The organism is Chitinispirillales bacterium ANBcel5 (assembly GCA_029688955.1).
Lineage (GTDB): Bacteria > Fibrobacterota > Chitinivibrionia > Chitinivibrionales > Chitinispirillaceae > Cellulosispirillum > Cellulosispirillum alkaliphilum.
Genome location: JARUKZ010000032.1, coordinates 1 through 50,070, shown reverse-complemented (window position 1 = coordinate 50,070; position 50,070 = coordinate 1). Strand labels below are relative to the sequence as shown.

The following is a 50,070-nucleotide window of genomic DNA, read 5'->3' as shown; positions in this document are numbered from 1 at the left end:
CACTTCTAGTACTCAAAATCGCACTTCTAGTACTCAAAATCGCACTTCTAGTACTCAAAATCACACTTCTAGTACTCAAAATCACACTTCTAGTACTCAAAATCACACTTCTAGTACTCAAAATCGCACTTCCAGTACCCAAAATCGCACTTCCAGTACCCAAAATCGCATTCAATTGCTCTGTTAACGGGGGAAAACGTCTTTTTACGTGCTTCCTATCATTCAAGAGGCAAGAGGTCGTGCCCTAAAGGGGCTTCTATGCAGTAGGTGTAACAGGTTTATGAAAAAAAAGTGGCCAACGACAATTATAACTTCCCATCGACTACAATTAAAATTACCCATAATTGTTGGTGTAGTAAGGGGGCCAACACTACACCCTTTTTTCCGGGGCAAGGAAACCGGTGTGGTGGACAAAGATGGCCTCAGCATCGCAGTAAGGGACGACAAAACAAGAATTGTGAAGGATAAAAAAAGGGAGCTTCTTAAAAGCTCCCTTAAAAAAAGATCAAAAAGAATGGTGCGACCTTTATTCAATCACTTCCTGTACACTGATATTGCTCAGATATACATCGACGTCGGAAGTACCGCAGTTGATCTCAATTCTTCCATTCAAATCATCTTTTGCTTCCATTGTAAAGGTGAAGCTGTAAGTGTCTTTTTCGGGGCCCACTTCAAACTCCCGCTGACCACCCGCAATGTATGAATCCCATGGATCCTGGCTCATTCCAATGTTGGGGAAAACTTTTCTGGCTTCCGGCGCATGTGCATCGAAACTTACCCGGTAAGTCCTGCCCTGTCTAAGCTCCAGCCCGCTTTGGGTGATTTGTATATTCCACACATCATCACCAGCTTCTTTGGGGCTGATTTTAAACTCCCCTCCTACTACGTTACCCGTAGCAGATGCTGTTCTGTGTACACCGAAATCCCATGGAGGTATACCGCCCGAGAAATCACCATTCACCACCATTTCAGCGGGGTTAATGAACACAGCTACCACTCTTGAGTCTGAGATAAGGTTGATCTCAACAGGGTTTTGATTTGAAGCCGCTACTCCGGTCCAGTGGCTGAATACTGCGCCATCAGAGGGTTTTGCCTTCAGGGTTATTGTCTGAGATGCTTCAAAAGAGTCTTCCTGAGGCGAGACAGAAACCGATCCATCCCCTTCTACCTCAACCGAAAGCCCGAATGGACCATCACTTTTAAAATCATCACTGTTCATAATTGCATCAATAGCTCCAAAAAGGAAAGTTGAAGGAGCATTCCAGTTTATGGCCACTTCATTGGATGCGTAGCTTTTATAGGCATCTTCATAGCTTTTTGCAGGGACTCTATAAGTGTAGGGAGAATATGAGCTGTCCTGTCTGCCGGCATTAGGACCACCAGCCAGAAATCCGGGTACAGAACCAACCTCTGCAGCAACAGAGTGTCTGTGGTGGGGGTTAGCAGTCGCTTTCGATCCAAAGCCAGTCATAAAAGAGAAGGTGGTAGCGTTTTTCCCAAGCAGATAGTCGGCTACTTCTGAAGCCGAGAGGATATAGTGGCTCTCACCGGTAATTTTATAAGCATAGATCATTGCAATACCCATATTTGCGAATATAGAATTTGAGCCCCAGATGAAGTTAGCATTGGGGATGCGGTACAATGACCTGCTAATATCACCAATCCAGTTATCCGCAGCACTAACCACTGATGCTTTAATCCTTTCCTGCAGCTCCTCTGGCAGATCATTTTCTATCGTGGACAGAGAAAGGGCTGCAAGAGAGTGTACATTTTGCCATGATGGTGCAGAAGAGTAGGATAGATCCTGAGTTAGAAGGAATTCCTTAAATTCATCTTCTCCTGTGGTGATAAAGAGTTCTGATGCAGCCCAGATAAATTCATCTGAAAAATTTTGGTCTCTGTATTCACCTGTACGCACATCGGGAGGGTTGTTAAATGGTATGGAAGGGTTTTCCTGTGCCCATGCCCATGCCCTTTTGGCCCGCTCGATACAGTCTTTGGCATACTCTTCATCAAACGGTTCATAAACTCTGCCTGCCATGGCCATAACGGCTGCAAAATTAAGGGCAGAAGTGGTACTTTTTCCAATGGCGAATCGTTCATTATTGTCCTCGTGAGGCATTATATAGCCGGGAAAATTGAGGGTGGTTAATTTGAAAAATACACCACCGTCCTCATCCTGCATGGTTTTCATCCAGTCTACATTAAACTGAATTTCATCGAGGATATCAGGGCGTCCGTTGCCTGATTCAGGAATGTTGAGGCTTCCGTCGGGAAAGTAGTCAGGAAAGTTCTCGTAAAACGCCAGAAGAGTACCGGTCGAGATGCCCGAGTTTACTATGTATTTGCCGAAATCACCGGCATCATACCAGCCTCCCGGAGAGTACAACGTCCCCTCTTCTCTGCCACTGGATGGGTGAAAAGAAACTGCTGTATCGGGGTGGCCGGCAGGTCTGGCCCACTTTCCTGCGAATTCTTCGGTTAGCTCATAGGAACAGCGCTGAAAGTAGTAGGATCTCATTGATGCATTGGCCACCTCTTCAAGAACGTTGTCGGTAATTGAAAAGGGATGTGAGAGACCTCTGTTTTCTACTTTAACCTGGAATACTCCTTCTTCTCTCAATTCAGAGAAATCAGCCTGACGGCCGCTTTCACCAGACTGTGCCCAGTCTCTGGTTTCAGAAAGCTTTCCTTCAAACACTACTTCTTCATCGGCTTTTCTGATTATTTCAAAATTTGAAGCTTCTGTATCGATCACAATGGCGACCTTGCGATCAAGAGAGTGATACCCCAATTGGTTAAGTCTGAAATTATCTGCTGAAGATAGCGCAATAGCAGGCATGGTCATCGAAATAAGAAAGAGTTTTAGGGGAGTTTTCCATATTCTCACAAATACCTCCGTAGGAATTGCTAAAAAAAATATTAGGTATACTTATTCTCAAGTATATAAACCTGAAATAATAAATAAAACTAAAAAATACACACTGTTAAACAGGAACAGAAAAAAGGACCCAACGATTTAACTCTTATAATTGTTTTAAAATTCAAAAGAGGCTGCGGTGAAGGCAGTGGTATAAATAAAAACCAGGCCCGGAAAAAATTCCGGACCCGGAAGGAAGGAGACTTTAAGAGAAATGTTTTTGCAAAAGTTCAAGATCAAGTTCAGGATATACAGGAAAACGTGAAAGCAGGCTGTTGACTCTGTCTTTAGCTTCACCTGCAGCCCCGGGCTCAATGGAATATTTAGCTTTGCTCGGTTTCCCTGCATTGGGACCGGAGGCAATTGTGTTAGGTGTGCAGTTTGAAAGTACGAGTTTTACAATACCCGCAATCTCTTTCATCTCTTCTTCACCCATACCAAGAGTTGTCACGGCCGGTGTTCCGATTCTTAGTCCACTTGTGTACCAGGGGCCGTTAGGGTCATAAGGTAAGGAGTTACGATTAAGAGTAATCCCGCACTCTCTCAGAGCGCTTTCTGCCTGTCGTCCGGTGATACCAAATGGAGTTACATCGATGAGCATCAGATGGTTATCAGTTCCTCCGGTTGCTACACTCAATCCTTCATCGATAAGGAATTTGGAGAGTGAAGCAGAATTTTTAACTATAGATTGTGCATAGGTCTGGAATTCAGTGTCGTTGGCTTCAGTGAAAGCCACGGCTTTGGCGGCCATAACGTGGGCAAGTGGTCCACCGATAACAAGCGGACATCCTTTATCGACACTTTCGGCAAACTCTTTTGTACAAAGCACCATCCCACCCCTGGGGCCTCTAAGTGTTTTGTGGGTAGTAGTTGTTACTACATGGGCATGTTTAACAGGGTCAAATTCATCTTTGAAAACCTTACCGGCAACCAAACCACTGAAATGAGCCATATCAACCATGAAAACGGCATTAACCTTATCAGCGATCGCTCTCATTCGGGCGAAATCGATTTTGCGGGGATAAGCGCTGTATCCGGCCAGCAAGATTAAAGGTTTAATTTCCAAAGCCAATTGTTCTATTTGATCGTAATCAAGAAGGCCGGTTGCTTTATCGACACCATAGGTGTAGGCATCAAACATCTGTGCCGAGACATTGTGGCGATACCCGTGGGTCAGATGTCCCCCTGAGTAGTAGTCCATTCCAAGCAAACGTTGGTTTCCAAGTTTGTCCCTTAGTTGGTTCCAGTCGTTTTGGGAGAGTTTCGATGGATTGGTTTGGCCCAACTGTTCAAGTGCGGGGATTTCAACTCTTTGATTGAGTATGGCCCAGTAGGCTATGAGGTTTGCGTCTGCACCACTATGAGGCTGCACGTATGCATGCTCGCATCCAAACAGTTTACAGGCCAATTCTGCAGCATTGGATTCGATGGTATCTACATTGTCACAGCCGGCATAAAACCGGTGAAAAGGGTACCCTTCGGCGTACTTATCGGTCAAAAGGTTGCCCATGGCCAGCTGGGTAGCTGTTGAGCAGTAGTTTTCACTTGCTATAAGTTTTAGATTTGAGCGCTGATCGGCCAGCTCCTGAACTATAGATTTGGCGATCTGTGGAGCAATTTTCCCGACCTCAGAGAGGTTTGCCAGGTAGGCAACCATACTTGTGTTAATTTTTTCGGGACTGGTGTTTGAAATGTAGGAACTAAGTGCTGATCCGGACATGGACAGTCTCCTTTGAAGCTAAAGAAACCTGATCTGCCCAGGCGCGCGACAGATTCAGCCGGAAACTCCCCGATGGTTACCCCATCTTCTGCGCCAGTCGTATAACAGTGATTAAAATAATTATTGTACAAGCATCAGGTGAGATTTTCAGACAAGCTGTGATTGCAATACTTAAGCATGCAGTTTGAGGGGATAACGTTAGGTTTTTAGCGGCAAAGATTTGAAAAATACTGCTGCAAAGCAGACCATGAATTTAGATCTTCACCCTTATCACAGATTTTTTGAAACTGCATTCCGGCAGCTTTGGCAGCTGCGCCATCGGTGTCATCTCTGTCCCCCACGATGAGGACATTTTCGGGCTTTAGATTCCATAGCTCAGCAACAGCAAGCAGAGGGCGGGGCGATGGTTTGAGAGCACCATAAAACTCAGAAGATGTTAACGTTTCAAACAATGAAGTATCAATACCGAGTTTTTGTAATCTCTCCGCCACCAGGTCGTAATCTGAGAGAACTCCCAGTTTGATTCCCGAGTCTTTAAGCTTTTCGAGAGTAGCGTTAACACCGGGGCGACTGTTTTTAAAAAAGATCATCGAACTCACAAAGGATGGATAGAAAACAGTATCGATCCATTTTTGAATCTCTTCGGGTTGGCATTTTTCGATAACAGATAAAGAGGAGCACAGCTTGTTCATCAGGTCATTTTTGCAATTTAAATCGAGGCCGGCATAGCGGCTTCGCTCTTTTAAAAACCGCGGCAACCTGAATATGTTGGGGAACGCTTTTATGGTCATCCAGGGGCGGATGATCCAGTGCATTTTGTAGAGTGTACCATCAAGGTCAAAAATAATTCCCTTAATTGGAGGACTGTTTTCTTTTGCTGCTTTTACTTTTTCAAACTGTTTCACGTGCTGCTCTGTAGATATTTTCAAAAAGTTGATCCAAACTATCGTAAGGAATTGAAGAAAAGGCGACTCTGAGAAGACCTTTTTGGGAAATTACACCTGTTCCGTATTTTTCCATCAAAGTACGTCTGGTGGCCTCTGCTTTTTCGTTTTTCATTTTCAGGCACATAAAGTAGCCGGAATTATTGGGGAGTGGTTCAATGTATTCGCTGTACTCGGGGTGATTGTGGAATATGCTGCGGATTTTTTGATACCGTCTCTTTAGAATATTGAATTTTTCCCTTTTCTGTTCACTATAATCGGGGGTTCTGTAGGCATTATAGAGCAGATACTGGGAAAGATTAGATGCGCTGCTTATCGTCGCGCGGATAGCACCGGCCATTTTTGATTCCAAAGCCCTGTACAGTTGTTCTGAGTTTTTCGCGACTCCAAAGGTAACAAAACCCACTCTAAAACCCCAGACGTAATCTTCTTTGGTTGGTCCGTCAAATTTCACCGCAAGAATTCTTTCATGAGCATCCGCTAAAACAGAGAACATCGACTCTGGGATAATCCCATCCTCATACACCAGGCCAAAGTAAGCATCATCTATCAGTACTGTTATGGTGTTACCTTTTTGGGCAGATCTAATGAGTACATCTTTTATCTCTTGTGCTTCGGTTTCTGTTACGGTGTATCCGGTTGGGTTATTGGGGAAATTGAGGACTACAATTTTTTTGCCTGCAGGTCCTGCATTTAGCTGCTCTTCCATCCCCTTAATGTTAAAAGATTTGTTGTCAATGAAGGTAGGGAAGGTTGAAAACTGTGCGCCGTAGGTGTGTTTGAAAATCAGATCGTAATTTTCCCAGTAAAGGTCAGGAGTAATTATCGTATCACCTGGGTTGATTAGTATATAACCAGCCATGGAAAGGCCATGGGTCAGAGCGCTTGTTACCACCGGCAGGCTAATGGCGCGGTTAGAAAGAGAGGGGTTTTTCTTAAACAGCATCTCTTTCCATAAAGCACGAATATCGGGGTTTCCATAGCTTGGAGCATAAGAAAAACTTCCCTTTTCTACACTAAGCATAGTGTTTAGGGAATCAAGGACCATCGGCTCACCATCATCCTCAAGCGATATCCCGATAGTGGCATTTATCTTTAAATTTTTTGATTCTGCAGTTTGAGCAAGTATACCCTTTTTGGGGAAAAAAATGTTTAGACCTTTTTCTGAAAGCATATCAAGTACATAGGGATTTGTTGAGCGAATTGCGTCATTAAGCTCAACCGCTTGGGTATTACATGCCATGAGTATAACTCCAGTAGGGATTATCACAAAAGAGGCCAAAAAACTTAAATGGTAGTTTTCCGGCCATAAGCAGAAAAGTTTATATCAAACCAATTCAATCGAAAAATAAAGTGTGCGCTATTTAGAGTCAAATAGGAATTTTCTGATCAAAACAGTTCAGAGCTGGTAATTAGTATCGGTTGGCAGCTTTATTTAAAATAACTGTTACACTCGATAATCCAAAGCCGGTGCACTCTGAAAGCATTAAACCAGACTTATTTAAAATTCAGGTTCTGCATCCCCGATCGACAGGTGATCTTTTAGCTCAGGCCGCAGTTCGATAAGCTTATCGTAAGCATCTTTAAGATGCTGTGCGTAGCGATAGTGAGCACCCAACCCGGTACGTAGCTCGATTTCGTAAATGAATTTATCCAGGTGGGTTGAATGTTCAAAAGGTGTTTGGGCTCCAAGCAGCAGGCCATAACAATACCTGAAATCTTTTGTGCTTAAGGCCAATTTTTCGGTAAACTGTTTTTGTTTGTCTAAGAGGCCATCAACACCCGGGTGATACACTTCCTGCGGAAGATAAAACCCCTTTGGAATGAGCGGGGAGAATCGGTAACCACTACGGTGACGGTTTAAATCCCTCAGTTCAGCAATTGCGATGTTGTTCCAGGCAGCTCGCACCATACACCGATTTACAGTAGTACCGGTAGTGCTGTAGCGATTGGTTTTGCCCCTAAAGGCTTCATCTAAAGATTGCATTGGGGGAAGGAAATCGGGGGTATCATCAAGAATAGACAGATGAACTTTGTTGTCGATGTTTTTTATACCTACCCCATGATTAGAGATTTCATTGATTGAATAAGCTGAAAGGAGTTTTGACTGGGCGTTACTTGCCTCCGTAGGGTAGCTGTGTCTGACCATTCGGGGGACAAATTTCTCGAGTTCTTTACGAATCAGTGTAGCACAATTTTGAGCTTCAGGAATACTCAGAGAATCGAGCTGTCGAACCGTTTCTGCCCAAACCCGTGCAGTCATGACATAAGCAGCATTGGTTTTAGTAGCAAAAGGGATAAAGTACCTGGCCCTGTCAAGAGCATAGTTTTTTCTGATACGGTTTGCAATTTTTTCGTCTATACCATCCGGCAGGCGAATCACTGAGGGGTTTTCGGTTGCTTTTCTGTCGAGGGCATCATAGGTGAGGTGGTAAGTTTCAAAGGATTCAACCATTAGATCAAGCCATTCACTTCTTAGATCCTTAGGTATACCGATCTGCTCCGGGTCTGGCAGGCTTGATTTATCCATTTGAATATATCTGGTACTGGATTCCTGGCCATCACACAGCTGAGCAATCTCAAAAATCTTAAATGCAAGAAACATTGAGATGTCATCAACCGCTATGGCAATGCCACCAGTCATACCGGTGATACTTGCGTGTCCGTAATCCACAAAGCGAAAAATAGAGTCTACCGATTTATCCGGATCGTTCCAGTCTATTGACTGGAGAATTGTATCAATTCCTTTGTTTGATCTGGAATATCGGGCCAGACTGCTCGCAAGAAGTTCTGGTGTCACCTGTGGATTGTCTTTTGCTCCTGGTGGAGTACACAGGCCAATACCGGTTACCTTCATCCCTTTACCTCATTTATTCTAGAATATTCTGTTCTAAGTAGAAATGGCGGTGTGATCATACACATCCGCCATCATCTGTATAAAAAACTAGTATCTGTAGTGTTCTGGTTTAAACGGACCTTCAACCGGAACGCCGATATAATCAGCCTGTTTTTTGTTCAACTTGGTTAATTTAACCCCAATTTTCTCCAGGTGAAGGCGTGCAACTTCTTCATCAAGGAGTTTTGAAAGAATGTAAACGTTAGGTTTATATTCATCTCTGTTTTCCCATAGATCAATTTGGGCCAGAGTCTGGTTAGTGAATGAGTTAGACATAACAAATGATGGGTGTCCGGTAGCACAGCCAAGGTTAACCAGCCTTCCCTCGGCAAGTAAAAAGATTTCGTGGCCATCAGGATAGATATATTTATCTACCTGAGGTTTGATTGTGACCTTTTTAATGTCAGGCCAGTTTTCGAGTTGGCTAACCTGTATTTCATTGTCAAAATGACCGATATTGCAGACTATTGCCTGATCCTTCATTTTAGACATATGCTTGGCTGTAATTATGTCTACGTTACCGGTAGTTGTAACATAAACATCGGCTATTCCAAGCGTGTCTTCCACTGTAGTAACCTGATAACCTGCCATTGCAGCCTGAAGGGCACATATCGGGTCTACTTCAGTAACGATTACCCGTGCGCCAAACCCGCTCATGGACTGAGCGCATCCTTTCCCTACATCTCCAAAACCACACACCACCACAACTTTTCCCGCAATCATCACATCGGTTGCTCTTTTGATTCCGTCCGCAAGGCTTTCCCGGCAACCGTAAAGGTTATCAAACTTTGATTTTGTAACAGAATCATTTACGTTTATTGCAGGAACAAGTAGTTTGTCATTTTTTAGCATCTGGTAGAGGCGGTGTACACCGGTAGTCGTTTCTTCCGAAACGCCTTTCCACTCTTTTGCCACACTATGCCAGTGTTGTGGATTTTTTTCATGAACTTTTTGAAGCAGGCTTTTTAAAACAGCTTCTTCCTCGCTTTCTGCTGGCTCATAAGCCCACTTATCACCATCCTCAAGCTGGTAGCCTTTATGGATGAGGAGGGTGGCATCTCCACCGTCGTCTACAATAAGATTTGGTCCCTTATTACCCGGAAAAGTAAGCGCCTGATAGGTACAGGCCCAGTAGTCTTCAAGGCTCTCGCCCTTCCAGGCAAACACTGGTACACCGGTGCGGGCAATTGCTGCTGCTGCATGATCCTGGGTTGAGAAGATATTACAGGATGCCCACCGAACATCTGCTCCAAGCTCCGTAAGTGTTTCGATAAGAACTGCAGTTTGTATGGTCATATGAAGAGAGCCAGAAACCCTGACCCCTTTCAGAGGTTTCTCAGCGGCATATTTCTCTCTAACAGCCATAAGACCAGGCATCTCTTTTTGAGCAACATCAATCTCTTTTCTGCCCCAGTCGGCAAGTTCAATATCTCTGATGGCATGTGGCAGGTTAGCCCAGATATCAACGTGTGGTGACATGCAATAACCCCTTCGAATTAAATATTTATCTACTTTTATCTATCCAAAATAATTAACCAAAATAAATGAAAGCCGGCCTGCAGTCCAAGAGCTTACCTTATTTGGGTTGTTTCATCCAGTAATCAAAAAGATCATCGAGTGTCTTCTCAATGGCGATTTGTGCTCGCCAGCCGGTATGGGAGCAAAGTTTTGAGTTGTTCCCGACGATGCTGAGACTGTGGCCTTTAGGTCGTCTTTTCTCATTAGGGTGGAGTATTTCAATCTGCTGAGAGGATTTATTTATCAAATATTTAAGGATATATTGAAGAGAAATTCCCTTTCCGGAGCAAACATTATAGATATCACCCCACCGGCCCTTTTTCAGTATTAGATAGTAGGCTTTAACTATATCCCTTACATCACAGAAATCCAACATCGCAGAAATGTCGCCTACTTTTATGGTAGCAGGAGCCTTGTTTTTCTCGATCTGTGCTACCTGATACGCCCAATCAGAGCATACGAATTTGGGACTCTGTCCTGGCCCGGAATGGTTAAAAGATCGTGTGCAACGGCAGTCCAGGTTAAATTGCCTGGAGTATTGAGCTGCGATAAGTTCGCCGGAGTATTTGGAAATAGCATAGAAATCGTGAGGAACAGGGGTAAGTTCTTCCCTGATTGGTTCGGTTGCTGATACTGCGCCATACTCTTTGGATGATCCGGTGATTAGAATGCTACAGTTGGGCGCGTAGCGTTTTGCTGCATCCAGAACCGAAATTGTTCCTAAAAGGTTGATTCTGAATGCATCCTGAGGTGAGTTGTCTGCTTCTGGAAGGTAGCTGATAGCTGCAAGGTGATAAATCTGAGCAGGTTTAACAGCCTTAATCATGGCTTCCATTGCAGGTGTGTCCGGAAGCAGTGCTTGTGTATAGGTCACAAACTCCATTGCCGGAGAGGGGTGAGCGTCAGTACCATACACCATCATACCGATATTTCTAAGATATATAGCAAGGTGTTGCCCGACAAAGCCATTTACGCCCGTTATGAAAACATTACTTTCTATCAATGCTAAGAGCCTTTTGTTTCAGGTAGTTGCAGCTTACCCGGGGTCGTCTAATCTGATTTTTAAAACCGTAGACACAACTGTCTACACTTTTTTTCAGGTAAAGCTATAAAATAGATTAAAGTATCACTATGTGCAGAATTAAGTTTTATATTAATTAGGGATAGTTTTGAAACAGTAATAAAGTGAATAGCGTGTTGTACTTACATAATCCTACTAAGGTGGAGCCGGATTTATGATATGCATAGTAAAAATTTTTCTGGTAGTGATCATCACTGTTTTAAGCGCTTCAAGTGCTCAGCATCAGGACCCCCGTTCCTATGAGCAGATTTCACTGCCACTCCCCGATACACTCGATCAGCTCTATCGTGATTCTGCCACTATTCAGATTGGGCGGGTGAGAGTTAATCAGGCCGGGTACAGGCCACAGGATAATAAATACTTTTATTATGTAGCTTCGCAGGGCTCGTCACCATCTCAGTTTTCTGTTATCGAATATAACTCCGGGGACATGGTCGCTACCGGGCAGCTCATACCAAGAAACACAGAAGTTGCGGGGCAAATGAGGATCCGTGCATCAAACAACGCTCAGATAACTACCGGCGGTGACACGCGTTATGAGATGGAGAGTGAACTTGTGGAGGGGGCGCTCTATGAAGGTATGATTCCGGAATCGGTAGGGCCGGGAAGATACATTATCAGAGTGGGTACAGATGAATCGGTGCCGTTTAGGATTGATGAGAGGATCTACAGTTGGGTTCGTGACGCAGCCATAAAGTTTCCGGGTGTTAACCGATGTGGCGATTCAGATTCCTGGTTCCATCCGGCTTGTCACCTCCAGGATCCTACACCCGGAGGGTGGCACGATTGCGGGGATCATCTTAAAGAGGGGATAACTCAGAGTTTTTTACATGCAATGCTTGGACTTGCAGCAGCAGTTTTCAGGGATCGTGATGTTGATAACTACGGCAGAAATCATAACCACACGATAAACACTGATGGTATTCCCGATGTGCTGTATGAGGCAAAGCATGGTGCTGATTATATTCTTACCGCTTATGATAATGCGGGCGGAGAGATCACTTCAATGGTGACATCGGTTGCTGATTATGGTCAGGACCATCAGTGGTGGGGAAGGCCAGAGTTTCAGGACATGATGCCTCAGGATCGGGGAGGGCCACCAAGAGCTGCACGTATTGAACTGGGGGCAAATATACTCGGCAACTTTGCTTCAGGACTTGCATTTACAGGAAAGCTGTACGAGCCTTTTGATAGTGAGTATGCAGAGAAATGTATCCGTGTTGCCGAAGAGTTATATGCTTATGCTAAAGAAAATCAGGAGGCGACTGAAACACCAGCTTACAATGGTAATGGCACAGTTAATGATGAACTGGCCCTGGCAGCAGTCGCGCTTATGTGGGCAACAGGCAACAGAGTTTACCTGGAAGAATTATGTTACGACCAAACCATCGGTACTCATGGAAATGCTGTCTTTGACAATTTCTCTTTTGAGGGGGGCTGGTTTGCGAATAACAATGTACAATTTAGCAAGGATATGGCCAATACCGATTGGGCATCTGTTCATGTACCTGCGAAGTGGGGCTTTTTCAGACTCATATTGTTAGATGAAGAGCTCTGTGAGCAATTAGGTATAACTTCGGAAGAGAGACTAAGGTTGATCGAGAGAACGATGAACCAAATGATCTATTCTATAAGTCAAATTTCCCATACCGGAGATGCGAGCATCGAACTTCCCAATCACGGACTTCCCTGGGGTGGGCACATTCTCAGATATAATAGCGTATGGAAATATATGCATATTCAGCAAGACTGGATGTGGAATCGCTACCAGTTTGGAAATATTTTTGACCTTTACTGTTATTCGGACATGGCAAAGTGGGTTCAGGGATTAGAGTTGCCAAACACACCCGCATCAACCGATTGGAAAGGCCCGGAAGTAAGAGAAGTAATGGTTCGCCAGATGGATTATATGCTGGGGGTCAATCCCTGGGATGTTTCGATGATTCTTGGGGTGGGGAATAAAAACTTCAATCATATTCATCACAGGGCTGCTAATCCTGAGGGGAAAAACGTTCCGGGTGCATTTTATCCCTACAGGCCACCGGTAGGCGCTCTATGGCCTGGAGTAAACCCTACAGAAATTCTTCACGATGAGCATTATGACAATTACTATGTGACAGAGTCTGGTATTGATGCTTCAGCAGTGATGATGGTTCCAATTATGGGACTTGCCAAAGATGAACCGATTAATGAACCTCCTGACGCAACCGTGCGTATTGTTCATGTGGGCTATGATCAGGCAATCATAGAAATACGTCAGAGTCGCTTTGGGAACAGTACTGTGCGATATGGAGAAATAACCGCTTCACCTTCTCAGCTAAAAGAGTGTGATTCAGCAGGGGTATTTCACAGAATTGTACTTGATGGACTTAGAAATGGCACCACGTATCATTTCGATGTGTTAGTGTCGGATCTTTTCGGTAATAGTGATGCGATTGATAACAGAGGTGAATATTTTGAGTTCACAACACTTCAAAACCGACCGGGAGATGCAGAAATTATAAATGTAAAAGTATGTAAGGTGACAAGTGATTCTGCAGAGATCTTTTGGTATACACCCAATGGTGAGTATAACAGCAGAATTGTTTTTGGAAAAGATATGCCGCCTGATATCGTACAGGATGGAAACATTTATGATCGGCCAACCAGCTTTCATTATGTGAAAATCGGGGGGTTGGAAGAGAGAACCACCTATTATTTCTATGTGGAATCAGATGGTGTAAGAGATGATAATGACGGTCAGTTTTATTCTTTTACAACACCGGTGGAGCATGTGGAATTTGATGTTCGTGCGATCCGGTATGATGAACATTTCATCGGTTTGAATGTCGTTAATCAGGATGTAAAAGCGTACGACTCCCTGGAGCTGAGAATGTATGTGCGTTCGCCAGAGATTATAAATGTAGATGGTCAGGAGGTCAACTTTGATGACCATTTTGCATTCAGGGTTGATATTGGAATTCAATATAATAGTGCAGGGTATCAGGATGAGCATTTTAAAGAGTATCTTGACCCGCTTGTTCAGGCTGCAAGACCGGTGAAAATGGATGACACCTACGATCCCGAAACTGATACCTGGGCCTGGTATATTCCTGTTCCACTTGGCAGTGCTCAAATGGAATCGGGGGCCAGGTTTCGCATCGATCTCCTGATGGACAGCCGCAGCCCCTGGCCTCCCTATGAAGATCTAATGAATGTGCCTCCCCAAAAAGAGATAACAGATTTGGATTGGAGCTTTAAACCCCACAGTAGAGCGGATGGTGCGCCGTTTGACTATCCCGGGCTTCCGGAGGGAGAAAAGGATGAAGACCTTGATCAAAATTACTGGAACATTCCGGTTAACCCCTACATAACCGTCTATCGTAAAAATGAGTTTGTATGGGGTTACTCACCTTCTCGATCAGAGCAACAGACAAGACAAAACCACTACGAGTTAACTTCTCAAATTGTCGATCCGCTCCTAAACCCATCAGATGAGTATGTGTTTATTGAACAGGTTAACCCTGTTGTTACAGCTCGTGGTTGGGCACGGGTTAATGAAGATGGTGTAATAAACGATATCTGGGTTAATGGAGAGCGAATTGTTGATGTCAGTTCGGTGGCCAGGTATGACTTTCAACAGGATATGTATGAACTTGCCATTCCCGTTCCTGTTCAGAATGGCCCTAATAATGTAGATGTCACAATCTTTGCCGGTCCTCCGGAAGACTGCATCGATTGTATGGGATGTGCTTTTCAGAATCATAGTTTTTATGTTGATTTCAGAGGCGCAGAAGCCTATCCATCATCAATGTCTTTAAGAGATCTGCAGGATAACCCCCTGGGCGATACAGCACGTATTGATACCACAGTTTTTAACGTGCTGGTGAGAGATCTTAATGCAAATTTAGATCCATCTAAACCCGATACCGTATGGGTCTCGGTGGTAAATCCGGTAAACGGAGATAGTATCTATATACCTTTGCTGGAAACCGGAGACTCTACTGGTAATTTTAGAAGTATTGATCCTGTTGAAGTTGTCAGCCTTCCACCATCACAAAGGGGGAAAAACCAGATTTCTATGAGAGGAGGCGATGTAATATGGGTTACCTATATCGATCCAACAGACCCCACCGATATCTCTCAGGCTTATCTTGTAAGCCGGGCCGATTTTCCGGTTCCGGTTGACGCATGGTTTACTGATACGGGTGGGGAAGGCACAATAGATCGCATTGTAATCAGGTTTAATCAGGTTATCGATGATCCGTTGGATTCAATCAGGCTCACCATTCCTGATATGGAGGGAAGGCGCCTGTTAACACCCTCACAAGATAATTTCACTATTGAAGAGGATGTCGTTTACATCGATCTTAATCCTGAGCTTGATAGAATTACCGGTTTTGAGCCAGGCGCACAAATGACAGCAAGAACTTATTTAACCTATAATGAAATAGTGCGGGAATCGGTTGTTCCTGTTGCTGACAGAGCAGGGCCTATTTTACTGGACAGGGCACTTTTATTTGAAAGGGTAACCGGAGTCTATGATACGCTTCAACTACTCTTTTCTGAACCGATCAACCCGCAGAAAACTGTGCACCAATCTCTTTACCTTAAACAAGGAAATGAGATTATCCCGTTAACTGTACTTACAATACTAAACTCAGGGACTCTGAATAACTCTGTTACCCTGCTTGTGTACGCCGATGGTGGTGCTGTAAAAGAGGAAGATTATGTTTTTATAAATCCTGAAGGTCCCATTAGGGATTATGCGGGCAATCACGCTCATCCAGAAAACACGCCGGTACCGGTGATTTTAAGATCTGCACTTCCCAGAATAACCAGCGCACACTACTTCGACAGTAGTGCTGATGGGGTAATTGATAATGTTAAATTCTCACTGTCATCAAAAGTCGATGTTACAGACCTCTCCATTGAGATCTTGTGGGAAATGGAGGATACGGTAAAAATACCAGCCGAACGTATTAGTTTATTTGGTGATAGCGGACAGGATTTTTTCATAAATATTGAAGGTCTGGTTACTGGCGATTCGATAATTACAGGTGGTCAGATGTATATGTATGCTGCGTTTAGAAATTTTTCTAATGATAGATTAGAACGGGCTGTTAATGATAGTGCCGCACCGGTGATCAAAAATGCCACTTTTGCACCCGGAGCAGTTTTAGAGGTGGGCGAATCATACCCTGATACACTGTATGTTACATTTTCTGAATCTGTTGCTGCAATCAGGGAACCGCAACCCTTTACTGCTGTGTACGGAGAAACCGGACAGCAATATACGTTTAACCTGCATAGTATTACCAACCAAACATCTGAGCAACACGTCTTCATTGTTAATTCAATAGATGGAGTCGAATACCCGGGCACCTTGGATTCTATATGGATAGATACTGCTACTCAGGTGTACGATAGTTATCTCAACGTACAAACCAATGAAAATAACAGGCGCAGTCCACTTACTGTAAAACCACCACCTTTTACCATGAAGTTTAGCGCAGGACCCAACCCTTTTGTGTTTGGGGAAACCGAGTCAATCAGGTTGGAAGCAGAACCAATTTCGCTAATTCCTATTGAAATTAACTTGTCAGGGGAAGTTTATATATATGATAATGTCGGAAATTTGGTTATTAATGAACCGTTGCAAAAAGAAGATGGATCAAGCAAACTCTATTTTGATTGGAACGGTTATACCAGCAGAGGAAGAAAAGCAGGTACAGGTTCATATTTGGCGATTATTCGTGTAGAAGGTGATACAAAGAGCCCTGAGCCTGATAGGGGAAGAATAACCATAGGTATATCGGATTAAAATTACAATCAACCGCCCTTCATAGTTAATTTGGTTGTAATAGAAAAAGCCTGTACTTTGGTACAGGCTTTGTTCTTAAGCGAACTTAAGGTTATATCAGTTCGCGATGAAAAATTATAAAGTGTATCCGGAAGGTACATGCATCCCCTTAGGGACTGCGATAATTCCATCCCTAATAATTATTCCATCGCGTTCGCCATTTTGAATATTTTCTACATTCGTGAGATTTACATCGTCTCCAATGTGAACGTCTTTGTCGAGAATAGCATTTTCGATTCTGCAGTTCTTACCTATTCCCATAGTTCCGTGCTCATCATAGTAATCGGCACCCATAAAAATAACCCGGGATAGATTACACCCTTTTCGGATTACAGATCTAACACCTATCACACTGTCAGCTATGGTCGCGTTTTCAATCATAGACCCTTCGCATACAATAGATGAATCAATGGATGAGCCGCTGATTTTTGCAGCTGGAAGAAAACGTGCGTGAGTAAAAATGGGCTTTTCCTGATCATAAAAATTAAAAGGTGAATTGGGAGTGGTCAAAGAAATATGTGAATCAAAAAAGGCTTTAATTGTCCCAATGTCCTCCCAATATCCTGAAAAAGGGTATGCAGCCACATTATAATTGGAGATAGCTGCGGGGATAATTTGTTTGCCAAAGTCATCAAAGTCATACTTGTCAAGAAGATCGATAAGGACCTGTTTTTTAAAGAGGTAAATACCCATAGATCCCACATGAGAGCGTTCTTCATCACTGCCATTATCTTTGGGAGGACGAAGCTGTAATGGAAGCTCAAAGTTATCGATAACAGAATCATCCTTGGGTTTTTCAACAAAATCAAGGACCTTGTAATTGGCATCCATTTTCATTATCCCAAGCTCACTGACCTTTGATCTTTCCACCGGAACAACGCTCAAGGAAATATCAGCCTCATGTTCCTGGTGAAATTTAAGAAAATTGTGGAAATCCATCCTGTAAAGATGGTCCCCTGAAAGTAAAAGGATGTTTTCTCCGGATTGCCTGAAATTGGTAAGGTTTTTTCGTACCGCATCAGCAGTACCCTGATACCACCCCTTGCTGTCCAGAGTTTGGGATGCAGCAAGCACAGAAACAAATCCTTTGGAAAAGTTGTCCATTCTGTAGGTTTGGAAAATATGTCTGTGAAGCGATTCGGAAGCAAACTGAGTCAAAACCCAAATTTGTCTGATTCCATGGTGCAGGCAGTTACTAATTGGGATGTCGATTAATCTGAATTTACCGCCTATAGGAACCGCTGGTTTTGAACGTGCTTTGGTCAGTGGATGAAGACGGCGTCCCTGACCTCCGGCGAGAATAATTGAGGTAATCTGAGGGGTCATCATTAAGTCCTTTTTTTAAGGTTCAAAATTTTCTCTACCAGTGTTGTGTTTAGATATTTCACAGCTTTTCAATAAGGATTAAATGAGACATATGTCTCTAAACCTCGCCTCTAAACGTATATCTTTTTAAAGCTACGCAAAATTCAATTGCCAAAGGAAAACTTTATTGTGCTGGATAAGATTACTTATCCAGCACATTATAACATCATCCCATTATAACTTCAACTGTATGTACAGCATTATCATTATAAACCGGTATAATATTTCCCTCTATTTCCTTTCCATTGACCGTTATTGTTTTTACACCTTTAGAAACATGGTCTGGATTTTTTACGTTAATATTGTAAGTAGAGCCTCTAAAAACTCTTTTTACGGAAAAATCGTTCCATTCCTGTGGTATACAAGGGTCGACAATCAGACCTTCATAATCAGGACGTACCCCAAGAATCCAATGCGATACTGCAATAAAGTTCCATGCAGCAGTACCGGTAAGCCAGGAGTTTTTAGCCTCTCCATGGCGCCCTGCATCTTTACCGGCAATCATCTGTGAATAAACGTATGGTTCCATCCTGTGTTTGTCGCTGATATCTTCCCGGTACGCAGGAGCAATTTTCTTATAATGTTCAAAAGCAAAGTTTCCCTGACCTAAAACAGTTTCTGCTATTATTACCCAGGGATTATTGTGGCAAAAGATTCCTGCATTCTCTTTGTATCCAGGAGGATAGGATGAGATTTCACCTAAATTAATATGGTATTTGGAATAAGGAGGGTTTACCAGCACCATTCCGTGGTCACTATCCAGGTAGTTACGGGTAGATTCCAGGGCCTTTGCTGCCATACCATCTTCCACTCCTATACCAGCCATAACGCAGTACCCTTGTGGCTCAATGAAGATCTTGCCTTCCTCATTTTCACTGCTTCCTACCTTATCACCGTTATCATCGTAAGCCCTTAAAAACCACTCTCCATCCCAGCCATGCTTAATTATTGCGTCTTTCATGGTTTCGATATGTTCATTAGCAGCTTTGGCTTCATCGTTTTTGCCCAGATGCTCAAGGATCCTTACATACTCTTTTCCAATGCTAACAAACATTCCACCGATAAAAATCGATTCTGCAGTTTTTCCATCCTTACTTGTGCATGTCTGAAACGATTCATCCGGTGTGGAAGAAAAGCAATTGAGGTTAAGGCAGTCATTCCAGTCTGCTCTGCCTATAAGCGGCAGACCGTGAGGTCCACGGTTTTCAACCACATGATGAAATGATCTTTTAAGGTGGTCAAGAAATGGCTTTGCTTTATCTGGGTTGTTGTCGTAAGGTACCGATTCTTCAAGTATACTCCAGTCACCACTTTCCTTTATATAGGCACTGGTGGAATAGATAAGCCACAGAGGATCATCGTTGAAATCTCCACCAATTTCGTCATTACCTTTTTTTGTGAGCGGCTGATACTGATGATAAGCACCACCATCTTCCAGCTGTGTAGCAGCTAAATCGAGTATTCGCTCTCTTGCTCTGTCAGGGAGCTGATGGACAAAGCCCGCAATATCCTGGTTAGAATCGCGAAAGCCCATCCCACGTCCGATTCCAGATTCAAAATATGAAGCACTGCGGGACATGTTAAAAGTAATGATACACTGGTATTGATTCCAAATGTTTACCATACGATTTAGCTTCTCATCACTGCTGTCCAGAACATAACGGGAAAGAAGGTCGTCCCAGCTTTTCTTTAGTTCTGATAGTGCTTTGTCTGCCCCACTGCTGGTTGAGAAAAGCGAAATCATCTCTTTTGCTTTCTCTTTATTAATAACTCCGGGAGACTCCCATTTCTTCTCTTCATCATTCTCTACATACCCCAGTACAAAAACAAGCTCGGTGCTTTCTTTGGGCTCAAGGGTTATAGTAATACTGTGTGAAGCTATAGGCGACCATCCATCAGCAACCGAGTTTCTTGACTTTCCATCAAGTACCGCTTCCGGATTTTCCGGTCCATTATAACGGCCCATAAAACTTTCTCTATCTGTGTCAAAGCCGGAGACTGGTCTGTTTACTGTATAGAAGGCGTAATGGTTTCTGCGTTCGCGGTATTCGGTTTTATGGTAAATCGTAGATCCATCAACCTCAACCTCTCCGGTGTTAAAGTTTCTCTGGAAGTTGGTCATATCGTCCTGAGCATTCCACAGGCACCATTCTACATAGGAAAAGAGAGTAAAATTCTTCGCTTTATCGGTATTATTGGTAAGAGTTACTTTCTGTACCTCACCATTAAAATCTGATGGAACAAAATAGAGCACTTCAGCAGCGAGTCCGTTGCGTGTGCCTTTTATAATTGTATAGCCCATACCATGTCTGCACTGGTACTCGTTTAAACCACGCTTTACCGGTTTCCACCCTGGTGACCAAAAATCATCACCTTCACGGATATAAAAATAACGCCCATTGTTATCTACCGGAATATTGTTGTAGCGATAACGGGTAATTCTACGAAGTCTGGCATCCTTATAAAAGCTATATCCACCCGAGGTGTTGGAAATCAGTGAAAAATAATCCTGGCTTCCAAGATAGTTTATCCAGGGATAGGGGGTCTGAGGGGTGGTTATAACATACTCACGCTGTGAATCATCAAAATAACCGTATTTCATAAAGGTCTCCTGAAATTTATGTATGGAATTTATTTGTTTTGCTGCACAGAAAACGTAAGTTCTCAACTACCCCTCCCACCGTTCACCCTTCGATATTTAGCTCTATGCTGTTGGATAAGACCGAAGAGGAGGGAAAGGTATTTCAGAGAATAGAATGATCCTATAATATATGTTACAGAACAGATACTTAAAAGCTTAAAATTAAATGAAGTAGGAGTGAGTTAGAAGAGATCGGGGCTACTATTACTGTTGTGCTAAAACGTACTTTTGGTACCCCTTAGAGTGTTGGGTGAGACTCCGGATACAAATGTGTTTACTGTTATAGCGGTAAAAAAAAGCATCTGCGGTCAGAAAAATGTATGACCGCAGATGCTTGCAATGTTATTTATTTATACCAAAAATCGAGTACTCAATACCATGAAAATGAATGGCATCCACAAAAAGCTCAAGCTCTTCATTGGCTATTTTGTCGTATGACTGATGGCTTACAAATTCAAAAAATGTGACCTTGTCTTTACCATCTTCCCATACAAGGCCATCATTTCTGGCACTTGAATAGGGCCTTGCAACAAAATCTTCAACCGGTATTTCATAGTAGGTCCACTCATCGCTTAGGGTTATGGTTGCAGCAAAATTTCCCCAGTTATCCCCCGGTGGGTAGCCGTTGTGGATAGTATCTGTAGTCATACTTACATAGAAGGAGCCAGAACCTTTGGCCCAGAAGGTGACTTTTTCCAGTGAAGAAAAATCATACCAACTTCTACCGTAAATGCCCAAAAACGCTGTTCCAACGCCAATGTGGGGGTAATTATCACCTTTAAGGTGCATACTAAGATGGAGCCCGTTTCCCTCTTTGCCCCACGGTCCTACTGCCCGGTAAAAATTATTTTCCGCGCCAAAAGATACTTGTGTACCTGTGTTCATCTGCTCACCGTTAGGGGCAAACATACTACTCTCGTCATTATGATATATTACCCAAATCCCATGATCTTTAGTAGGAAGAGTATCACCGAGGTGATAAGACAGTCCTGAGAGGTAATTTTGTTCAGGGCGTTTATCGTAACTGTTCTCAAAATTATCGATAATGACGACCGACTCCAGATGGCTGATATCTTCAGTAGTACTTAAGGGATTAGTACTGGAGCAGAATATTAATAAAGATACTACTGACACTAGGTACAAGGATTTCATATTTATCTCCTTTAAAATAGAGTAGAAAAGGTTAAGTCGATCAAACTATTTGAAGAGTTTCCCGGGATAAACTCTTAATAAAAATTTACACCATTTGATTTTGGAAAAAATCTAGTTAGAGTAAACAAAACTCTGCCACTTAAATGTAAATGCATGTAAGTATTTGAAAAACAGAAGTATAGGGCTTAGTTGGCTGGGCGTTCCTGTTCTTCACATTTTTATCTTAAAAAATTGATCATATCATGTAAGCTTTTGATTTTGATAATGATGAGTAGAAGGTAATAGTAGAAGAAAAAAGAGAGGGGAATCGTAAAAGGTGAATGATAGTGAAGGAAATTATGAATTCAGGTATGTGATTTTTTTCGATACTGATTAGGAGTAACCCCTTCAGTTATTTTGAACATTCTGTTAAAGTGAGCTACATTGTTGTAACCAACTTTACGTGATATTTCTGCAATTTGGCGATCGGTGGAACGCAGCAATCGCTTTGCCTCTGTAATTCTTATACTATTTAAATACTGCTTTAAACTGCATGACATACTCTTTCTAAGTACACTTGAAATCTTATTGGGAGATATACCAACTTCTCTTGCAATATTTACAGCATCGAGATTTGGGTTATTGAAGGAACGGGCGATAAATGAAACTATTCTCTTGGTCTCTTCGTCGGTATAGCTCTGGACCTTGAGCGGCTCGTAAGTAACGATCAATTTTTGCGGGGTTTTTTTCTTTTTTCTCACAAAGACAGAGTAAATAACAAAACCGCCCACACCATAGATAATCAAAAATAAAAGAAAGGAGATTGCTCTTGATGCTAAATTCTTTTCAAACCTGATTGATTCTATATTCATGCTGAGGTTTTTATCTACCGGGGTACTAGTACCGCTTTGAATCACCAAAGATGCTATGCAGGAAAATTTTTCTTTGGGAAATTCGTTAGGTTCACGCCTATACAAGCTATACCACCATTGAGGGGTCGAGAATGAACTTAGGGGTAATCTAAAAGTATGCTGGCTATTGGAACTCATGACTTCTCTTACAAGAAATCTGTAACTCATATGATCATCGGGGTTAGTAAAACCTTCTACAAAGCTTCTGAGGTGAAAAGCAAGATCAGGTGGTTCATCTGCACGTATTTTAACGCTTAAAAAATCATACATGGAGATGTCCGTGTAGTCTGAATCTTCATTGAGATGAAAGATAACTCCCACATAGGGATGGTTAAACCCCTGTTGTAGTCTGAACTCTAAGTTCATACCGCTGCTGTCAGAGATGCCATAAATGATAGAATTCCCCTGGTCTGCTCTGTCGTCGTATACAAAGCCCTGATACTGCTCGTTTGGTAAAATAGTGTAAGTTTTGTTTCTAAGGGAGTTAAGAAATATTAGACCAGCTATAAGTATAGGAGATAAAAAGAGTAGCTTTTTAGGAGTTAGGTGTTTTGTGGGGAGAATTTTAAGGTTCATAATTTGATGACTTAACTCCGGTAAAAGGCCATGTTGTAAAATGATGTAAAGGTAAGTACGCTATTAATATAGGAGATTATACCTTAAATAGTCAATAACCATTATTTAGGAATGGGTAAAGAGGGGGAAATCTGAGTAGATCTCATTGGAATTCACAGGTGTGTTAAAGAGTATAGTTGCTTAAATCCAGCCCAGAAGCTTATAGCCAATCCATCCGTAATACTCATGCATCATTTTTGTAGATATATCCAGGGCTGAAGCTTTGGGGAAAAAATCCAGCACAGATTGAAACGTATCTGTTCTACCATAATAGTCAATTGGGGCAGGAAAAACCGTAAAACCTCTTTTTTTAAACACTGCAACAGATCGGGGCATATGTGCTGCACTGGTTACTAAAATTATTTCACGAGGGAGTTCAAGGGAGTCCAGTATACCCTCAACATACGGTCCATGCTCATAGGTGTTACGGGCTTTGGGCTCCAGTAGTATATTGCTGGAATCGATATCAAAGAGTCCGGTGAGAAGCATTGAGTGGTGGTATGCTTCACTGGTTCTTATGTTATCGGACCAGAGGTGGCCACCAGTTACAATTATCCTTGGAGATAAACTGTCTTTGAACAGTCTTGCGCCATGAAGAATTCTATCACCAGCACTATTTATTTCGGGATACTCACTAAAACAATAAATTGGCCGACCACCGCCACCGAGTATCACAATTGCAGAGGCGTCCTGTGCTTCAGAAGGGAGCCGGTAGTCATATCGCATCTCCAGCCCTCGTGCCAGAAATCGGGAGACCGGTTCGATGGAAAAAAGATAAAGAAAGAGAAGTGAGGCTACGAATAGTGCCTTTTTAAGCTTTCTTGCTTTGTTTGGAATAACTGTAGAGGCAATAAGTAGAGTAATTACCAATCCAAGAGGATACAGAGGTATCGAAAGAAATTTGATGAGAATCGCCATGACTTAGTAAGCGCCTTGTTTGTTACGAATAGATACTATACAACACTTTTCATAGTTACTTCGTTTTAGGAAAAGCTCTTTGTTTCCTGAATATACTTTTTTTCCATATTATTTTTATTGATCAGGCAAGTAGTTTATTTATTAAAAATGTGAAGAATGCTATGAAAAAGGCTCTTATTTTAACTAAAAGGGAGATTGTTGTACCAACAGCTTTTGGCTGGGTGCTGATTTTTACCCTACTGGCTCTTTTTTTTACACTTTTAATCTTCAATATCCAGTCCTATCTTTCTCCCACTGCTCCTGTTAGGGGGAATGCTTTAATCGTTGAAGGCTGGATGCGGGATGATGCCATGGAGATGGTGGTTGATATTTTCAATGAAAGGGATTACGAGTATGTTTTTGTTACAGGTGGAGTACTGGAAGAGGGGTCTTTTTTGAGCGATTACGGTACTTATGCACACCTTGGCGCTGCTACCTTGAATGCTCTTGGAATTGCGGATACGTTTTTACATTCAGTACCAGCACCTCAGGTTCGAAAAGATCGTACCCTTACCTCAGCTTTGGCACTGAAAGAGATGTTGGAGCAAATGGATCACAACTTCATATCATTTGATTTATGTAGCTTTGATGTACATTCACGGCGCAGTGGGCACCTTTTTCGAACAGTGCTGGGCAAGGAGTACACCATTGGAATAATTGCAATTCCGGATAGCTCATATGATCCTGCAAAATGGTGGAATTCAAGTGCAGGGTTCAGGAATGTAGTCAGTGAGGGAATTGCCTATATGTATGCCAGGTTATTTTTTTAACTATGTTGCTGTGCTATATAATGCTGTTGAAAAAAAATTAATTCCTTAGTGCTGTCTTTTTCTATATTTCATAGATCGTTTGAGACTTTTCAGAAAGGGTGTTTTTTTCAGATGATTTGGGATAAAAAGAGCGAAACCATGCCCCTTGAAGATCTTAAAAAACTTCAGGGGAAAAGACTTCAAAAAACAGTAGAACGAATCTATACTAATGTTCCCTTTTACAAATCAAAACTCGATGAGTGTGGGATTAAGCCTTCTGATATAAAGGAGATTTCCGATATCAAAAATCTCCCCTTTACCACAAAGGATGAGATGCGGGAGGTTTACCCTTATGGACTTTTAGCTTCAAAGCAGGAGGATATTGTTGAGATACACACCTCTTCTGGTACAACCGGTAAACCTGTCGTTGGTGCTTATACTCAAAATGATATTGACCTGTGGTCTGAGGTTATGGCAAGAACTCTTTCTATGGGTGACGTAACATCAAAAGATGTGATCCAAAATGGCTATGGATACGGACTCTTTACCGGGGGGCTTGGTGCTCATTACGGGGCAAGACGTATCGGTGCCATGGTCATACCAATTTCTGTAGGCAATACTAAGCGGCAACTATCAGTTATGCGTGATTTTGGAGCTACTGCTCTTACCTGCACTCCTTCCTACAGTTTGTATTTAGCTGAAGCAGGAAAAGATGAGGGTGTAGATTTTTCAAAGTTACCCCTCAGGGTTGGCTTCTTTGGAGCCGAGCCCTGGAGTGAAAATATGCGTGCTGAAATTCAGGAAAAGCTCAATGTGAAAGCTATAGATATCTTTGGGCTAACTGAGATCATTGGTCCGGGAGTAGCTTCAGAATGTGAATGTCAGGATTTGCTCCATGTGTTTGAAGACCACTTCTACCCTGAAATAATCGATCCATCAACAGGCGAAATACTACCGGAGGGGCAGAAGGGGGAACTTGTTTTTACAACCATATCAAGAGAGGGCTCACCGGTTCTTCGTTACAGAACCCGTGACATTACCTATCTGACTAGAGAACCATGTGCATGTGGACGTACTTCTGTAAGGATGCATCGTATCCTTGGCAGGACCGATGACATGCTTATCATTCGGGGAGTAAACATATTTCCTTCTCAGGTTGAGCATGTACTGCTTCAGGTTGACGGAGTAGAGCCTCACTACCAGCTTATCGTGGAGAGAAGAGGAAGTATGGATCTGCTTGAAGTACAGGTTGAGATGACCGAGACAATTTTCTCAGATGAATTGAAAGTGATAGAGCTAAAAGAGAAAGAAATAGAGCACCAATTGCGGGATTCTCTTCTGATAAGCAGTAAAGTCAAGCTGGTAGAGCCACGAAGCATTGAGCGCAGTGAAGGAAAAGCAAAACGCATTATCGACAAGAGAAACATTTGAGGCAGAGGGGTAAAAAATGGTAGTTCAGCAGATTTCCGTATTTTTGGAAAATAAGGCCGGGCGCCTTGCAAGTGTAGCACAAGCACTAAAAGATAGTTCTATTAACATCAGGGCCCTTACAGTTGCAGATTCTTCTGACTTTGGTATTTTACGCATGATCGTCAATAAACCCGATGATGCGCTGAAAATATTAAAAGAAGCCGGCTTTATGGTAAAACTTAACCCGGTTTTAGCCGTTGAAATTGAAGATCGCGAAGGGTTGTTTTTTGAGATTATGAAACTTTGTGACCAGGAACACATAAATGTTGAATACACCTACTCCTTTGTAGAGCAGTACTCTAATAAAGCTATCCTTTTCCTTCGTTTTGATGATACAGAGAGGGCAGTTGATCTGTTTATTAAAAATAAGTATAAGCTATTAGGTCCAAAAGAGGTGAGTAAATTATAGAATTGATGGCTGTAGGCGAAGCGACTAAAGAAAAGCTTTGCGTACAGCTGTCAGGTTCTTGCGAAGCAGTGAGGGATTTTGGAATACGCGACTTGTGCAGCGTTGGGCTCCGAACTGTTCCTTAAATGATTGTACACCGGAGTAGCCACCACTTGGATTAAAATCAAACCACTTGTATCCCCGCTCAGCAGCATCACATATCACCCTCCAGTATAAAAGATTATTCGGACGAAGAGAAAAGTAGCTGGAATCAGATGCACCATGCCAGTAAACAGCATGACTGTTCCAGTAAAAACAAAGCATACCCGAAATCGCTTTTTCTTCAAACATTGCAAGCCAAAGAGTTGCAGTACTACTTTCTAAATCGATGATTTTTTCAAACAAAGACCAGGGGTAAATTGTCCGGGTTTTCTTCTCCTTACCACCTTCTTTCCACCTATTTAGAGATAGCTCATAGAGATGGTAATACATTTTCCAGTGCTCAACAGACTGAGCCTGTATAATTTGAATGTTCTGCCGTAATGCTTTTTTAAGTGATCGTTTGTGAGACTGGCTCATAGCAGAATGGATCTCTTCTATACTTTTGTTTTTTAAGCATATCATATGCGTGTAATCTGTTTTTACACTATACTTTTTGGGGGGGGCACTACAAATAGTATTTGATAGAGGATTTTCACGCCAGATGAGATTCTTTTTTTGCAACATAAATTTGAATAAGGCTTTTTTATGTTCGTTACTGAGATCGTCTTCAGATATCCAGCCACCATAAGTGGCACAAGGTGAGCAAAAGTAGTCTTTTATAAATCCACAAAGTTTTGAGCATTCGAGCAGGGGTATAACCGCAATTTTCTTATCAGAAAATTTGATAGTGCGAGCACAAATCTCTTTTTCTGATCCAAAGAGACGAAACCAATAAGGAGTATGAAAGAAAGTCGCATATTCGCACTTCTTTGTAACCCGAAGCCATTGGGAAAAATTGGTAAGTTCGATAGATTCTATCTGTACCATGAGCGGATACTTGTTTTATTCCTAAATGATGAATTTATGTTTTCTGAAAAAAGTTGAGTAGTTAATTTTTTGTGAACTCCGACACTAGCTATTTAATTCAGAATTACAATGTTAAAAAAAAGCTATCTTCAATGCTACGATTCGCTTGAAAAATATGCAAATGTTTCGACTACATGCTTACTTCCAGTAGTGAACAGTAGCAATTCTCAATAGAACTGATATATTTTTGATGGGAAAAACGGCTTTTAAGTTCATCGTAGGCATGATTCCCCATCTTTTCTCTCATCTTTTTATTGGCTATAAGATAAGCAACTTTTTGGGCCGCAGTAGTGTTAGCATGTTTAGGGACCAAAAAACCCGAAACAGAATCGGTGAAACACTCGGCTAATCCACCACTATCATAACAGACCACAGGGGTTTTCAAAGCCATTGCTTCAAGGTGTGCCCCTCCTAATCCCTCTTGCCAATCCGGAACCATAAGAAAAACCCCGGCAAGCTTTAATATTTTTGCTATTTGCAGATGGCTTAGGTTTCCTGTAATCAGAAAACTGTTTTGAAGCCCCTTGTTAACAATGCTAGTCATCACGTCATTGTAATAGTTCTCGTGCCCTTCAACTTTTCCTCCAATAATTATGAAAAAGGCTTTGCCCGGAACTGTTTGTTGCACTTTATGAGCTATATCGATGAAATTATAGTGACCTTTTTCAATGCGAAAAGAGGCAGTCATCACAACAGGCACTCTTTCTTCTTTCAAAAGAAAACTATACTCATTGCTTTTCACTGAAGGATTGAATATAGATAAGTCGGGACCAGGGTTGTAAATTACCTCTGAGAACTTCCCATTGATAGCGTAGAAGTTTTTTAGAAAATGTGAAATGAAGATGACTTTTGAACAGAATGTACGGGTCCAAAATCTGAAGAGAAGTTTTGGTAATCCTTTTCCGGCGGCTACTCTGACATGGCTCATACAACGGGCTCCGGAAAGGTATGCGCAAGGATAAAACGGGGCATCAATAAGATCTGAAAAGTGTACCAGTTTTATATCTTTTGATTTTAAAAACAAAAAGAATTTAATAAACGCTGGCATATAGCCCACAAAAAATTTGATAATTCCAAAGCTTTTCAATCTCAAACGATTGAATGGAATTATATGAATATGTGTTTCTGTTTCCGCGAGTCGCTCAGTCATCTCCCCCTGCTCTGGAAAAATAGCATGAACACGGTAGTTTTTATCGCCCGAAAAGTGTTTAATTATCTTATAAGTGCTTATGGGCATACCGGTGTTTAATGATGCAAGGGAGCAAAAAAAGCAGATATTTATTTTTTCTTTCATCATTATCTATGGTATTAATAAAATTCTGTGCCTTTTATCAGTGGGGGAAATAATAGCGAAATAAACTCCCGGAGAGAGGTTTGATGCCGGACGCCACTGCGCTCTCCATTCAAATCGTGAAACCGGCTCTGAAGCAATTTGTTTGGCCAAAGTTCCATCCATGGCGTAAATCGCGACATTGGAGTTGGGGTCAAGTTTTGAAAAGGTAATTCTTGAGGCGCCCTGGTTTCTGTTACTAATTGAAAATGGATTGGGATAAGCTACAATTTTTTCTTCAGAGGAGATCGGCTCTGTGCTTCCAAGGTCAAGAACGGATAATCCTTGATTGGTGGCAATCCAAAGAAAACCGTTATCTTTATCATAATTTATGTCCACTACATTGTTTGAGATGAGACCTTGCTCAACAGTAAAACGGGTCTCCTCTTCAGTGAATAAGTCATACCGTATGATTCCATTTTCGTTGGTTCCAAGCCATAGTGTTTCTTCATTTTGAACCGCAAGAGAGGTGGCAGAGATGTTAGAGTTTAACGCCTCAGGAGTTGTAGAATTGGGGTGTACAGCAAAAAGTCCCCTGGAACTAATAATTAGCGTCGTTCCATCAGGAGCCGCTTCTATTCTTGAGATAGTGCCTAAACTGGAAGATGAATTTAAAACCCTTAACTCCGCACTGAGAGGGTTGTTCCCCTGGTAGCTGTGAATCATTAGTCTGCCCGATAAATCGGCTGTGAAAATTCTGTTGTTTTTGTCTATGCTAATATGTCTGATACGCTCAGACCAGTGGGGAGATGTTTCAGGAAAAAATCTTCTGAAACCTGCTCTTACAGGATCACTTTGGTTGTCATCAGGAATAGTATTAGGGTTAAAGCAGATCAGGCCACCCAGATGATGCCTGTAAACACTAAACCAGATGTATCCATTAGAATCCAGGGCTAATGCAGGCGTTTTACCCCAGGGAAGCTCACCACCATCTGATATATATTCAAATCGTGTGTCATCGTTTCTTCCGATATAGAGCTGTGAAACGCTGTTTTGAGCAGGAGAAATATGTTTGATGTGGCCACCGTAGGTGCCAACCCACATATCGCCATTTCTATCTTCTGTGATGCCGTTCATTGGATGGCCTTCACCGATATAACCAAAATCGCCGCCATGCGTGAAGTTGTTATAGATTTGCCAGTTTGTTCCATCAAAACGGGTGATCCCGGTATTTCGTCTTGGCTGGTTTTCCGGAACAGGCAGCAACCATACATCACCACTTTTTGCTGTATAGACTCTGGAGATATCTTTGAGGGGCATTCCCGGGATGGTTATCTGTTTTGCCTGTGAAACTCCATCCCATAGATAGAAATAGGAACCACCGGTACCAATCCATAACCAGTTATCATTATCGTTGTAAAAGGATACAATATTGGAATGTGGAGTGATTCCAATTACCTCTGAGTCTATGACCAGGTTTCCTCGCTGAGCAGAGTAAGGTTTACCTTTGAATGTAACCTGTGGGCTGGAATAGCCGATGACCCCCGTATCAGTGATTGTAAAATCCATAACTCTGTGAGATGAATCGGTTTCCCATATCGTTCGGTCATAAAAGTTTGCTCTGCTCAAATCGGTGCTTAAAGTAGCAATACCTTCCTCGCAGCCCAGATAGATGGTGTCGTTATAGCTTCTAATGGTATTTACTCTGGAGCTGAAGAAGTCTCCTATTCTGGAAGCATTTTTTATTGCAGCTTCTCGTTTGGGATCAAAGACACTGCACCCCCTGTCAGAAGCAATTAACAGATAGTCTCTGTAAGGATAAATATCATTGATTCCCCACTCTGCTAAATGGTAGTTGGAAAAAACAGTATGGGTTCCATTTCTGCTTCTGCGGTAGAGATAGCCGTTTCGTGAGCCGATCCAGATGGTGCCGTCTTCATCCTGGGTTATAGCAGTGAGATCGGGGTCAGGAAATCTGTGGGAGTCATCGATCAGCTCTCCATCTCCTGTTGCAGTGTTATATATAAATAATCCACCACTTGAGGCTACCAGGAGTGAATCATTGTTTTTTAAGAAACCGTTTGCAGCAGTGGTTGCGCCGTAATTGGTGAAACGTTCAAGTGAGTGGGCTATTGTTACTGCAGCGAGTATAAAAACTATGATTATTTTGATCACGAGACGATTTTTCCAAGTTTAGTTTTCATTTTTATTACATAAAATACATCAAAACACCAAAATAGAAAATTACACCTATTCATAGTGTTTAAACAAGAATTAGGGGCTTTTATCGGTATTATTTTTCAGAGAGATGGTGATTATCAAAAAAAAGTGTTGGTGTGTGATCTTTTTGAGGCCCACAGTCCTGTTATAACTCTTGACTGCAGCTTATAAAAAAGATAGAATGTAGGGGAGAAACGAGGGGAGTTAAAAGTTATATGAAGAGTAATCATGGAGAGCTTTCAGATGAAATGTACAGACGAGTGTACAGGTTGGTTAAGCGAGAAGTTGAACCAAGGATTATTGCTGCTACATTGAAACTTCCCTACAAAACCGTTCAAAATGTTACCTACAGGCTAAAACAACACAAGACCGAGATTGCTTCTACTGAATCCAGTGCCCCTGAGCAGTATTTGGACCTCTATTTTTTCCCAAAAACCAGATATGCCCAACTCCAGATGGTTGGCATGGTAGTTGATTCTAAGATTGAGGGATTAAAAAAGGAATTTGAAAAGATTCTGTCATCGAAATGGAAAGTCGTTGTATTAGAGATGTCAGATGTATTGAATATTGATGAGGTTGGGGCAAAACAGATTCTTCATTTTCATCAAAACATTAAAGAGCTGGGGCGATATGCTGCTATCTTAGATCCATCACCCGAAATTGAAAATCAATTAAACAGGTTTGGGCTTGAGGAGCAAATTCCTGTTTTTGGCACTTTGTCTGCTCTTGAGAATAGTGCATTTTCAAAAAACAGCTCCTGGAGCGTTGGTTTGTAAGGTCAGGTTTTTGCTCTACTACTACAATATTATTTATATTTTCTCGATCATCTCATAAACAGTTACTATAGGTAGGAGTAGTGATGGCTTATTTAGGAATTGGCTATTCCGGAAGCGACACACAATTCCTGCGTCTGCAGGTAAATAAACATATTGAGTGGTTAAAAGGTGATCGCTTGCCCAGGTTTTTTGGTGATTCATTTCTGGTTCTTTATGATTCAAATACTGCCAGGGAATTTGCCAGAAAATGCACAGAAAGTGCTCCTGAGGATACAATCTTTATCTATCCCATGGAGCGACCGCTTAAACACTAAACAAAACGGGCAAAATAATGCTTCATTTTACTGAGAAACTGGAATCGGATAAAATTTTAAAGCTTCTCTCAAAAGCGCTACCGTATTATTTGGAATCCTGGCAGGACTTCGGTGATGCCACCGGGCTTTTTGGATCTACCGACCCTCAAAGTTTCAATATGCGCACTGTAGGATCATCTTCACCGGTAATAGAATACGTCATAAGGCCGCATCTCAACATCCTTTGTATACTCTCTGCCTTTCACTACCTCAAAAAATCGGAAATCATTGAAGAAACCATAAATCAAAAAGAGCTGAGTGAAAGAATCAAAAAAGGGGTTCGGTGGGCTTGTGATACACACATAACAGGCAGAAAAGATGTACCAACATTTCTTGAACGTAAACGGTGGGGAGAAAATTGGAGGAGCAGTTTGTGGGCTACCGTGCTGGCTATCACCTCAGTATTTGCCGGCGATATTCTTGATAAGGGTTTAAAAAGAAGAACGAGAGAAATTGTTGCCCATGAAGCCAATCGTTTCATCGGGGTATCTCCGCCCAGTGGAAGCCAGGTAGATACCAAAGTAGAGGAAAATGCTCAGGATGCCATGGTTATTGCCTGGGCAATTAACCTCTGTGAGGACCATAAAAATGTACCATTATGGGAGAAAACACTTAAGATATGGTCGGTAAATATTGCCTCAAGTGTGTTTGATTCCTCTGATCACTCTCAATACTTTGATCACTCTGTAGCAAAAGCGGTCACCACCTGTAACTTGTTTCCCGATTTTACAGCCGAAAATCATGGGTTTTTTAATCCCGAGATACTTTCCTATGGTTTATGGCTTGTACTGGGATTTGCTGCATATTCTTTGCATGGCCGGGAACGTCCTTCCTTTTTAGTGCGTAAAAATCACCAGAGAACTTTTGACATTTTGCTTCATTTCTGCCTACCCACAGGATTGATCTTTGCCCCCGGAGGGCACGATATGCCCATGTTCATACCACGCCCTCTTGCCCTTGCATGGGGCTTGTGGCATAAAGATCCGCGAGCATTACACTTAACTTCAAAGCTTCTGGCGTGGATGAACCAAAACCTTATGCTTAATAAGCAAAGGACTGGACCCTGGGTTTTTGGCTTTGAGCAAAAGCATGAAGGATGGGAGCTGTTATTTCAGAGTCAAAGTGGTCTTGAACTGGCACTGTTGGCTGCTTTGCCTTTCACCGAAGAGCTTAGAGGGCTTTCTGCGGGACAGGTTGAAAACTCCATAAACACAAGTCATATCTATCCATTTATAGAAGTCTGTTACAGAAGAAATGTGCGTACCACCAGAAGTGTAGCCTGGAAAGCTCTGGGAGATCATCCCCAGATAGGACTCAGCGTACATTCTCAACCGGAACTGGTGGCTCCCTTTAAAGCCGCTTTGCTTGGAATCCCTTCTTTAGTGCAGGCTGTGAAGTCATGGGAAGTTATGTTTCATTATGATCGTTTTCAGAGGGATGGATTCGATACCAGCGGAAGAATAGAATACTACGGGGTGGCAGGTAATCTGCTTCTCAATAGAGATGTAAGGGTTCTTACGTGGGGAGATGATGGATTGCTTGTACTGGATCAAATCGTTGCCCAGCAGGATGTAGATGTAAAAGAGCAGTTTCTTTCTCCAATTTATCTGGTAAATGATCATTGGACCGGAAATAATCTCGACTTTTCAAGCGGCTCTCTTAAAGAGTCTTTTAGCTCTTTTCAAAAAAATTTCAGAGAAGTATCCTGCCCTTCTTTTTGGGCCAGTATCAATAGCAACCTTCTGTTTCAGTTTGTGTGGGGAAGGACCAAAGGCCTTTTTTATCTTCCTGGTGGAATGCGCAACGCGCCACCTTATTGGAAAAATTGCAGGGTGGATATGCTTGGGATACATATAGAGCCGGCTTCAGTGAAAAGCGGAGATACTGTATACAAAATAGGCTACTATATTGGTGCAGGAAAAGGACCAAGGTCATTTAAATCCTCCGGCACTGCACAAGAGGCATTTAAAGGGCTTGTAATAATGGATGGGAAAATTACCGTTGGACTCGATTAATCAGGTAAAAAAGATGTTTACCGAATCCAACAAACATTGAGCTGAAAAAAATCCCCTGAACCAATTTAGAACGAGGCAAAAACCAGGCTTTCGCCGAGAAGAAAATCTTCTGAAAATACACGATCATTAATCTTCAGCATCCCTGTTACTGCGGGTATTTTTTATGGTTAAAGATGAATCGCTATGAAAGAATTATTGTTTAGAACCACAGTGCCTGCTAAAAGGTGCAAAACACCAATTTCTCATAATAAGTGTATTATGGTTCTTGGCTCCTGTTTTGCCGAAAATATCACCGATAAGCTTAATAACTATCTGTTCTCTGTAAATAGTAATCCCACCGGAATACTGTTTAATCCTCTCTCTTTGGCTGCTGCTGTCAAAAGAGTTGTTTCTGGTGAAGGATATACAGAAAAAGATCTTTTCAAATATAACGATTTATATCATTGTTTTGATCACCATTCTTCTTTTTCAGGGAAAAAAAACCGGGTAGTAGTAAAAAAGATAAATGAAAGTATAAGTAGAGCTCACGATTCACTTAAAGATTGCACCCATCTGATTCTTACTTTTGGAACCGCGTTCACATACCGGTTAAAAGAGAATGGACGTTTGGTTTCAAACTGTCATAAACTACCCAATAGTGAATTTTGCCGCAAATTAGAAACCGTTTCACAGATCGTGCAAACCTGTAAAGATTCACTAGATTTAGTGTATGCAATTAATCCTGGTATAAAAATTATTTTCACAATTAGTCCGGTACGTCATTTGCGTAATGATCCCCATGAAAACAGCGTTAGTAAAGCACATCTTATGTGTTCTGTTAGTCAACTTCAGGAATTGTACCCAGATTCTTATTACTTCCCTTCATATGAGATTTTGCTTGACGAACTTCGTGATTATCGTTTTTTTGCCTCTGATATGGCTCATCCCAGTGAACTAGCTATCTCCTTTATTTGGCAACGTTTTGCACAGTGTTGTATTGATGAGCGCTCGTTGCAATTTATCAGTGCCTATGAAAATGTTTTACTCGCTCTTAAGCATGAAATCAAATCCCCTGATACTTCAGAAGCACAAGTTTTTCTAAAAAGTATTCAAAATAAAATTACTGCCCTTTCCCAAACTTTTCCGGAGATAAACATGAAAAAAGCCTGTGATCTGCTGGAGAAAAAAACAAATGGATATCTTTGGGGTAAAGAATCATAGCCATCTTTGGGTCATTAAACCTTGAATGTCTTACAGAAATTGATGACAGATTTGCTTATCAAGAGGTAAAAAGAGTGCTGAAAGAGGAGGCTAAGACAGATAAGTGAAACGAAAAAGCCCCCAAAGTACTTCGGAGGCTTGAGTAATCATTATTGTTTTTGATCTCTAAGATCTTTGCAAATGTTTTCCGCTGCGATTTTTCCCGCACCCATTGCTAAAATAACTGTGGCTGCACCTGTTACGATGTCACCACCCGCATAAACATATTTTTTTGATGTTTGACCAGTGGTTTCATCCGCTACGATTGTCCCCCACTTGGAAATCTCAAGTTCAGGAGTACTTTCGGGTATAAGGGGGTTTGGGCTATTACCAATAGCTATTACTACCACCTCACAATCGATCATAAACTCGCTTCCGTCGATAGGTACAGGCCTTCTTCTTCCGGAGGCATCGGGTTCTCCAAGTTCCATCCTTATGCACTTAATACCTTTAACAAACCCCTTGTCGTCAGAAAGTATTTCAACCGGATTACATAAAAGATTAAACTCGATGCCTTCCTCTTTTGCATGGTGAACTTCGGCGACACGAGCCGGCATTTCAGATTCGCTTCTACGGTAAACGATGCTGGAATTTTCGGCACCAAGCCTTATTGCAGTCCGTGCAGCATCCATTGCTACATTACCACCACCAACTGTTACAACTTTTTTCCCCTTCATAATAGGGGTAGGGGAGTTTTTTTCAAAAGCTTTCATGAGGTTGCTTCTGGTAAGGTATTCGTTTGCAGAGTAGACACCTATACTGTTTTCTCCCTTAATTTTCATAAATGAAGGAAGGCCCGCGCCGCTTCCTACAAATACCGCGTCAAAACCCTCTTCGGTGAGTAGCTCATCAATTGTAGCTATTTTTCCGATAATAAAGTTTTTCTCTATCTTCACACCAAGTTTTGTAAGGTAGTCTATTTCCTGTTTTACAATTTCTTTAGGCAGGCGAAATTCCGGTATACCATACACCAGCACCCCACCGGCTTCGTGCAGCGCTTCAAAAATTGTTACATCAAACCCTTCTTTGATAAGCTCCCCCGCGCAGGTAAGACCTGCAGGACCAGAACCAACAATGGCAACCTTTTTACCGTTAGAAGGTTTGATTTCAGGAAGTTTCACCGCATTGTGGTCACGTTCCCAGTCGGCGGCAAATCGTTCCAGGTTTCCAACTGCTATAGCGTTACCTTTCTTTTGCAGAATGCAACGTATTTCACACTGTTCTTCCTGTGGACATACTCTGCCGCACACAGCAGGAAGTGCGTTGGTCTCCTTTAGTTTTCGTGCTGCTTCAGCAAATTTGCCATCCGCAATTAACTTAATGAATTCAGGAATTTTTACATTCACAGGACATCCGTCAACACACAGTGGTTTTTTACATTGAAGGCAGCGTTTTGCTTCTTCCATTGCTTCCTGCTCTGAGTAGCCATGAGGGACTTCAGAAAAATTTCTTGCTCTACGCTCAGGATCCTGCTCCCGCATAGGTACTCGTGTTGCTTTTTTTCTGCTTACCTCTGTATTACTCATTACTTACCTTCCAATCTGCACGTGTGTTGGTCCCGGGCATCACTTTCAAAATCTCTATAACTACCAAGCCTTTTCACCATCTCATCCCAGTCAATTCCTGATGCATCAAACTCAGGTCCGTCGATGCAGGCAAACTTTGTTTTATCATTTACCGTAATACGGCAGCCGCCACACATCCCTGTTCCGTCAATCATTATAGGATTTAAGGAAACGTATGTTTTTATGCCGGCTTTGACTGTCAGCGATGTGGTTACTTTCATCATCATAACCGGTCCGATCACAAACGCCGCGTCAAAAATTTCACCATTTGAGATCAGTTCATTGAATACATCCGATACAAACCCCTTTTTCCCCGCCGATCCATCATCGGTAGCGATAAGAGTACGTGAAGATTTCTCTGAAATCTCCGTATCAAGAATTAGAAGATCTTTGGTCCTTGCACCCAGAACAGATGTTACTTCATTGCCTGCTTCGTACAGAGCGCTTATGATCGGGTAAAGAGGTGCAACACCAACTCCACCACCGATACATAACACTTTACCAAAATTTTCGATATGGGTTGGTTTACCCAAAGGGCCGGCAAGATCCAGTACTGAATCCCCCTCTTTAAGGTCCCGTAAGATCATGGTCGTTTTGCCAACGGCCTGAAATATAATCTCAATCCATCCTGCTGCAGGATCTGCATTGGCGATGGTGAGAGGAATTCGCTCACTATCGCCCGATGGTCTTAAAATGATAAATTGTCCGGCTTTTCTCTTCTTTGCGATACGAGGCGCCTGGAGACGAAAGCGCCATACTGAATCTGAAAGCTGTTCTTTTTTTAGTATTTTAGTCATAAAATTACTCCAGCTCAAAAAGATGCAGTTATTTAAAAACACCTTTTTGTAAGCATATTCCTAACATAAGAGGTGTTTCGATTCCACCTGGTAAAAATTGTGTTTTTTTAAGGTTAAATATACAAAAAAACCCGGAGATCGCGACTGGCGCGAGCCGGGTATCAACCTTGAATCCTTTATCCACGTCCCTAAGTACAGCGTTGTACAGGTGCGGAACCATATATGTTAAAATTCTAAATTGCTCAACTAAGCAGCTCATAATGATGAACTGCACATTTAAGCGCCAGCTTAAAGCCCGGCCTCTTTTTTGATCTGTTCCACCATATCGGTTTTTTCCCAGGTGAAATCTTGCAATTCACGGCCAAAATGCCCGTTACGCGCTGTTTCTCTGTAGATCGGGCGCTTCAGATCGAGTTTTTCAATGATACCCGCGGGTGTAAGATCAAACACCTTTCTTATCACTTCACAGATTTCAAGCTCCGATAATTTACCAGTCCCGTAAGTGTCCACGTGGATTGAGAGTGGTTCAGGAACACCGATAGCATAACTGAGCTGAATTTCACAGTGGGTGGCAAGTCCTGATGCGACCACGTTTTTGGCAACCCATCGTGCAGCATACGCGGCGCTTCTATCTACCTTTGAAGGGTCTTTTCCGGAAAACGCTCCACCGCCATGAGCACCATAGCCCCCGTAGGTATCAACAATGATTTTTCTTCCGGTTACACCCGAATCACCATGAGGACCACCAATAACGAATCTGCCGGTGGGGTTAATATGATAGGTCGTATCAGAATCAAGCAACTCAGCAGGAATTACCTTTTTTACTACCTTCTCTATCATATCCTGTTTGATAGTCGCGTGTTCAACATCCGGATCGTGTTGTGTGGAGATTACTACGGTGTCTACGCGCTTGGGTGTAAGGTCATCATACTCGACTGTAATCTGAGACTTTGAATCCGGACGAAGATAGGGGATTTCACCACTCTCGCGTAACTTAACAAGCTCTTCTACTATTCTATGGGAGAAGTGAATGGAAAGAGGCATACATACGTCGGTTTCATTACAGGCAAAGCCAAACATTATCCCCTGATCACCGGCCCCCTGCTCTTTATGTAGTCCCTCACCCTGTGTAACTCCCTGAGAAATATCGGGGGACTGCTGGTGAAGTGCTGTGAGTATCCCACAACCATCTGCTTCAAAACCAAGCGCGGGCTTATCGTAACCGATCTCCCTTATAGTCTTTCTCACAATCTCCTGTATATCCACTACGGCTTTGCTTGTGACCTCTCCTGCAACAACAACCAGACCGGTTGTAACCAATGTCTCGCAAGCAACCCGTGAATTTGGGTCCTGAGCAAGCATAGCATCAAGTACCGCGTCTGAAATCTGGTCGCAAACCTTGTCAGGATGCCCCTGAGACACACTTTCTGAGGTAAAAAAACGACGCATTTGTCCTCCTGAACATTGTGAAAGAAACTATAAAAAGAAGATGCTTAAAATAATTACTTCTTGGCACTATTACAAGTGTGCATTTTAGAGAGAGAAGGTAAAACTATGATTTTAGCGCAATATTTTTTTATAACCTGCATAGAATTAATGGCTACATTTAAATTATTAACGCCCCTGATCTATTGAAGAATAAACTACTGCTTTGACTAGATTAAGATTATGGTGGCGGCTTTGTACTCACTCAGTTTAACTGGTAAAAGGAGAGCCTGATTAGGGTGCATACTGAAGTTAAAACATGTGTTCCCGATGGATACAAGAAACGTTTTGGGTGATTGGCCCGGCTTGCGCTGTAACTAAAACCACAACAGTAGGTTACAACGTAGTTTGCTGATCAGCACCTGTATGAAACCCTGAAACTTAATTGCTATTTCAAACCTCACACCCCTGCCACATTAATATATATTATAATGAATACTGATTCGAAACGGTTCACTACTGCTTTTGGGGAAATCAGTTTGACCGGTGAACAACGTGCTCATATATTGGTAAGATAGTACTTGAAGGTCTGAAGGATCTTATAGCTATCCCTGATAGTTTGAATTTTTTAGATCTTCCGTTGATTTCGCACATTACAGAAAGTCACGAAACGAAGATGGATTATTGCTTTACAGATGTTGCGCCGAGACCCACTGTAAATGAGAAGCTTGGGCATTGCCGCATACTTGAACTTATCGCGAGTGGGGGGAGCTCTGATGTATACAAGGTCTTCCACGAGCAATTAGAGGTCATAAGAGCAATAAAAATCCTAAAGCCCGGTTACAGTGCTGAATGTAAAAACCGGCTCGAAATGGAAGCCAAGATTAGCGCCAATCTCTGTCATCCAAATATCCTTGATGTGTACGGGTTTTCATTCTGGAGAGAAATACCGTACATAGAGATGGAATTTGTTGATGGAATCTCATTAAATGAACTACTCGCAAGAAACGGAACCCTCCCTGCTCACCTTGCTCTCTCCATAACACACTATGTTTGCGAAGCACTCAATTATGCGGGGAACCAGAAAATAAGCCTCTATGGAAAGCACTATGAGGGGGTTATTCACAGGGATATTAAACCTGCCAACATACTCATCGCTTCAAACGGCACAGTAAAGCTTGCAGACTTTGGTATCGCAAGACCAAATGAAGTGAGCATTCATACTACCCGCTCAAAACTAATCGGAACATTTGCCTATCTTAGTCCCGAACAGTTCAGTAAGGATAAACTGGATAGCCGCTGTGACATCTATTCCTTAGGGTGTGTGCTGTATGAGCTGATCGCGGGGAAGAAAGCGTACCCTCAAAGAGTACTAAATGAGCTTATAGGCATGAAGATACGGGGAGTGTATGATGAAATAAATGCTCCTAAGCCAATCATTCGTATCGTGAAAAAAATGATGGATGTAAACAGGGAGAAGCGTTACAAAAACGCATCTGAACTGGATAAAGATGTATTGACTGTACTTAAAGATATCACTGCAGAGACACCGGATACCATAATCAAAAGTAGCACACAGGAACACACGATAGACTTTCCTATTGCACCACCCAGAAAATCTCCCATGGTTTTACTGCTGCCACTCTCATTTCTGCTTTTGGGCGCGCTCTTACTCAGCGTATACCTCTTTTTTTCCAGACAGCCAGGATCGGCAACCAAAGAGGTCACGATAGCTGAAACTCAAACTCCTGACAAGCAAGAGGCTCAAGAGGAAAACGAAACTAAACAGCGGAAGCCAGAGGTGGCTGAGACCAAAACTGAAACCGTTCCACAAACAGCAGTACAAAGAACGCCTTCACAAAGACAACCAACCCCAACGGACGCGGCCTCTGAGGAGCAGGACGAAACCAATGAGCAATACCTTACCTATCTCAGACAGGGGATAGCTCATTACAACTCCCGAAACTTTCTCAGGGCTATCCCAAATCTTGAGAACGGCTATGAAATCAAAGGTAGCGAATCTGCTGACTCTCTTATCGTATTTCTGGTGCATAGTTATATTGAACAGGGCCTAATTGCCAAAGCAGAAAAATTACTTGAAAAACACAGTGTAAATGATCCGTTCTGGTTAATGCTTGAGGCGCTTAGCCGCAATGCCAGAGGACGTTACAGCGAAGCTGAACGAGTTCTTACAAGAATCAATAACACTACTTCACGTTTTTCAAATACTCTTTCCTTTGAAGTGCCCTACCACCTGGCATCGGTGCGCAAAAATATGTATCAGGAAAACCCCAGTTCAGAAAATCTGCAGATTGCTATTCAAAGTTGGCAAAGTTTTCTAAGGCAGTGTAATGAAAGTGGCGGCGCCTGCGATCAGACTGCCTATCAACTGGATATGTCTGCTTTTTAAGACACTAAACTCTTCTCTACAGCTCTACCCACTCACCCTCCTTTAAACCTTTTACAGTATACTCTGCAAAACTCATGCGGTGAAGCGCCTCTACACTATAGCCCTGTGTAGCAAACATCCTTTTTACCTGATGATATCGACCCTCGGTAAGGGTTAAATCAGCTGTATACTCATCGATAATGGTAAGGTCTGCTGGAAGACAGGGTTTCTCTTCACCCGGTAAGGTTAGTGTCCCGGAAGAAAACAGCACTATAAGGGTATCGTTAAGTGGTTTGTCTACTGTGACACGGTACTTTTTTTGTACGTGCTGCCTGGGAGAGGTTAGCCTGTGGACAAGTTGGGTGTTATCGGTAATCAAAAGTGCACCGGTGGTATCTTTATCAAGACGTCCTGCAGTTACAGGTACCGGGTTTCTTTTCATCCACCGTTCGGGCAGCAGATCATAAACTCTACGACCCTCACTACTGTTATGAGAACATACATATCCGGCAGGTTTGTTGAGAAGTATCGTTATCCCATCGGGATGATCCAGCGCCTCATTATCGATTACTACCTGTGATGGCTCAACCTTCAGTGATGGATTCTTTATCACTTTGCCCATCACTGAAACTCTGTGCTCAGAGAGCAACTCTTTAACTTTGCTTCTGCTGCAGTAACCAAGGTTTGAGAGAATTTTATCGATGCGCTGATATTTTTTGGTGCTGTTTTTCACAGGTACTAAGCTTTCCGGTTTCTCTGAAACTGCTGTGTCAGCAAAAAGATAAATAGAGACGGGATGAAACAAAAGTCAGGTGTGCGGAAATTTATGATTTTCTGCATTGCCCTAAACCCCTGTTGCATAGTATAGGTTAAATGGTGTTCTTTATTGCCTCTCAGAGGGGTTTTTAAGAAAATGGTATATTGAAGAAAAATCCTTTTCAGAGAGCCCGGCATTGTTTGCGCAGGCAAAAAACTCCTTAATGGCCGATGTGGCTCCGAGAATTACGTCGGCGTTAAACGCTGTGGATTGTATCTGGTGAAGATCGTTCAGGGCAAGATTCAGTGCAAAGTGGGTGTGATGTGATCCTGATTCAAAGTTTTGGCGTTTTGACTGCAGAAAAGGTGGGGATACCGGACTTTGCAGTAGGGTTTCTAAAAGTTGTTGCCTGGATAATCCTGTTTTTTCGCCCAGGATAAGTGCCTCACTGGCCAGAAACATGGTACCGGTAAGTAGAAGGCTGTGAACCATTTTCATGGCTACACCCATGGAAGTTTGTCCCATGTGCGTTACTCGTTTCCCCATCATTTCCAGAACAGGGCGTATCGCTTCGAAGTCGTTATGGCTTGCACCGACATAAAACTCAAGCTCACCCTTTTGAGCGGGGATCAAAGAGCCACCGACCGGTGAATCGACATAGCGAACCCCCACACTACCTGCAGCATCTGACATCTTTTTAGCAAATTCGGGGTTAATGGTGCTGCAATCTACCCATATGGAGTTTTCTTTAAGGGCGCTTAAGAAACCCCGTTCCCCGATTGCAGCCTCTTCAACCGCTTCGGGGCCCGAAAGCATGGTGAACAGAAGTGATACCCTGTCTGCCAGCTCCGCAGGGGAATCGGTCGCTTTTGCTCCCATAGAGAGCAGCGGCTGGAGCTTGGATTTGGTTCGGTTATAGATAAAAATATCGTTGCTGCCATCGATAATAAGGTGAGTCACCATTCTGCTGCCCATACGGCCCATGCCCATAAATCCGATATTCATTTCTGTTGCTCCTCAGTTTTTTGTCCCCACAGTTTTCTTTATTAAATGAAGAGCTAATGGTGTGCCGGGGAGCTCTTATGCCATAATCCCGGGTGGAAGAAGAAAATGACGGTTTCTTTGCCAAGGGGATTTTCAGTTCCTAATTCAGGCGTTTTGGAGCTGTGTACAATGCAAAAGGATAATCCAATACCAGGTGTTTCATATCTACTGATTGCATTTTGGTGTATAACCATAATATCCTGGGCGCCTGCCGCGGACGGCACCGGTTCTACCCATTCGGGCACAATGTCCTCCAGGCTCGTCGTACCTCCTCGGTGCCTCGGTTGTAGCGCTGCGAGGACTCCGCTTTTTTGAGGGCACTGGCACTTAAGAAAGTGCCACCTTCCGTCCCCCCTGGCGCGTTTTACCCGTGCGTCGTTTGTAAATACAGCATTTGGCTTTCAAAGGAGTTGCTCTGCAGGATGGGTACGACCGCATTTAAGGGGTAGCCGAAATTCCGGCGTAGTGGATAGCGGAATGCTTACTTCTGCCAGTAACATTCCCGTATCCCTTTGGACTGGGGCACTTGCCCCAGCGGCTTTTTTATGCCGGTGATAATATAAGACACATTTTTTTAATTACCCCGGTCATTTTACTTGAGTGTTTAAGTTTTTCTCCTGCACCAACTAAGCGCTCCGACATACTTACCTATGAGCAGTCTTTTCTCTGTGGTGGCAATAACCATCTAAACCCCTCAAAAAAGAGAATTGTTAAAGTAGGAGAGGTAATATAAAGCATCATCTCCTCAAGCGGCACCCGTCCGATCATTATCAAAGAAACATCAGGGTTCCAGGACCAAATACCTGCATACGTGGCATACTGCTCAATGATAAAGAGCAGTGTGAATGTAGTTGCAACACATAGCAGTGCGGCTCTGAGATCGACTTTGAGACCGGTTAATAGAATCATAGCGATAGCAACAACACAGCTTCCAGCCACCCATGATATCAGAAACCATTCCACTACATCCCCCTTTGGATTGGAGTTATTGCGCTTTGAGGTATAAACTTTTGCATTGTTCGGGTTTGGTTATCCTTTTTGATCTTAAATACACTCTTGGGTAAAGATAAAACTCAAGCATAAGCAGGGCAAAAGAGTACCAAAACAGGTACTCTTCAACAGGGGAACCGGCAATTCGTAATGGAATTAGCCATGTGTTCTCGGGGTGTACAAACCAGGCTTCTACACGGATGAGGCAGATGTATTGAAATCCAGACGAGAGGATACAGAGCAGAAGAAACGTAAAAATGAATGCTTTTTTCTCTATTATGTCGAGCCGTTTAAAAAGAGGGAAAAGCAAAGCAATGCTCACAATGCAAAGCCCCCCGTCAATTGCCAAATAGAGCGGGAAGTTCATGGTCCTGGCCTTTCTGCTAAATCTGGTTTATTAAGCAGCATACGCGCAAGGTGAAAGAAAACCAGGCATATAAGCCCTGAGATGAAGGACATCTGTGTCATTTCCGGTTGCCATATAACGGGAAAATTGAGAATGCTAAAGAGTTCAATTTCGTTAAAATAGAGTCCCGGGTGAGTTGAGGAATCGGGGAATATCCAGATCCCCTGAACCCGGGCCACAACATCCCAAAGAATTTCAACTGTTACAAAGACAATTGTGGTAACCCAGAGTTGAAACGCGTTATAATGCTTGTAAAAGAAAAGACCTGCGAGTCCAAATGGTAGATAGAGCCATAGAATCATCCCCTTAAACACTGTGGAACCGAAAATTATACCGAAAAAAGTAATAGTAAACAAGATCATATAAAAAGCTGTTTTGAGCAATGCGTCGAGTTTTGCATTACTTATCGGATTGTTCATTCTGACTGTTACTATGACCGTTACATGTCCCATAATAACCGCAAGTGGATAAAAGAGAACATCTCCCAGGATCATCTGCCCATCCCCAATTTGCCATATAATGCCGGTAAACAGGTCGGGAAAAAAGAACCACCAATCATCTACAACCGCAGCAAAACCAAATGCATAGGCGAATGTCAAATTGATTACGCAACATAAAATAGTTACATCCCAACCTGCAACTTCGGTGAAGCTTTTATGAAGAGGTATCTTTTTGATGAGTGAGGAGATAATGATGATAGCACTGCCAAAAACAAGAACTACTTGTTTTAGGTACGCCAATTTATCGTCTGTTTTTCTTTTAGGAAAACGTTTTCTCAGTTCATCTTTATTCTTGTCGTAATAGTCTTCATGAACATTCTTTGGCTGATCTGTAGATAATTTTCTTTCTGGAGTAGAATTCTGAGTCATAGCAATTCACTTTCATAGAGGCGATGGGGTAAATGAATAGTGATTACTACTTAATTATACGAAGTAAATTACGAAAATTCAAGAAATAAAATAGTTTTGGGTAAGTCTGTGACTGTAGTATCAGAAAAGAGTATCAGGGGTTGACCTCTTTGGGTAGTGCTGATGCCAGTACTTTTTTAAGCTCATTAATATTATAGGGTTTATGCAGAGCTGCAGCAAAACCATAGCTTTTGTAGTCTGAAAACTCTACTTCTTCGCTGTATCCGCTTGATATAATGATTATCAGTGCCGGATCTATGAGGTGTAGTTGTTTTGCAAGCTGACAACCACCCATGCCGTTTGGTACTGTAAGGTCTGTAATTACAGCACTGTACCTTTTTCCTTCACGGTGTGCTGCTTTAAAAATTTTTAGTGCCTGGTCACCTGAGGATGCTTCATCCACAGAAAACCCAAGTCGTTTAAGTAGCAGGGCCAAACTTAAGCGAACCGGGGCGTAATCATCCATCAGAAGAATACGGCCTGATGTCTGAACCCTGAGATCTTCCGGGATCGTTTTTACCGGTGCTTGTGTTTCAGTAATGGGAAGAAAAATAGTGCTGGTAGTTCCTTGGTTTAATTTAGAATCTATCGTGAGAATTCCTTTATGATTTTTTATAATTGAATAGGCTACAGCGAGTCCAAGTCCGCTTCCAGTCGATTTAGTAGTGAAATAGGGCTCAAAGACCCGGGATGAAATTTCAGGTGCCATACCACATCCCTGATCTTGTATGATCACTTTAAGATAGTTTCCTGGTTTAAAACCCGCAGCAGTATTTGTGTCCTTTGTTTTCTCAATCTTTATTTTTATATCTCCACCCTGTTGCATAGACTGGATAGCGTTTATAACAATATTTTGAATAACCTGGCGAATTTGGGTCTTATCACCTTTTATAAAAACTGGATTTAGATCACTTTCAAAATGCAGTTTTATATCTGATCCCCTGGTTGAAAACTCAGCGGTATCTTTGATGATCTCATTAAGTTCAAAAATTTCTCCTGGAAGAGAACTGCCTTTTGAAAATGAAAGTATTTGCCTGGTGAGTCCGCGTGCAGAAAGTGCTGTTGCTTCGCCTTGAGAGAGTATCTGGGCTGCATTACTTTTCGCGTCCAGTTCTAATCTGGCAAGCGAGATATTCGCAACTATTCCGCAAAGGAAATTATTGAAGTCATGTGCAATACCCGCAGCAAGCTGTCCGATTGATTGTAGGTTCTTTTCACGTGTCAGCTGCTGCTCAGCTCTTTTTTGCATTGTGATATCATGTATAATCAGCAGTTTGCCAAAAGATGCATCTGACCTTTTTACAAGTGATTGAGATATAATCAGATCTTTGGTGTCTAAGTTGTCTGAAATTGAAGCTGAAATAGCATCACCATCCTGAATAAAACTATATCCTTTAATATGTTGCTCAAGAAAGGAACGGGTTAGTTTCATTACTGGAGTATTAAAGAGCTTACGGGCGCTTGAATTAATCTGAACAGCAGATCCGTTTGCTTCAAGAAGAAGAACTGCATCGTGAACGTTCTCAAAGATTACATTGAATGAATGCTCCACTTTCTCCACATCAACATAGAAAAGGTGGTGCACTCTTATTGCAAAGAAAAGGAAAGCTGTGTTGATGAGTATTCCTAATGATGCAAAACGCATTAGGAACAATGTTTGTAGAAAAACAGGGCTGCAAATTGCTGTGATCGATATCATTGTGGAGATCAATGAGCCGATTAATACCAGTCTGAGCTGTTTAACAAGCTGAGCATCATTACTTCTCTGAATACGTTTTATACACAACCACAAAGAATAGACTGGAGAAATAATCAGTGACAGAAAGAACGCAATAACGAGCCATACTGAAGGCACATAAATATAGGTGTTCGGTAAATGGAGAATTTCAAGTGGCGGAAAAATCGTAGTGATCAGAACCGACACAATGAACATCACCATACTTAACCAATACAGTTTTTTGCGTTTTTCTTTAATTAGTTCAAGAACAAAGTTGAGGAACAAAAACCCCAATGATAAAATGATTGGGAGTATCAGAGAATGCAAAAATTCGACAACCGCTGCATGAAGTGGAAGCTTGACTAAAAAATCCAATAACGGTACAAGAAACATAAAAAAAGCATAGATCAGAAATGACCTTATAACAGGAGAGTTTCTTCGTTGTCCAAGAACATAGGAAAACATCGATAGATTTAATGCAAATGCTGCGAAGGGGATCAATGAGAGAAAATCTAGCATGAAAGTTCTTTTGTGCTTGTGTTTATACGACAATACTGAAAAGCAGAGCGACGCAATATCCCTGTTACGACAACACTCCCTTAATACTGATTATAATATAAATTCAGTGACCGATAAATAGGGACGCTTTGCAAGAATTTCATCAAATCCCCCCGGACCATGGTGAGGTGTACACCTGGCCTTTAATGCTATTCCTTTAACGCGAGCAGAAGCATGTAGGGCATATCGGGCAACAACCACCCACCGTGTAAATTGTATCTAAAGCATAAACCCGAAACGATAAGGGTTAAAGCCGGAACCTGTCACTTTTGTTTTTTTTTAATTGTAGCATTCCAGGTAACGCTGTTTCGCTTCTGAAGATTTGTATGGATGGGCTCGGGCGATCTGGTGGAGGAGATAGAGGAAACTCATTCTGGATTTGCAATGGCTCCACAGCTTATTCCCTTGGATTAGTAACTGATAGTAGAGCAAAAGCTATGTATGCTAACGTGCTAGCTGCTGCTATCGCATTAGATAAAACTATTACTATATATTACTACAATGGGACTGGTCAAAATTGTTCTTGCTGTTATGAAGATAGAATTTAGATTAGAGGTAACTTCGATTTAAAGACATGGTATTTAAAAAAAGCCGGTGGCTTCTTTTTTTACTCAGAGGATGAAAGGAGATATCCGGCTACCAAGTTCGAATTCACACTCGAACTTGGTAGCAAAATAGAGTGGTCCAATAAACATCAACGGTGGTACTAAATGTGTTCATTTGTGTCAGGATGAACTATGAAAGAAAAAAGAGAAAAAATACTTCACTAATCGATAGATATCAGTACACTATACCCACAAGCATCAATAACGACTTTCAAAGCGTGTACCCCACCAATCGGGTACCAAATCTCCCAGTTTAACCGTTTTCATTTCATGAATATCTTTTAATATTTCGATGTTTCCGCTTTCTTTATCTAACTGCATCAAATATTCCCTGCATGCTCCGCATGGACTGAGAATAATGTTTTCTCCACCATAACATACAAGCTTTTTAATTCTGCTTTCACTATTGGTGATCATGTTGGCGATAGCATTGCGTTCGGCACACATGCCAAGTGAACAAGCGGTATCGATGCATACACCGATGTAGATGTTGTTATCTTCTGTAAGAATAGCAGCAGAGACACCACCAGCTTCGATAAATGATGATATTTTTCTTGGATTGTAGACCTGTTTGGCTTTTTCGATTAATTCTATGAATGTTACTTCGCTTTCCATATGTTTTTTAACTTTCAAGTCCTGACATTCTTTTTCCGGGCGCTTACTCCGGGTATTTGGAAGTAAATCATCTACTACAATGTTACAGTGCGTGATTAAACCGCGTGTACTAAATATATGATAGCTATACCGATGTCAATAAAATTATGCTCTGGGCAGGAGGATCCAGTGGTAAAACCAATCATAGAACTCTTTGCCCGGCTGT

Annotated in this window: 34 protein-coding genes; 9 read left to right on the top strand and 25 right to left on the bottom strand. The window is 42.2% G+C overall.

The window, feature by feature from the left end:
• Nucleotides 1–526: 526 nt before the first annotated feature.
• The 7 genes from QA601_14730 to QA601_14700 all read right to left on the bottom strand — a co-directional run bounded on the left by QA601_14730 (nt 527) and on the right by QA601_14700 (nt 11,001).
• Nucleotides 527–2,890, bottom strand: coding sequence for a glycoside hydrolase family 9 protein (locus QA601_14730; GenBank protein MDG5816348.1), 2,364 nt, complete (start codon nt 2,888–2,890; stop codon nt 527–529).
• 235 nt (nt 2,891–3,125) lie between these two features.
• Nucleotides 3,126–4,640, bottom strand: coding sequence for a glycine hydroxymethyltransferase (locus QA601_14725; GenBank protein ID MDG5816347.1), 1,515 nt, complete (start codon nt 4,638–4,640; stop codon nt 3,126–3,128).
• Nucleotides 4,641–4,846: 206 nt separating this feature from the next.
• On the bottom strand, nt 4,847–5,545 hold the full coding sequence (locus QA601_14720; GenBank protein MDG5816346.1) for an HAD family hydrolase: 699 nt from the start codon (nt 5,543–5,545) through the stop codon (nt 4,847–4,849).
• Nucleotides 5,532–6,827, bottom strand: a complete 1,296-nt coding sequence (locus QA601_14715) for an aminotransferase class I/II-fold pyridoxal phosphate-dependent enzyme (GenBank protein ID MDG5816345.1) — start codon at nt 6,825–6,827, stop codon at nt 5,532–5,534. Before QA601_14715 ends, QA601_14720 begins: the two co-directional genes overlap by 14 nt.
• 258 nt (nt 6,828–7,085) lie before the next feature.
• The gene (locus tag QA601_14710; GenBank protein MDG5816344.1) at nt 7,086–8,441 is read right to left on the bottom strand and encodes an FAD-dependent thymidylate synthase; all 1,356 of its coding nucleotides are present in this window, start codon (nt 8,439–8,441) and stop codon (nt 7,086–7,088) included.
• Between the two features lie 87 nt (nt 8,442–8,528).
• A complete protein-coding gene (gene ahcY / locus QA601_14705; GenBank protein ID MDG5816343.1) occupies nt 8,529–9,959 on the bottom strand; it encodes an adenosylhomocysteinase in 1,431 nt (476 codons plus the stop codon).
• A 97-nt stretch (nt 9,960–10,056) separates the two neighbouring features.
• Nucleotides 10,057–11,001: a GDP-mannose 4,6-dehydratase gene (locus QA601_14700; protein ID MDG5816342.1), complete on the bottom strand. Its 945-nt coding sequence runs from the start codon at nt 10,999–11,001 to the stop codon at nt 10,057–10,059.
• A 232-nt stretch (nt 11,002–11,233) separates the two neighbouring features.
• Between QA601_14700 and QA601_14695 the strand changes: the two genes are divergently transcribed.
• Nucleotides 11,234–16,882: a glycoside hydrolase family 9 protein gene (locus QA601_14695; GenBank protein MDG5816341.1), complete on the top strand. Its 5,649-nt coding sequence runs from the start codon at nt 11,234–11,236 to the stop codon at nt 16,880–16,882.
• Nucleotides 16,883–16,996: 114 nt separating this feature from the next.
• On the opposite strand, the gene QA601_14690 is transcribed toward QA601_14695, so the two are convergent.
• From QA601_14690 to QA601_14670, 5 genes are all read right to left on the bottom strand, one after another.
• A complete protein-coding gene (locus tag QA601_14690) occupies nt 16,997–18,250 on the bottom strand; it encodes a glucose-1-phosphate adenylyltransferase (protein MDG5816340.1) in 1,254 nt (417 codons plus the stop codon).
• 202 nt (nt 18,251–18,452) lie between these two features.
• Nucleotides 18,453–20,888, bottom strand: a complete 2,436-nt coding sequence (locus QA601_14685; protein ID MDG5816339.1) for a hypothetical protein — start codon at nt 20,886–20,888, stop codon at nt 18,453–18,455.
• A gap of 381 nt (nt 20,889–21,269) precedes the next feature.
• On the bottom strand, nt 21,270–22,079 hold the full coding sequence (locus QA601_14680; protein ID MDG5816338.1) for a hypothetical protein: 810 nt from the start codon (nt 22,077–22,079) through the stop codon (nt 21,270–21,272).
• A 344-nt stretch (nt 22,080–22,423) separates the two neighbouring features.
• Nucleotides 22,424–23,545 carry an AraC family transcriptional regulator gene (locus QA601_14675; protein MDG5816337.1) on the bottom strand — a complete coding sequence of 374 codons (1,122 nt, stop codon included), beginning with the start codon at nt 23,543–23,545 and terminating at the stop codon, nt 22,424–22,426.
• Nucleotides 23,546–23,725: 180 nt separating this feature from the next.
• Nucleotides 23,726–24,502 carry a YdcF family protein gene (locus QA601_14670; GenBank protein ID MDG5816336.1) on the bottom strand — a complete coding sequence of 259 codons (777 nt, stop codon included), beginning with the start codon at nt 24,500–24,502 and terminating at the stop codon, nt 23,726–23,728.
• Between the two features lie 161 nt (nt 24,503–24,663).
• Between QA601_14670 and QA601_14665 the strand changes: the two genes are divergently transcribed.
• The 3 genes from QA601_14665 (at nt 24,664) to QA601_14655 (ending at nt 27,169) form a co-directional block, all read left to right on the top strand.
• Entirely contained in the window at nt 24,664–25,311 is a 648-nt protein-coding gene (locus QA601_14665; protein ID MDG5816335.1) for a hypothetical protein, read from the top strand.
• A gap of 111 nt (nt 25,312–25,422) precedes the next feature.
• Nucleotides 25,423–26,721, top strand: a complete 1,299-nt coding sequence (locus QA601_14660) for a phenylacetate--CoA ligase (protein ID MDG5816334.1) — start codon at nt 25,423–25,425, stop codon at nt 26,719–26,721.
• Nucleotides 26,722–26,737: 16 nt separating this feature from the next.
• On the top strand, nt 26,738–27,169 hold the full coding sequence (locus tag QA601_14655) for an ACT domain-containing protein (protein ID MDG5816333.1): 432 nt from the start codon (nt 26,738–26,740) through the stop codon (nt 27,167–27,169).
• A 24-nt stretch (nt 27,170–27,193) separates the two neighbouring features.
• Here QA601_14655 and QA601_14650 read toward each other — a convergent pair whose 3' ends face one another.
• The 3 genes from QA601_14650 to QA601_14640 all read right to left on the bottom strand — a co-directional run bounded on the left by QA601_14650 (nt 27,194) and on the right by QA601_14640 (nt 31,661).
• Nucleotides 27,194–28,177, bottom strand: coding sequence for a GNAT family N-acetyltransferase (locus tag QA601_14650; protein MDG5816332.1), 984 nt, complete (start codon nt 28,175–28,177; stop codon nt 27,194–27,196).
• Nucleotides 28,178–28,346: 169 nt separating this feature from the next.
• Nucleotides 28,347–29,366 (bottom strand): glycosyltransferase family 4 protein, encoded by a 1,020-nt coding sequence (locus tag QA601_14645; GenBank protein MDG5816331.1) that lies wholly within the window; start codon nt 29,364–29,366, stop codon nt 28,347–28,349.
• 150 nt (nt 29,367–29,516) lie between these two features.
• Nucleotides 29,517–31,661 carry a two-component regulator propeller domain-containing protein gene (locus QA601_14640; protein ID MDG5816330.1) on the bottom strand — a complete coding sequence of 715 codons (2,145 nt, stop codon included), beginning with the start codon at nt 31,659–31,661 and terminating at the stop codon, nt 29,517–29,519.
• A gap of 260 nt (nt 31,662–31,921) precedes the next feature.
• Between QA601_14640 and QA601_14635 the strand changes: the two genes are divergently transcribed.
• The 4 genes from QA601_14635 (at nt 31,922) to QA601_14620 (ending at nt 36,050) form a co-directional block, all read left to right on the top strand.
• Nucleotides 31,922–32,482 carry an STAS domain-containing protein gene (locus tag QA601_14635; protein MDG5816329.1) on the top strand — a complete coding sequence of 187 codons (561 nt, stop codon included), beginning with the start codon at nt 31,922–31,924 and terminating at the stop codon, nt 32,480–32,482.
• An 83-nt stretch (nt 32,483–32,565) separates the two neighbouring features.
• Entirely contained in the window at nt 32,566–32,796 is a 231-nt protein-coding gene (locus QA601_14630) for a hypothetical protein (GenBank protein ID MDG5816328.1), read from the top strand.
• Between the two features lie 17 nt (nt 32,797–32,813).
• Nucleotides 32,814–34,850 carry a hypothetical protein gene (locus QA601_14625; protein MDG5816327.1) on the top strand — a complete coding sequence of 679 codons (2,037 nt, stop codon included), beginning with the start codon at nt 32,814–32,816 and terminating at the stop codon, nt 34,848–34,850.
• 183 nt (nt 34,851–35,033) lie between these two features.
• Nucleotides 35,034–36,050 carry a GSCFA domain-containing protein gene (locus QA601_14620; protein MDG5816326.1) on the top strand — a complete coding sequence of 339 codons (1,017 nt, stop codon included), beginning with the start codon at nt 35,034–35,036 and terminating at the stop codon, nt 36,048–36,050.
• Nucleotides 36,051–36,199: 149 nt separating this feature from the next.
• Here QA601_14620 and gltA read toward each other — a convergent pair whose 3' ends face one another.
• The 3 genes from gltA to metK form a co-directional block, all read right to left on the bottom strand.
• A complete protein-coding gene (gene gltA, locus QA601_14615) occupies nt 36,200–37,615 on the bottom strand; it encodes an NADPH-dependent glutamate synthase (GenBank protein ID MDG5816325.1) in 1,416 nt (471 codons plus the stop codon).
• Complete coding sequence (locus QA601_14610; protein MDG5816324.1) at nt 37,615–38,451, bottom strand: sulfide/dihydroorotate dehydrogenase-like FAD/NAD-binding protein; 837 nt, start codon at nt 38,449–38,451, stop codon at nt 37,615–37,617. The genes gltA and QA601_14610 overlap by 1 nt, the downstream gene beginning before the upstream one ends.
• Before the next feature lie 288 nt (nt 38,452–38,739).
• Nucleotides 38,740–39,900, bottom strand: a complete 1,161-nt coding sequence (gene metK / locus QA601_14605) for a methionine adenosyltransferase (protein MDG5816323.1) — start codon at nt 39,898–39,900, stop codon at nt 38,740–38,742.
• A 652-nt stretch (nt 39,901–40,552) separates the two neighbouring features.
• On the opposite strand from metK, the gene QA601_14600 reads away from it, so the two are divergent.
• On the top strand, nt 40,553–42,286 hold the full coding sequence (locus QA601_14600) for a protein kinase (GenBank protein ID MDG5816322.1): 1,734 nt from the start codon (nt 40,553–40,555) through the stop codon (nt 42,284–42,286).
• A gap of 16 nt (nt 42,287–42,302) precedes the next feature.
• On the opposite strand, the gene QA601_14595 is transcribed toward QA601_14600, so the two are convergent.
• The 7 genes from QA601_14595 to QA601_14565 all read right to left on the bottom strand — a co-directional run bounded on the left by QA601_14595 (nt 42,303) and on the right by QA601_14565 (nt 49,883).
• A complete protein-coding gene (locus QA601_14595) occupies nt 42,303–42,998 on the bottom strand; it encodes a pseudouridine synthase (protein ID MDG5816321.1) in 696 nt (231 codons plus the stop codon).
• Nucleotides 42,999–43,148: 150 nt separating this feature from the next.
• On the bottom strand, nt 43,149–44,027 hold the full coding sequence (locus tag QA601_14590; protein MDG5816320.1) for an NAD(P)-dependent oxidoreductase: 879 nt from the start codon (nt 44,025–44,027) through the stop codon (nt 43,149–43,151).
• Nucleotides 44,028–44,714: 687 nt separating this feature from the next.
• Complete coding sequence (locus QA601_14585) at nt 44,715–45,029, bottom strand: hypothetical protein (GenBank protein MDG5816319.1); 315 nt, start codon at nt 45,027–45,029, stop codon at nt 44,715–44,717.
• Between the two features lie 22 nt (nt 45,030–45,051).
• Nucleotides 45,052–45,378, bottom strand: coding sequence for a hypothetical protein (locus tag QA601_14580; protein MDG5816318.1), 327 nt, complete (start codon nt 45,376–45,378; stop codon nt 45,052–45,054).
• A 41-nt stretch (nt 45,379–45,419) separates the two neighbouring features.
• Nucleotides 45,420–46,331 (bottom strand): hypothetical protein, encoded by a 912-nt coding sequence (locus QA601_14575; GenBank protein ID MDG5816317.1) that lies wholly within the window; start codon nt 46,329–46,331, stop codon nt 45,420–45,422.
• A 133-nt stretch (nt 46,332–46,464) separates the two neighbouring features.
• Nucleotides 46,465–48,606, bottom strand: a complete 2,142-nt coding sequence (locus QA601_14570; protein ID MDG5816316.1) for an ATP-binding protein — start codon at nt 48,604–48,606, stop codon at nt 46,465–46,467.
• Nucleotides 48,607–49,448: 842 nt separating this feature from the next.
• Entirely contained in the window at nt 49,449–49,883 is a 435-nt protein-coding gene (locus QA601_14565) for a cytidine deaminase (protein ID MDG5816315.1), read from the bottom strand.
• Between the last annotated feature and the right edge of the window lie 187 nt (nt 49,884–50,070).

Coding starts and splice junctions, on each gene's coding strand:
- QA601_14725 (MDG5816347.1), bottom strand. CDS start 4,640: ATGTCCGGATCAGCACTTAGTTCCTACATTTCAAACACCAGTCCCGAA.
- QA601_14715 (MDG5816345.1), bottom strand. CDS start 6,827: ATGGCATGTAATACCCAAGCGGTTGAGCTTAATGACGCAATTCGCTCA.
- QA601_14710 (MDG5816344.1), bottom strand. CDS start 8,441: ATGAAGGTAACCGGTATTGGCCTGTGTACTCCACCAGGAGCAAAAGAC.
- ahcY (MDG5816343.1), bottom strand. CDS start 9,959: ATGTCACCACACGTTGATATCTGGGCTAACCTGCCACATGCCATCAGA.
- QA601_14695 (MDG5816341.1), top strand. CDS start 11,234: ATGATATGCATAGTAAAAATTTTTCTGGTAGTGATCATCACTGTTTTA.
- QA601_14690 (MDG5816340.1), bottom strand. CDS start 18,250: ATGATGACCCCTCAGATTACCTCAATTATTCTCGCCGGAGGTCAGGGA.
- QA601_14685 (MDG5816339.1), bottom strand. CDS start 20,888: ATGAAATACGGTTATTTTGATGATTCACAGCGTGAGTATGTTATAACC.
- QA601_14680 (MDG5816338.1), bottom strand. CDS start 22,079: ATGAAATCCTTGTACCTAGTGTCAGTAGTATCTTTATTAATATTCTGC.
- QA601_14675 (MDG5816337.1), bottom strand. CDS start 23,545: ATGAACCTTAAAATTCTCCCCACAAAACACCTAACTCCTAAAAAGCTA.
- QA601_14670 (MDG5816336.1), bottom strand. CDS start 24,502: ATGGCGATTCTCATCAAATTTCTTTCGATACCTCTGTATCCTCTTGGA.
- QA601_14665 (MDG5816335.1), top strand. CDS start 24,664: ATGAAAAAGGCTCTTATTTTAACTAAAAGGGAGATTGTTGTACCAACA.
- QA601_14660 (MDG5816334.1), top strand. CDS start 25,423: ATGATTTGGGATAAAAAGAGCGAAACCATGCCCCTTGAAGATCTTAAA.
- QA601_14655 (MDG5816333.1), top strand. CDS start 26,738: ATGGTAGTTCAGCAGATTTCCGTATTTTTGGAAAATAAGGCCGGGCGC.
- QA601_14650 (MDG5816332.1), bottom strand. CDS start 28,177: ATGGTACAGATAGAATCTATCGAACTTACCAATTTTTCCCAATGGCTT.
- QA601_14645 (MDG5816331.1), bottom strand. CDS start 29,366: ATGACTGAGCGACTCGCGGAAACAGAAACACATATTCATATAATTCCA.
- QA601_14635 (MDG5816329.1), top strand. CDS start 31,922: ATGAAGAGTAATCATGGAGAGCTTTCAGATGAAATGTACAGACGAGTG.
- QA601_14630 (MDG5816328.1), top strand. CDS start 32,566: ATGGCTTATTTAGGAATTGGCTATTCCGGAAGCGACACACAATTCCTG.
- QA601_14625 (MDG5816327.1), top strand. CDS start 32,814: ATGCTTCATTTTACTGAGAAACTGGAATCGGATAAAATTTTAAAGCTT.
- QA601_14620 (MDG5816326.1), top strand. CDS start 35,034: ATGAAAGAATTATTGTTTAGAACCACAGTGCCTGCTAAAAGGTGCAAA.
- gltA (MDG5816325.1), bottom strand. CDS start 37,615: ATGAGTAATACAGAGGTAAGCAGAAAAAAAGCAACACGAGTACCTATG.
- QA601_14610 (MDG5816324.1), bottom strand. CDS start 38,451: ATGACTAAAATACTAAAAAAAGAACAGCTTTCAGATTCAGTATGGCGC.
- metK (MDG5816323.1), bottom strand. CDS start 39,900: ATGCGTCGTTTTTTTACCTCAGAAAGTGTGTCTCAGGGGCATCCTGAC.
- QA601_14600 (MDG5816322.1), top strand. CDS start 40,553: ATGGATTATTGCTTTACAGATGTTGCGCCGAGACCCACTGTAAATGAG.
- QA601_14590 (MDG5816320.1), bottom strand. CDS start 44,027: ATGAATATCGGATTTATGGGCATGGGCCGTATGGGCAGCAGAATGGTG.
- QA601_14575 (MDG5816317.1), bottom strand. CDS start 46,331: ATGACTCAGAATTCTACTCCAGAAAGAAAATTATCTACAGATCAGCCA.
- QA601_14570 (MDG5816316.1), bottom strand. CDS start 48,606: ATGCTAGATTTTCTCTCATTGATCCCCTTCGCAGCATTTGCATTAAAT.